The 57,461-nt window shown below is 68.9% G+C and carries 48 protein-coding genes (1 of these 48 running past the window's edge); 20 read left to right on the top strand and 28 right to left on the bottom strand.

Annotated elements, in window-relative coordinates; translation table 11 throughout:
- The 3 genes in view from AC1C2U_RS11145 to AC1C2U_RS11135 are tightly spaced (each overlapping or abutting the next) and all read left to right on the top strand, a layout consistent with a single transcriptional unit that may run on beyond the window.
- Nucleotides 1-776: the 3' portion of an FGGY family carbohydrate kinase gene (locus tag AC1C2U_RS11145; protein ID WP_495361800.1), read on the top strand. 736 nt of this gene lie to the left of the window's left edge; only the last 776 of its 1,512 coding nucleotides appear in the window; its start codon lies off the left edge, out of view; the stop codon is at nt 774-776.
- Nucleotides 773-2,377 carry an FGGY-family carbohydrate kinase gene (locus AC1C2U_RS11140; RefSeq protein ID WP_495361799.1) on the top strand — a complete coding sequence of 535 codons (1,605 nt, stop codon included), beginning with the start codon at nt 773-775 and terminating at the stop codon, nt 2,375-2,377. The genes AC1C2U_RS11145 and AC1C2U_RS11140 overlap by 4 nt, the downstream gene beginning before the upstream one ends.
- A complete protein-coding gene (locus AC1C2U_RS11135; protein ID WP_495361798.1) occupies nt 2,374-3,009 on the top strand; it encodes a histidine phosphatase family protein in 636 nt (211 codons plus the stop codon). The genes AC1C2U_RS11140 and AC1C2U_RS11135 overlap by 4 nt, the downstream gene beginning before the upstream one ends.
- Before the next feature lie 84 nt (nt 3,010-3,093).
- Here AC1C2U_RS11135 and AC1C2U_RS11130 read toward each other — a convergent pair whose 3' ends face one another.
- The gene (locus AC1C2U_RS11130; protein WP_495361797.1) at nt 3,094-4,431 is read right to left on the bottom strand and encodes an MFS transporter; all 1,338 of its coding nucleotides are present in this window, start codon (nt 4,429-4,431) and stop codon (nt 3,094-3,096) included.
- Nucleotides 4,432-4,535: 104 nt separating this feature from the next.
- Between AC1C2U_RS11130 and AC1C2U_RS11125 the strand changes: the two genes are divergently transcribed.
- Complete coding sequence (locus AC1C2U_RS11125; RefSeq protein ID WP_495361796.1) at nt 4,536-4,922, top strand: phage holin family protein; 387 nt, start codon at nt 4,536-4,538, stop codon at nt 4,920-4,922.
- A gap of 51 nt (nt 4,923-4,973) precedes the next feature.
- On the opposite strand, the gene AC1C2U_RS11120 is transcribed toward AC1C2U_RS11125, so the two are convergent.
- Genes AC1C2U_RS11120 through AC1C2U_RS11110 form a run of 3 tightly spaced genes read right to left on the bottom strand, consistent with a single transcriptional unit; the run spans nt 4,974 to nt 7,002 of the window.
- The gene (locus tag AC1C2U_RS11120; RefSeq protein ID WP_495361795.1) at nt 4,974-5,840 is read right to left on the bottom strand and encodes a hypothetical protein; all 867 of its coding nucleotides are present in this window, start codon (nt 5,838-5,840) and stop codon (nt 4,974-4,976) included.
- The gene (locus tag AC1C2U_RS11115) at nt 5,837-6,652 is read right to left on the bottom strand and encodes a hypothetical protein (RefSeq protein WP_495361794.1); all 816 of its coding nucleotides are present in this window, start codon (nt 6,650-6,652) and stop codon (nt 5,837-5,839) included. Before AC1C2U_RS11115 ends, AC1C2U_RS11120 begins: the two co-directional genes overlap by 4 nt.
- A complete protein-coding gene (locus tag AC1C2U_RS11110) occupies nt 6,649-7,002 on the bottom strand; it encodes a PadR family transcriptional regulator (RefSeq protein WP_495361793.1) in 354 nt (117 codons plus the stop codon). Before AC1C2U_RS11110 ends, AC1C2U_RS11115 begins: the two co-directional genes overlap by 4 nt.
- Before the next feature lie 142 nt (nt 7,003-7,144).
- Between AC1C2U_RS11110 and AC1C2U_RS11105 the strand changes: the two genes are divergently transcribed.
- Nucleotides 7,145-7,987 (top strand): PIG-L deacetylase family protein, encoded by an 843-nt coding sequence (locus tag AC1C2U_RS11105; RefSeq protein ID WP_495361792.1) that lies wholly within the window; start codon nt 7,145-7,147, stop codon nt 7,985-7,987.
- Between the two features lie 213 nt (nt 7,988-8,200).
- Here AC1C2U_RS11105 and AC1C2U_RS11100 read toward each other — a convergent pair whose 3' ends face one another.
- Nucleotides 8,201-8,422, bottom strand: coding sequence for a hypothetical protein (locus AC1C2U_RS11100; protein WP_495361791.1), 222 nt, complete (start codon nt 8,420-8,422; stop codon nt 8,201-8,203).
- Between the two features lie 201 nt (nt 8,423-8,623).
- Between AC1C2U_RS11100 and AC1C2U_RS11095 the strand changes: the two genes are divergently transcribed.
- Nucleotides 8,624-10,039, top strand: coding sequence for an HNH endonuclease signature motif containing protein (locus tag AC1C2U_RS11095; RefSeq protein ID WP_495361790.1), 1,416 nt, complete (start codon nt 8,624-8,626; stop codon nt 10,037-10,039).
- 289 nt (nt 10,040-10,328) lie between these two features.
- Here AC1C2U_RS11095 and AC1C2U_RS11090 read toward each other — a convergent pair whose 3' ends face one another.
- The 3 genes from AC1C2U_RS11090 to AC1C2U_RS11080 form a co-directional block, all read right to left on the bottom strand.
- The gene (locus tag AC1C2U_RS11090; protein WP_495361789.1) at nt 10,329-10,859 is read right to left on the bottom strand and encodes an EXPERA domain-containing protein; all 531 of its coding nucleotides are present in this window, start codon (nt 10,857-10,859) and stop codon (nt 10,329-10,331) included.
- 119 nt (nt 10,860-10,978) lie between these two features.
- Nucleotides 10,979-11,656, bottom strand: coding sequence for an ABC transporter permease (locus AC1C2U_RS11085; protein ID WP_495361788.1), 678 nt, complete (start codon nt 11,654-11,656; stop codon nt 10,979-10,981).
- 142 nt (nt 11,657-11,798) lie between these two features.
- The gene (locus tag AC1C2U_RS11080) at nt 11,799-12,788 is read right to left on the bottom strand and encodes an ABC transporter ATP-binding protein (RefSeq protein ID WP_495361787.1); all 990 of its coding nucleotides are present in this window, start codon (nt 12,786-12,788) and stop codon (nt 11,799-11,801) included.
- A 92-nt stretch (nt 12,789-12,880) separates the two neighbouring features.
- Between AC1C2U_RS11080 and AC1C2U_RS11075 the strand changes: the two genes are divergently transcribed.
- From AC1C2U_RS11075 to AC1C2U_RS11065, 3 genes are all read left to right on the top strand, one after another.
- On the top strand, nt 12,881-13,600 hold the full coding sequence (locus AC1C2U_RS11075; protein ID WP_495361786.1) for a TetR/AcrR family transcriptional regulator: 720 nt from the start codon (nt 12,881-12,883) through the stop codon (nt 13,598-13,600).
- 73 nt (nt 13,601-13,673) lie between these two features.
- Nucleotides 13,674-15,044: a sensor histidine kinase gene (locus AC1C2U_RS11070; RefSeq protein ID WP_495361785.1), complete on the top strand. Its 1,371-nt coding sequence runs from the start codon at nt 13,674-13,676 to the stop codon at nt 15,042-15,044.
- Nucleotides 15,041-15,775 carry a response regulator gene (locus AC1C2U_RS11065; RefSeq protein WP_495361784.1) on the top strand — a complete coding sequence of 245 codons (735 nt, stop codon included), beginning with the start codon at nt 15,041-15,043 and terminating at the stop codon, nt 15,773-15,775. The genes AC1C2U_RS11070 and AC1C2U_RS11065 overlap by 4 nt, the downstream gene beginning before the upstream one ends.
- A gap of 63 nt (nt 15,776-15,838) precedes the next feature.
- Here AC1C2U_RS11065 and panD read toward each other — a convergent pair whose 3' ends face one another.
- Complete coding sequence (panD, locus tag AC1C2U_RS11060) at nt 15,839-16,252, bottom strand: aspartate 1-decarboxylase (RefSeq protein WP_495361783.1); 414 nt, start codon at nt 16,250-16,252, stop codon at nt 15,839-15,841.
- 51 nt (nt 16,253-16,303) lie between these two features.
- Nucleotides 16,304-16,669, bottom strand: a complete 366-nt coding sequence (locus AC1C2U_RS11055; protein ID WP_495361782.1) for a cupin domain-containing protein — start codon at nt 16,667-16,669, stop codon at nt 16,304-16,306.
- 81 nt (nt 16,670-16,750) lie between these two features.
- Between AC1C2U_RS11055 and AC1C2U_RS11050 the strand changes: the two genes are divergently transcribed.
- From AC1C2U_RS11050 to AC1C2U_RS11040, 3 genes are read left to right on the top strand one after another with little or no spacing between them, the layout of a single operon-like run.
- Nucleotides 16,751-17,092 (top strand): ArsR/SmtB family transcription factor, encoded by a 342-nt coding sequence (locus AC1C2U_RS11050; RefSeq protein ID WP_495361781.1) that lies wholly within the window; start codon nt 16,751-16,753, stop codon nt 17,090-17,092.
- A complete protein-coding gene (locus AC1C2U_RS11045; RefSeq protein WP_495361780.1) occupies nt 17,085-17,561 on the top strand; it encodes an SRPBCC family protein in 477 nt (158 codons plus the stop codon). Before AC1C2U_RS11050 ends, AC1C2U_RS11045 begins: the two co-directional genes overlap by 8 nt.
- A complete protein-coding gene (locus AC1C2U_RS11040; RefSeq protein ID WP_495361779.1) occupies nt 17,561-18,133 on the top strand; it encodes a dihydrofolate reductase family protein in 573 nt (190 codons plus the stop codon). The genes AC1C2U_RS11045 and AC1C2U_RS11040 overlap by 1 nt, the downstream gene beginning before the upstream one ends.
- Before the next feature lie 75 nt (nt 18,134-18,208).
- On the opposite strand, the gene AC1C2U_RS11035 is transcribed toward AC1C2U_RS11040, so the two are convergent.
- From AC1C2U_RS11035 to AC1C2U_RS11010, 6 genes are all read right to left on the bottom strand, one after another.
- Nucleotides 18,209-19,531: an MFS transporter gene (locus tag AC1C2U_RS11035; protein WP_495361983.1), complete on the bottom strand. Its 1,323-nt coding sequence runs from the start codon at nt 19,529-19,531 to the stop codon at nt 18,209-18,211.
- A gap of 159 nt (nt 19,532-19,690) precedes the next feature.
- Complete coding sequence (locus AC1C2U_RS11030; RefSeq protein WP_495361778.1) at nt 19,691-20,425, bottom strand: type 1 glutamine amidotransferase; 735 nt, start codon at nt 20,423-20,425, stop codon at nt 19,691-19,693.
- 20 nt (nt 20,426-20,445) lie between these two features.
- Entirely contained in the window at nt 20,446-21,549 is a 1,104-nt protein-coding gene (locus tag AC1C2U_RS11025) for a dipeptidase (protein ID WP_495361777.1), read from the bottom strand.
- Nucleotides 21,550-21,562: 13 nt separating this feature from the next.
- Complete coding sequence (gene menC / locus AC1C2U_RS11020) at nt 21,563-23,659, bottom strand: o-succinylbenzoate synthase (protein ID WP_495361776.1); 2,097 nt, start codon at nt 23,657-23,659, stop codon at nt 21,563-21,565.
- Nucleotides 23,656-24,375: a MurR/RpiR family transcriptional regulator gene (locus AC1C2U_RS11015; RefSeq protein ID WP_495361775.1), complete on the bottom strand. Its 720-nt coding sequence runs from the start codon at nt 24,373-24,375 to the stop codon at nt 23,656-23,658. Before AC1C2U_RS11015 ends, menC begins: the two co-directional genes overlap by 4 nt.
- Nucleotides 24,372-25,163 carry a hypothetical protein gene (locus AC1C2U_RS11010; RefSeq protein WP_495361774.1) on the bottom strand — a complete coding sequence of 264 codons (792 nt, stop codon included), beginning with the start codon at nt 25,161-25,163 and terminating at the stop codon, nt 24,372-24,374. Before AC1C2U_RS11010 ends, AC1C2U_RS11015 begins: the two co-directional genes overlap by 4 nt.
- 127 nt (nt 25,164-25,290) lie before the next feature.
- Between AC1C2U_RS11010 and AC1C2U_RS11005 the strand changes: the two genes are divergently transcribed.
- The gene (locus tag AC1C2U_RS11005; RefSeq protein ID WP_495361773.1) at nt 25,291-26,427 is read left to right on the top strand and encodes a M20/M25/M40 family metallo-hydrolase; all 1,137 of its coding nucleotides are present in this window, start codon (nt 25,291-25,293) and stop codon (nt 26,425-26,427) included.
- 7 nt (nt 26,428-26,434) lie between these two features.
- On the opposite strand, the gene AC1C2U_RS11000 is transcribed toward AC1C2U_RS11005, so the two are convergent.
- From AC1C2U_RS11000 to AC1C2U_RS10970, 7 genes are all read right to left on the bottom strand, one after another.
- A complete protein-coding gene (locus tag AC1C2U_RS11000) occupies nt 26,435-27,721 on the bottom strand; it encodes a C39 family peptidase (protein WP_495361772.1) in 1,287 nt (428 codons plus the stop codon).
- A 12-nt stretch (nt 27,722-27,733) separates the two neighbouring features.
- Entirely contained in the window at nt 27,734-28,609 is an 876-nt protein-coding gene (locus tag AC1C2U_RS10995) for a serine hydrolase (RefSeq protein ID WP_495361771.1), read from the bottom strand.
- A gap of 38 nt (nt 28,610-28,647) precedes the next feature.
- On the bottom strand, nt 28,648-29,847 hold the full coding sequence (locus AC1C2U_RS10990) for a C45 family autoproteolytic acyltransferase/hydrolase (RefSeq protein WP_495361770.1): 1,200 nt from the start codon (nt 29,845-29,847) through the stop codon (nt 28,648-28,650).
- 7 nt (nt 29,848-29,854) lie between these two features.
- On the bottom strand, nt 29,855-31,600 hold the full coding sequence (locus AC1C2U_RS10985) for an ATP-binding cassette domain-containing protein (RefSeq protein WP_495361769.1): 1,746 nt from the start codon (nt 31,598-31,600) through the stop codon (nt 29,855-29,857).
- 2 nt (nt 31,601-31,602) lie between these two features.
- Entirely contained in the window at nt 31,603-32,529 is a 927-nt protein-coding gene (locus AC1C2U_RS10980) for an ABC transporter permease (RefSeq protein WP_495361768.1), read from the bottom strand.
- On the bottom strand, nt 32,526-33,569 hold the full coding sequence (locus tag AC1C2U_RS10975; RefSeq protein WP_495361767.1) for an ABC transporter permease: 1,044 nt from the start codon (nt 33,567-33,569) through the stop codon (nt 32,526-32,528). Before AC1C2U_RS10975 ends, AC1C2U_RS10980 begins: the two co-directional genes overlap by 4 nt.
- A 107-nt stretch (nt 33,570-33,676) precedes the next feature.
- Nucleotides 33,677-35,374 carry an ABC transporter substrate-binding protein gene (locus tag AC1C2U_RS10970; RefSeq protein ID WP_495361766.1) on the bottom strand — a complete coding sequence of 566 codons (1,698 nt, stop codon included), beginning with the start codon at nt 35,372-35,374 and terminating at the stop codon, nt 33,677-33,679.
- A gap of 544 nt (nt 35,375-35,918) precedes the next feature.
- Here AC1C2U_RS10970 and AC1C2U_RS10965 point away from each other — a divergent pair.
- The 4 genes from AC1C2U_RS10965 to AC1C2U_RS10950 all read left to right on the top strand — a co-directional run bounded on the left by AC1C2U_RS10965 (nt 35,919) and on the right by AC1C2U_RS10950 (nt 39,803).
- The gene (locus AC1C2U_RS10965) at nt 35,919-36,437 is read left to right on the top strand and encodes an Lrp/AsnC family transcriptional regulator (protein WP_495361765.1); all 519 of its coding nucleotides are present in this window, start codon (nt 35,919-35,921) and stop codon (nt 36,435-36,437) included.
- Between the two features lie 81 nt (nt 36,438-36,518).
- Nucleotides 36,519-37,403 (top strand): ABC transporter ATP-binding protein, encoded by an 885-nt coding sequence (locus tag AC1C2U_RS10960; protein WP_495361764.1) that lies wholly within the window; start codon nt 36,519-36,521, stop codon nt 37,401-37,403.
- A 134-nt stretch (nt 37,404-37,537) separates the two neighbouring features.
- On the top strand, nt 37,538-38,602 hold the full coding sequence (locus tag AC1C2U_RS10955; protein WP_495361982.1) for an ABC transporter permease: 1,065 nt from the start codon (nt 37,538-37,540) through the stop codon (nt 38,600-38,602).
- Between the two features lie 127 nt (nt 38,603-38,729).
- Nucleotides 38,730-39,803: a threonine aldolase family protein gene (locus tag AC1C2U_RS10950; RefSeq protein WP_495361763.1), complete on the top strand. Its 1,074-nt coding sequence runs from the start codon at nt 38,730-38,732 to the stop codon at nt 39,801-39,803.
- A gap of 62 nt (nt 39,804-39,865) precedes the next feature.
- On the opposite strand, the gene AC1C2U_RS10945 is transcribed toward AC1C2U_RS10950, so the two are convergent.
- The 3 genes from AC1C2U_RS10945 to AC1C2U_RS10935 all read right to left on the bottom strand — a co-directional run bounded on the left by AC1C2U_RS10945 (nt 39,866) and on the right by AC1C2U_RS10935 (nt 44,621).
- The gene (locus AC1C2U_RS10945; protein WP_495361762.1) at nt 39,866-41,644 is read right to left on the bottom strand and encodes a S8 family serine peptidase; all 1,779 of its coding nucleotides are present in this window, start codon (nt 41,642-41,644) and stop codon (nt 39,866-39,868) included.
- A 188-nt stretch (nt 41,645-41,832) separates the two neighbouring features.
- Nucleotides 41,833-42,882, bottom strand: coding sequence for a zinc-dependent alcohol dehydrogenase family protein (locus AC1C2U_RS10940; RefSeq protein ID WP_495361761.1), 1,050 nt, complete (start codon nt 42,880-42,882; stop codon nt 41,833-41,835).
- Between the two features lie 140 nt (nt 42,883-43,022).
- Complete coding sequence (locus tag AC1C2U_RS10935; protein WP_495361760.1) at nt 43,023-44,621, bottom strand: carboxylesterase/lipase family protein; 1,599 nt, start codon at nt 44,619-44,621, stop codon at nt 43,023-43,025.
- A gap of 69 nt (nt 44,622-44,690) precedes the next feature.
- On the opposite strand from AC1C2U_RS10935, the gene AC1C2U_RS10930 reads away from it, so the two are divergent.
- Nucleotides 44,691-45,983, top strand: coding sequence for an MFS transporter (locus AC1C2U_RS10930; protein ID WP_495361759.1), 1,293 nt, complete (start codon nt 44,691-44,693; stop codon nt 45,981-45,983).
- Between the two features lie 63 nt (nt 45,984-46,046).
- Here AC1C2U_RS10930 and AC1C2U_RS10925 read toward each other — a convergent pair whose 3' ends face one another.
- Nucleotides 46,047-48,227 (bottom strand): ATP-dependent Clp protease ATP-binding subunit, encoded by a 2,181-nt coding sequence (locus AC1C2U_RS10925; RefSeq protein ID WP_495361758.1) that lies wholly within the window; start codon nt 48,225-48,227, stop codon nt 46,047-46,049.
- A 239-nt stretch (nt 48,228-48,466) separates the two neighbouring features.
- Here AC1C2U_RS10925 and AC1C2U_RS10920 point away from each other — a divergent pair, with 239 nt between their 5' ends.
- Complete coding sequence (locus AC1C2U_RS10920) at nt 48,467-49,168, top strand: YceI family protein (protein WP_495361757.1); 702 nt, start codon at nt 48,467-48,469, stop codon at nt 49,166-49,168.
- A gap of 105 nt (nt 49,169-49,273) precedes the next feature.
- Here the strand turns inward: AC1C2U_RS10920 and AC1C2U_RS10915 are convergent, their stop codons facing one another.
- The gene (locus AC1C2U_RS10915; RefSeq protein WP_495361756.1) at nt 49,274-56,047 is read right to left on the bottom strand and encodes a DUF7927 domain-containing protein; all 6,774 of its coding nucleotides are present in this window, start codon (nt 56,045-56,047) and stop codon (nt 49,274-49,276) included.
- Nucleotides 56,048-56,404: 357 nt separating this feature from the next.
- Between AC1C2U_RS10915 and AC1C2U_RS10910 the strand changes: the two genes are divergently transcribed.
- Entirely contained in the window at nt 56,405-57,319 is a 915-nt protein-coding gene (locus AC1C2U_RS10910) for an alpha/beta fold hydrolase (RefSeq protein ID WP_495361755.1), read from the top strand.
- Nucleotides 57,320-57,461 lie beyond the last annotated feature (142 nt).

The raw sequence follows: 57,461 nt of genomic DNA, 5'->3' as shown, positions 1-57,461 counted from the left end.
TCGTCACCACGGCCTTCGGTGGAGGCTCAGTGTCGCCGGGCTCGGCCTTCTGCATCCTCGGCACGACGCTGTGCACCGGCATCCTCGTGGACGCGCCCGACACCACGGGAGAGCCGTCGGGGCTCACGCTCCGCAGCGGCCCCCGCTTCCCCGTCGTTCGCGCGTTCCCGACGCTCGCCGGCACCGGTGTCGTCGAGTGGATGCGGAAACTCCTCGGTCTCGCGGATGCCGCGGAACTCATGGCTCTCGCGGGCGAGGCGGCGCCCGGGGCATCCGGCGTTCGCGTGTGGCCGTATCTCTCGCCCGCGGGCGAGCGCGCACCGTTCCTCGACCCCACCGCGCGCGGCACGATCGCGGGCCTCTCGTTCGCGCACACCCGCGCCGACCTGGCACGCGCCACGGTGGAGGGTCTCGGTCATGTCATCCGCGACTGCCTCACCGTCTCCGGGGCGGCGCCGTCGGAACTCGTGCTCTCGGGCGGCGGCTCTGCGAGCGCACTCTGGTGCCAGAGCATCGCCGACATCACGGGCGTGACGACCATTCGCGTCAACGGAACCCAGGTGGGCGCGAAGGGTGCGCTGCTGACCGCGCTCGTCGCTTCGGGTCGCTACGCCTCGCTCAGCGAGGCGGCGACTGCGCTCGTCGCACCGAGCGGGGTCTTCGAACCGGATGCCTCCCGCCGGGCGCTCTTCGACGAGCGGCACGCCGACTTCCTGGCCACGCGCGACGCGCTCGCTGAACGGTGGCCGGTGTGGGCCGCGGAGCCGCGCGAGTGAGCGAACCGGTCTGGCTGGGCATCGATCTCGGCACGCAGAGCGTGCGCGCGATCGCACTCGACGACGAGGGCCGCCGTCTCGCCGCGGCATCGTCGCCGTTGCAGAGTCTCCGTCAGGGCGACCGGCACGGCGACGGGCACGGCGACGGGCACGGCGACCGGCACGAACAGGACCCCGAAGCCTGGTGGTCGGCCGTCGTGGCAGTGCTCGGCGACGTGACCTCACAGCTGCCCGGCGGCACCGAGGTGCGGGCGCTCGCAGTGTCGGGCACTTCGGGAACCGTGGTTCCCGTCGACCCGGTCTCGGGTCGAGCGACCGGCCGCGCCGTCATGTACGACGACCGTCGAGGGGCGGCGCACCTCGACCGGGTGGCGTCGACGGGGGCCGAGGTCTGGGCGCGGCTCGGTTATCGCATGCAAGGGTCTTGGGCGCTGCCGAAGCTGCTGGCGATGCTCGACGAGGGTTCGTTGGGGCCGGCGAGCGCCGTCGCCCATCAGCCCGACGTGATCACGAGCCGCCTCGCCGGGCGCCGGCTGCCGAGCGAGCTGAGTTCGGCCCTGAAGTCGGGCGCCGACCTCGACGCCGTGGAGTGGCCGGGCGCCGTCTTCGACGAGCTCGGCCTCGCGGTCGAGCGAATGCCGCGGCTCGTGCCCTCCGGCACGAGGATCGGCGAGGTGAGCGCCGCAGCTGCGACGGAGACCGGGCTGCCGGCCGGATGCATCATCGTTGCCGGCATGACCGACGGCTGCGCAGCCCAGATCGGGGCCGGCGCGCTGGAACCCGGCGCCTGGAACTCGGTGCTCGGCACAACTCTCGTGCTGAAGGGCGTCTCGCGCGAGCGGCGGGTCGACCCGAGCGGCGCCGTCTACTCGCACCGCGCCCCGTTCGGCGGCGGCTGGTATCCCGGCGGCGCGTCGAGCACGGGTGCCGGCGCGATCACCGCACTGCTGCCCGGCCGCGACCTCGACGAACTCACGCGCGACTTCGATGCGGCGGCGCCACCCCCGGTCGCCTACCCGCTCGTCGGGCGTGGCGAGCGGTTCCCGTTCGTCTCCGCCGAAGCGACGGCGTTCCCGACCGGCGCGAGGGACGACACCTCGACGTTCGCCGCGATCCTGCACGGGGTCGCCTACGTCGAACGCCTCGCGTTCGACCTCCTCTCAGCGGGCGGCTTCGATGTGAGCGGCCCGCTGCTCGTCACCGGCGGCGGTGCGCGCAACCCCGTGTGGACCCGGCTTCGTGCCGACCTGCTCGGCCGGCCGGTGCACTTGCCCGAGCACGGCGAGGGTGCGGCCGGGATGGCCGTGCTGGCTGCGGCGGGAGCGGATGCAGATGTGGGTGCGCATGTGGATGCGGATGTGGGTGCCGGTTCGGCTACGGGCTCGGATGCGGGCGCGCAGCCGACCCCGGGCGCGCAGGCGCCCGACCCGCTTACGGCAACGGCCGCACGGATGCTCCGGCCGGCGCGGATCGTGCCGCCCGATGCCGAGCGACACGATCGACTGCTGCCCGCGTACGCTCGCTTCGTCGACGAGCTCGACGCGCGTGGATGGATCGACGACAGGCTCGCGGCATCCGCTCGTGAAGGGATCACCCGATGACGACCGTGCACCTCGTGCGCCACGGCGAGACCACGTGGCATGCCGAGAACCGCTACGCCGGGGCGACCGACGTGCCGCTCACCGCCCGGGGCCGTGAGCAGAGTGCTGCGCTCGCGCGGTGGGCGGCGGCAGCCGGCGTGGACCTGGTCGCGACCTCCGACCTCTCGCGAGCGGTCGAGACCGGTGAGGCGGCCGCCACCGCGGTCGGAGTCGAGCCGATCATCGATGCACGCCTCCGCGAGGTCGCCTTCGGCGCAGGTGAGGGCCGCACGCGAGCCGAGATGGCCGAGCTCTTCCCCGAGCAGTTGGCGAGCTTCATCGCCGCGCCGGCCTCGTCGCCGCTGCCGGGCGGAGAGCCCGGAGTGGCGGCGGCAGCACGCGGTCTCGCCGCGCTCGCCGAGCTGACCCGGGTCGCCGGCGCAGAGGGCACGGTGCTCGTGGTGGCCCACACGACACTCATCCGGCTCGTGCTGTGCCGAGTGCTCGGGCTACCGCTCGACGAATACCGTCGACGTTTCCCGGCGCTCGCGAACACCGCCGTGACGACGATCGAGGTACCGCCGGCCGCCGACGCCGAGGCGTTCGTCGAGCGCGCTGCGCTCCTGCGTTTCAACGCGCCGCTGGCGGGGTAGATCGAGCCCCCAGGTCGCTCAGAGGTAGCTCAGAGATAGCTCCGCGGGAGCTCGGAGGTAGCTCACCGAGCGCTCAGCGAGCGCTCAACCGCCAGCGCTCGTCGGCCCGGCGGCATCCGACGGGTTCTCGGGCGCGCTGATCTCCTCGCCCGTCGCGACATCCGCCGGCGACCCCTGCCTGCGGCTCAGCCACATGAACGGCACTGCGAGCACCTGGATGCCGCCGCTGACGAGCAGCGATCCCGGGTAGCCCCAGAGGTCGGCGGAGCGGCCGAGCACCGGCTGGATGACAGCGCCGCCCGTGCTGCCGAGCAGCGAGTCGAACGAGAGCACGGTCGCTCGCTGCTGCGACGGGATCATGTCGTTCAAGTACGCCTGCTGCACTGGGCCGGCCGCCGCGTCGACGAGTCCCCACAGCGTGAGCAGCACGAGCGCGATCCAGAAGTTCTGGTTCACGCCGAGGGCGAGCAGCACGAGGGTCGAGACGATGAGGCTCGCGATGATGGTCGTCGTGCGCTTGCGGAACCGACGTCGCACCCACGGCGCGGCCAGCCCGCCGAGCACCTGCGCCCCGGAGAGGATCGCCGCCGCGAGCCCGGCGATCGAGTAGGCCCCCGTGTCACCCCAGAGTTCGACCAGATAGGGCTGCAGCGCGTAGAAGACGTAGAAGCCGACGCCCGTCGTGAAGAACGACGCGAACATGACGTAGCGCACCGGGCGTCGCCCGAGTCCGTACTTCACCGAGGCGCTGAACACCTCTTTCGTCGCCTGGATCGGGTGCGCACGGCCGGCGGGCGTGAAACCGAGATCTCGCATCACGAGCGCCGCGACGACGAACATCACGACGAGGATGCCCGCGCGGATCAGGAACGGCACGCCGAGATTCGTCGCCTGGGCGACGACGCCGCCCAGGATCGAGCCGACGAACATCGCCGCGCCCGAGAGGGCGAGGCCGCGCCCGAAGACCCGCTCGAGACCACCGGTGTAGCCGGTCGCGGCGAGCGCATCCACGAGCCAGGCCTCGACGGCGCCCGAGAAGAACGTGAAGCCGAGCCCGAGCAGCACCGAGACGATCGCCCACATCCAGAACGGCGAGTGGCCGACCCACAGCAGGTAGTACAACACGGTCGTCACCGCGAGGGTGACGGTGCCGAGCAGGTACGAGACCCTTCGCCCGAGGGTGTCGGCGACGACGCCCGTCGGCACCTCGAAGATCACCATGCCCACCGAGAAGAACGCGTTCGCGGCGAACGCCTCGAAGTTCGTCAGCCCCGCGTCGAGCAGGAAGAGCGTGTTGACACCCCAGATGAACGACGCTGCGAGCGTGTTGCCGATGAGCAGGGTGAAGTACGCCGCCTGCACCCGTCGTGCCGCGGGGTTCGGTTCCATGCCCGTCTCACCGCGCTCCGCGCGTTCGGCCATGCAACACATCTTGCTCGCTTCGCGCCCGAGCCGCCACGGTACGAGCGGATGCCGCTGCCGCGCGCTGCTCGACACGGCATCCGTCGCCCCGCTACGCTCGCGGCATGGTGCGCTTCCTCATTCGTGCGGCGATCTACCTCGTGACCGCCGCCCTCGGCCTTCTCGTTGCCTCGTGGGTCCTCCCCGACTTCCACCTCGAGTGGGGCGGATTCCTCATCGCGATCATCGTCTTCGCGATCGCGCAGAGTGTGCTCAGCCCGTTCATCTTCAACCTGGCCCGGAAGTACGCGTCCGCGGTGCTCGGCGGCATCGGCCTGGTCTCGACGTTCGTCGCGCTGCTCATCGCGTCGCTCTTCCCGGGTGGCATCACGATCGACGGCTGGGTCACCTGGATCCTCGCGACACTCATCGTCTGGATCATCACGGCGCTCGGCGGCTGGCTCCTGCCGCTCATCTTCCTCAAGAAGAAGGCCGAGGGCGCGAGGGCCTGACTCGCGCCCCTCGCCCCTCGCCCCGCGCCGGGGTCAGTGCTTGTCGTCAGGTCAGTGCAGGTTGTCGTTGCCGGCCTCGTGCACGGCGGCGCCCCAACAGCCGGCGTCCTCCCAGCGGTAGGCCGCGCCGAGTCCGGCGTCACCGTCGAGCGCGAGCGACCATGCCGCCTTCTCGGCTTCACTCAGTCCAGCCGGTTGCGCGGCCGATGTCACGACGCCCGAGGCGTCGGCCGAGGACTGGTACGCCGGGTTCCACCACTCCCAGTAGAGGTACTCCTGGCCGGCTTCGATCATGCAGGCGCGCACGAGATCCTGGAATTCGAGCCAGACCTGACGCTCGGTGTCGAGCGCGGGGTCGTCGTCGGGCACCGGCGCGCTGAGCGGATGCCCCGCAGCGCGCGCCTCGGCCTCGGCCTTGTTGCCCACGTCGGCGCAACCGCCGCCGGGTCTGGAGGTGTCGGGACCGTACAGCGCCTGGGTCCAGAGGATCGAGGTCTCGTAGTCGAGGCCCTTCGGCTGCGGACTGCCGCCGAGCCACCACTGCCACTCGAGGAACTCGAAGCCCGCGGCATCCATGCACTTCCGGATGACCACTTGCTTGCCGAGCCACTCCGACCGATCTTCGGGGGTCACGTACTCGGGGTCGGCGGGGTCGAGGTACGGGTTGTGGTCGGCGGACATCGCTCCCGTTCCGGGGGTCGGCGGACCCACGGGCGTCACGTTGTCTGCCACCCCGGCGGGCGCCGCCACTGGGGCGGGCTCGGGCTGCGGCTCGAGATCGTGGCCGCCGATCGCCTCGTCGCTCACCGGCGCCGGCTGGTTGGCCGTATAGGCAGCGGCGCCGAGGGCGACGACGGAGGCCCCGCCGAGCGTTGCGCCCGTGATCGCGACGATCGCGGCGATGCGTTGCAGGTTCATGCGGCGGTTCCCTCCGAGCTGGGGATGGGTGAGGCATCCGCTCGTCGACGCTTCGACTCCCAGCGCCCCATGGCGGATGGGAGCCACCACGCTGCCATCGCGACGAAGAACAGCACACCGGCTGCGGCGAGCACGCGGTTGACGAGGATGGCCAGGCTGAGCGACGAGGAGTAGAACTCATTGAGGGTGATGCTCGACGCGATGAGTGCGTACATGCCGAAACGGATGAGCACGTATGCCGCGGCGGCGAGCCAGAGCGCGCCGAGCCAGCGCAGGCGCGGCATCACGGTGAGCACCGCGCCGACGAGCGCGATGGCGAGGCCGCAGAACCCGGCTGCCACGAGGTCCCACGCGCCGTTCCATGAGCCGGCGAGTACTCCCGCGCCGACGCGCACGACGATCAGCACGCCCCATGCGAGCAGCAGCGCGGTCGCGACATGCGCGAGCGCCGGCATCGCGAGCGGGAACGTGCCGCGCGGTGCGTCGAGCGCGGCGCCCCGCAGGCGGCTGAATCGCCAGCTGAGGTCGGCGGGGATGCCGCGAATCGCACGTCCGAGGATCGAGCGCCCAGACCCTGGCGCACCGTCGGCGGCCTCTCGCTCTTCGTAGATGTCGGATTCGAGCTCGGCGAGGCGGTCGGCCGCGACCGCCTCGGGCAGGTCGCTGGTGTACCAGCGCCCCCAGGCGAGTACGGCACGGTCGACGCGGGGCGCGGATGCCGCGACGTCGCGCACCTCGAGCGCGTCGCGCACCTCGCGCATCTCGCGCACCTCGAACACATCGTCGCGCTCGTCGATGCCGCCGGCGCTCATGCGAATGCTGCCTTGCCCTGGACGACGGCGACCCGTCGCGCGTCGAGTTCGGTGCGATAGGCGAGCTCGCCGGCACCGGTGACCCGATAGAGGCGACGCCTGGGGCGCCCCTCGGCCTCACCCAAGGCCACGTCCTCCCAGGTGGACTCGAGGAGGCCACGCTCGGTCAGCCGCGCGAGCGCCTTGTAGAGCGTGCCGTGCGCGGTGAGCCCCGCGACATCCGACCGCTCGGCGATGCGCTTCGCGAGCGCGAAGCCGTAGAAGTCGCCCTCGTCGCCCTGCAGTTCCATGCCGGCGGAGAGGATGTCGACCTCGAGGTCGAAGAGCCGTCCTTCGCGTCTGCGTGCCATGGGAGAAAGAATAGGAAGATATCTTCCCGTTGGCAAGAGCAGTCGCGGAACCCGAGCGGAATTCTGTTTCCGCAGTGCGCCGGGTTAGCATCTCCTCGCCCATCCGCGCACCCCGACGCGGATCCGTATCGAGAGTCCCACCATGCGCAAGCGCACCGTCGCGCTCATCATCGTCGTCGCCGTCATCCTCGCCCTGATCGGCGGGGCCTACTGGGCGGGTCGCCATCTCTTCTACGAACCCACCGCGAAGGGCGTCGATTCGGTCATCGCCGAACTCGACGGCACTCGCGTGCTCGGCGTCTTCGCGCACCCCGACGACGAGCAGACCGTCAACGGCCTGTTCTTCCGCGCACATCAGGGCGGCACGTACACCGCGATGATCACCGCGACGCAGGGCGAGGCCGGCCACCAGACGCCGGTCGTCGCGCGCGATGAGGACCTCGGCGAGATCCGCAAGGCCGAGGCGCTGAAGAACAGCTTCAACCTCGGCGTCGACCGGCACGTCGTGTGGGACTACCCCGACGGCGGCGTGCCCGAGGCCGACGAAGACGAGCTCGTCGCGCGCGTGGTCGCCGAGATGAAGCGCGTGCGCCCCGACGTCGTCGTGGGGTTCTGGCCCGAGAGCGGTGCGACCGGCCACAAGGACCACATGCAGATGGGCCGCGTCACCGAACTCGCGATCGCCGAGCTCGAGGCCTCGGGCGGTTCCTACACGGGGCCGAAGCACCTCGTCTACACGATCAGCCCGTCGGGCGCGCTCTCGGTGTTCGGCGGTGAGGCGGGCGCATTCGTCGTCGCGAACCAGCCGAAGCCCGAATACGCGATGGGCGCCGAGGTCGCGAAGAAGCACGAGGGATGGACGATCCACGCTTCACAGGCGAACTACATGCAGGAGTCGTACATCCTGCCGACGTGGCTCATCTACGCGCTCTGGGACCAGGAGTTCTACCACGTGCGCGACCTCGAGGCTGAGCCGCTCGACTGAGGGAATCGGCATGTATGGTCCCACCGGATCCGAGTGGCTCCGGTGGGACCCGAACCGGGCGGAGCCACTGAGTGAGCCTTCCCGCTCGGTGCGCGCCGCCCTTCGCCGCGTGACGAGACCGCCTGACGAGACCGCCTGACGAGACCGCCTGAGCGACGGAACACGTCGGACGGATACGCCCACCGGGCAGAGGAACACCGGAGGAAGAGACCGTCAACTCACAAGCTGTGCGAAAAGGATGACCGCGCCGACAACGATCGGAATCAGCGCGAGGAGAACGATGGCCCGACTGATGCGACGCCGACTCACCGTGCCCCTGTCGAACGAAGATCGAGACATGTGGTCGAGGTTGGGAAAGAGGGCCTGGTAGGGCGGCTCCTTCTCGGGCGCGGCAGCCTGTTCCTGCTCGGGTCGAGCATCATCGATGTTCCCCATGGCCCCACCATACGCTGCGGTCTGCGACGCCCGGCGGCCGAGAAGGGGATCACAACGTCGACGAGCTTGCAGACCGAATCCGACGGTTGTGGAGAACTTCCGTCGGGTGGTTCCTGTGGAGGAGGAGTCGGTCGAAAATGGCGGTTGATCTCGCGTTTTGGTGTGGTATGAATGTCGGTGGGTGGTGGCAGTGTTGCGGGTATGACAGGCATCCCCGACACGCTCGAGCAGATCCGCTCGACCCTCGACGGGGCGCTCGATGCCGAAACGTCGCGTGGTCTGGGTGACGACGAACTGCTGTTGACGATGGGGGCGCTCGAAAGGGTCGGGCGGCTGCTCGACGCGCACCGGGCGCTGTTCGCCGGTGAGGTCGCCGAACGCTCCCGGTCCGAGCTCGGCGTCGGCCGGATGTCGGCACGCAAGGGGTGCCGTACGGCCGCTGAACTGATCGAACGCGTCACACAAGTCTCGGGCGCCGAGGCACGCCGGCGGGTCGCGATCGGGGCGGCGACCCGGGTGGGCACCGGCCTGACTGGGCAGGCTACGCCGGCGCAGCATCCGCATGTCGCGGCGGCGCTCACGGCGGGTGAGGTCGGCGTCGATGCCGCGGGCACGATCATCCGGGAGCTCGGCCGCACTCGAACCGTCGCCGACCCGGTCCGACTCGACACGGCCGAACGCGAGCTCGTCGCCCAAGCCACCGGTACCGGCGATGGTGCACCGGTGCGGTGCACGGCCGATGAACTGACCGTGCAAGCACGTGCGTGGGCGGCGTTCCTCGACCAAGACGGCCCCGAACCCGACGACGAACGGGCGATGCGCCGCCGCGGGTTGCGCATCGGGCGTGCCCGCGATGGCCTTATCGCCATCGCGGGTGAACTGCTGCCCGAAGTCGCCGCGAAACTCACCCGCCTCCTCGACGCACACCTGGCACCCCGCAGCGGCGGCGGATTCCTCACCGAAGAAGAACGCGCCGACATCGCCGTGCAAGCCGAGACCCGCACAACCGAACAGCAACGGCACGACGTCCTCGCCGCGATCATCGACACCGCCGCCCGCTCCGGGCAGCACCCGAGCATCGGCGGCGCCGCACCCACCGTCCTCGTCAGCGTCCGAGCGGCGGATCTCGAAGCATCCCGGGGCGCAGCGCATGCCGACGGCATCGACCAGCCCATCTCACTCCGCGCGGCACGACACATGATCTGCACCGGCGGCATCCAGATCGTCGTCCTCGACGACACCGGCCGCATCGAGCAGCTCGGCTCCCCGCAACGCTGCTTCACACCCCACCAACGCCGCGCGATCACCCTCCGCGATGGCGGCTGCATCATCCCCGGCTGCACCGTGCCTGCCGCATGGTCCGAGATCCACCACGTCATCCCCGACATCGACGGCGGCCCCACCCACCCCGACAACGGCGTCCTCCTCTGCTGGCATCACCACCGCACGATCGACACCTCAGGCTGGGCAATCCGCATGCGCCGCGGTGTGCCCCAGATCCGCCCACCCGCCTGGCTCGACCCAGGCGGCACCTGGCGCACCGCAACAACCTCACCCACCCGACTCGCCGACCGACACGACCAACGCCACGACCCACCCGACCGCGCAACAGCCTGAACGCACGGCACGCACTCGATGGCAGGCCAGCGACGCCCGACGCGCGCTCGTCGGAGGCGACGCGCGTGCCGGAGGGGGGACTCGCGCCCACCGGAGGAGGGACTCGCGCCCACCGGAGGACGGACTCGCGCGCGCCGGAGGACGGACTCGCGCGCGCCGGAGGACGGACTCGCGCCCGCCGGAGGAGGGACTCGCGCGCGCCGGAGGAGGGACTCGCGCGACGCTCGCCTCCGCAGATGCGGCACCTCACCCGTCCCGCCGATCGCGCGACCCCGCGGCATCCGCTCGCTCAGAACCGCCGGGTGAACGGCAGCGGCTTGCGCATGCGCACGAGCAGCACGATCGGAATCAGCACATACGGCAGATTGAACGCGAGGAACTTCACCGGATTCGTCGTCTGCCACTCGGGCTCGCCGAAGAACTCGACACCGAACACGATGATGCCCGTAATGGTCGAGATCATCGTCGCGTAGATCACGCTGGGCAGCTGGATCCAGTTCCAGCCGCGGATGAGCGAGATGACGAGCACGATGTAGAACGGCATATAGACGAACGCAGAGAGCCCGGTGACGATGCGCATCCAGAACGGCGGCTCCATGAAGAGCGGGTCGGTGTCGCTCGCGTACCAGTAGTTCGAGTTCACGAGGAAGTTCGACGAGGGCGCCGAGATGTCGACGCCGAGCGTCGGCATCATGTCACTGATCAGGCTCGTGATCGTGAACAGCGAGAAGATCACGATGAAGAACCAGTCGAACGGCCGCTCGCGCAAGCTGAGGTTCGGAACGGTCGCGGGCTCCGCGGTCATGGGCTCAGCGGTCATGAGTCGAGAGCGTATCGGCCGGATGCCGCGGCCACCAGTACCTCGCCGGGCGCCTTCTGTGCGTGCACGTGCACGTGCATGTGCACGTGCATGTGCATGCGCATGTGCGTGTGCCATCGTCAGGCTCGGCGGACCACTGCCCGGATACTGATTGCGAGTCCGAGAGCGCACCAGGCCAGGAGCACGAAGAAGTCACGCCAGCTCGCGGTGTAGGTGTCTGCCAGCAGTCCGGCGCGGATCAGGTCCGCGGCCGGTCTGAACGGGAGCACGTCGTGGACAGTCTGGAACCAGGCGGGGAGTTGGCTTGCCGGAAAGGTGACCGGCGAGAAGAGCATCACGAAGAACACCAGCACCTGGGTGACGAGCTGGGTGAGCAACGGTGACAGGGTCACTGCGATCGCGTAGCCGATTGCGGCGGCGGTTACCGCGGTCAAGACGGATGCGGTCACGAGAAGGGGCCAGTCGAAGGAGTAGCTGAATCCGTAGCGAAGTTGTGCCACGATCACCGCAACGGCGACGCTGGGCAGTGCGACACCGAGCCACACCGTCAGGTCGGCCAGCAGGAACAGTGGCCGTGGCACTGGCAGCGCTCGCAGGTAGGTGAATGTGCCGCTCGTGCGTGCCTGAGCGACGCCTTGGGAAACCATGACGAGCCCGATGATCATCAGGAGCACTGTGGGTGCACCGGTGGAGAGGAACTGGGCGGACGAGGTGTCGATGTCGGGGATGAGCAATCCGAAACCGACGATGATCCCGGCGGCGAGCACAGCCTGGACGACGATGACGAACGGGAGCATGGGACCGGTCTGAGCCATCGTCCAGCGCAACAAGGTCCCGTAGCTCACCCAAAGCCCGGCGCGCGACGGTACCCCTGCAGGCGCAGGCGCAGGCGCTGGCGCTGGCGCTGGCGCTGGCGCTGGCGGCGAGAAGGTCATCTGTTCAGACATCACCGGCATCCTCCGTGCTGTTCGTCGTATGTGCGTCGGCGGTCGCCGTGGCGGCGAGGTAGGCGTCTTCGAGGGTGGCTGGAGCCAGCGCATAACCCTCGATGTCTTCGGACGATCGGAGGGCCGTGGCCCACGCGACGGCTGCCGCGGCATCGACAGCAGAGAGCGTCATCAGCACCCGGCGTCCGGCACGGACCCGACGGATGATCGGGATCGGCACCTCGGAAAGGGATTCGGATGGGTCGGTTCCATCCGGATGCAGCGAGAGCTCGAGTTGGAGATCATGGTCGCTTGAACCTCGGAGGCGGCTTGGTGAACCCGCCGCGACGACCTTGCCGCGATCGAGCACGACGAGCGCGTCCACCACCCGCTCTGCCTCCACGACGTTGTGAGTGACAAGCAGTACACCTGCACCCTGATCGCCGAGGCGTCGTACCGTCTTCCACAGTCGTCGACGTCGTGCCGCGTCGACGTCGTTGGTCGGCTCATCGAGAACGATCAGTGGCACCGGAGCGACGGCCGCCATGGCGAAGGCTGTGAGTCGGCGCACTCCACCTGACAGGCCGCCGCCGTCGGGCGTCGCCCGGCGGTTGAACCACTCGCCGATATCGAGTTCGTCAGCCAGCGCTCGTGCGGCTCCCCGTGCGTCGGCGCGGGACATGCCCCTGAGCCGACCGGCGATCTCGATCGCTGTCTTCGGAGTGAGGCCGTCGAGCGGCGCCTGTGCCTGGGGCTGGAGCGCCACGCATCGGCGCGCCGTCGCCGGATCGGCGATCGCGTCGACGCCCGCCACCCGGATCGACCCACCGTCCGGCCGCAGCAGTCCGACGACCTGCGAGACCAGGGTCGTCTTGCCCGCACCGTTGTGGCCGAGCAGCCCGACCACCTCTCCGGCCCGCACCTGCAATCCGATCCCGTCATTGGCGACGACCGATCCGAACCGTCGGGTGAGGTCGTTCACCTCCAGCACTGCAGCACTCATGTTCACTGGCCTTTCAGCGTTCGGATACCGATGGTATGTGGATACCAACAGTATCTAGATACGCGCGGTAGGTCAACCAGTAGAATGGCGACATGGTCGGTAGCCGCTCAGCGCCCCGCACGCCGCGGACCCGCGTCGAACGGCAGCGAGAGACCCGCGAGGCGCTAGTACTCGCAGCGCTCGGCGCGTTCGCCCGCGACGGCTATCACGCGGCAAGCCTGGACGGCATCGCAAGCGACGCGGGATTCTCCAAGGGTGCGGTCTACTCGAACTTCGACGGCAAGTCGGACTTGTTCCTCGCGGTGATGGACTTCAACTTGGAGCTGCTGCGCGGTGAGGGGTGGGACCCGTTCTCGACGGCCGAGACGACTGCCGATACGGCTCCCGCAGACACCGCAGAACTGGAAGCCGCAACCGGCGTGGACATCGCGGAGATGGTGCGAGGGTTCGGGCTCGCGACGCTGGAGTTCATCGCGACCGCCGCCAGAGACGACAAGCTCGTCCTTGCGCTCCGCGCACGGGTGCAGGTGATGGTCGACGCTTTCGAGCGCGTCGCAACCGAAGCGCGACCGACCGATGAGAACCTTCCGGTCGACGACGTTGCACTGCTCATGGCCGCGCTCGATCAGGGAGTGTCCGTACTCGCACTGAGCGGCATCACGTCCATGGACGGAGCCTTGATGCGCACCGGCCTGCACCGGCTCCTCGACCCGGCCAATGCTGCAGGCGAGCCGGCGCCGGAACGAGACGCCCGCCCCGCCCCGCTACCTGGTGTCGACCAGGTACGACGGCTGATCCGAGAGATGCCCTGAGCAGAATCGTCGCCCACCGCATCTCCGTCGCCCGATGGATTCCCGACAGGCGCTCACTGAGTAGCGTTGTGGCATGACCGCCACCACGCCTCCTCCCGTCGTCGACGGCGTCGAGTGGGTGCGCCCGCGGCCCGGGCGCCTCGGTTTCCGCAACGATGTGATCCTCGCCCTCGTGCTCGCCGTCGGTACCGGCGCGAGCGTCGTGCTGTATCGCGCGACCGGATGGGGCGAAGACGCCCCATGGTGGGGCAGCGTGATCTGGGTCGCCGCGATGACCCTCCCGCTCGCGGCACGGCGGCGATGGCCCGAGCTCGTCGCGCTCGTGGCATCCGTCGCCTTCCTCATCGGTGCCCTCGCAGAGGTCGGCGAGGCGCTCTTCAGCAACATCTGCCTATTCGTCGCCATCTACACGGTGGGCGCTTGGGGGCGCAGCCGTCGCTGGGCGACCCTCGCGCGAGGCGTCATCGTCGTCGGCATGTTCGCGTGGCTGTTCTGGAACCTCATCGTCCTCTCGGGGGTCGACGACTACCTTCCCGACTTCTCCCGCGAGGGGCTGCTCTCGCCATACCTCGCCTTCGGGCTCATCAACGTGCTCACGAACCTGCTCTACTTCGGCGGCGCCTGGTACTTCGGCGATGCCGCCTACCGTTCGGCGCGAGCACGCGCCGAGCTCGAGCAGCGCACCATCGAACTCGCGGCCGAGCGCGAGCGCAGCCGGGCCCACGCCGTCGCCATCGAGCGACTGCGCATCGCACGGGAGCTGCACGACGTCGTCGCCCACCACGTCTCGGTCATCGGCGTGCAGGCCGGCGCCGCGCGGCGAGTGCTCGCGAAGGATCCGGATGCCGCCTCGGCCGCGCTCTCCTCGATCGAGGAGAGCGCCCGCGACGCCGTCGACGAGTTGCACGGGCTGCTCGGCACGCTGCGCGGCGACGCCGAGACCGGGGCATCCGCAGTGCTCGACGACGCCCTCGCCCTGAAGTTCGGCGGTGTCGCGGAGGCCGCGACGAAGAGCACGTCGACCCGCGGCATCGAACGCATCGACGAGCTCGTGGCCGAGTGCGCGGCGAACGGCCTGCCGACGACGCTCGCGATCGTGGGCGAGCCGGTACCGGTGTCCGCCGTCGTCGACCTCGGCGCGTACCGCATCGCCCAAGAGTCGCTCACGAACGTGCGAAAGCACGCGGGCGCCGCGGCGACCGCCGAGGTGCGGGTGCGCTGGACGGAGCAGTCGGTCGAGATCGAGGTGACGAACACGGGCGCAGTGCGGCGATCCACCTCCGATTCGGCGACGGATGCCTCGAGCCGCGGCCTCGGCCAATTGGGCATGCAGGAGCGGGTCGCCGCGGCCGGCGGACACCTCGAACTCGGACCCCGCGCGCGCGGCGGTTACCTCGTGCGTGCACAGTTCCCGTTGCGGCGCACACAGGGGGTGCGCGCGTGAGCATCCGCGTGCTCGTCGTCGACGATCAGAGTCTCGTGCGAGGTGGGTTCCGCACGATCCTCGACTCCGAAGACGGCATCGAGGTCGTGGGTGAGGCCGCGAACGGCGAGGAGGCGATCGCTGCCGTCGCCGCACTGCATCCCGACGTCGTCTGCATGGACGTGCAGATGCCCGGCATGGACGGACTCGAGGCCACTCGGCGTATCACGGCCGACGCGGCATCCGAGGCAGCCGTGCTCGTGCTGACGACCTTCAACCGCGAGGACTACCTGTTCGCCGCGCTCGATGCGGGTGCGAGTGGGTTTCTGCTGAAGAACTCGAGCCCCGAGCAGCTCATCGAGGCGGTACAGGTGGTCGCGCGGGGCGACGCGCTGTTGTCGCCCGATGTCACGCGGCGCGTGATCGAAGCCGTCTCGGGGGGCAGATCGCGGATTGAGGAGGCGCGCCTGCGCCGTCTCGATACCCACCCGCCCGAGCAACCCGGTTTCGAGACGGTCGCAGAGCGACCTCCTCAACCCACTGCCCTCGACTCCCTCACCGACCGCGAGCGCGAGGTGCTCGAGCACCTCGCCGAGGGCATCTCCAACGCCGCGATCGCCGAGCGACTCTGGGTCGGTGAGGCGACTGTGAAGACGCATGTCTCGAAAGTACTCATGAAGCTCGGTCTGCGAGACCGCGTGCACGCCGTGGTCTACGCGTACGAGCACGGCGTCGTGCGGCCCCGCGGCTGAAGCCCGGCCCCGCGGCTGAAGCCCGGCCCCGCAGCTGAAGCGCGGCCCACCCCGACCTCGTCGTCAGGCCGCTGCGTGTGGCGGCCGCAGCAGGCCGTTCGCGCCGGGCTCGGCCGCATCGTGGCCGAGCGAGACGACGTCGTTGGCAGCGTCGACGTGCACGATGTGCGGCCGGAACGTGCGAGCGGCTGCATCGTCGAACTGCGCATACGAGATGACGATGACGAGATCTCCCTCGTGCACGAGATGCGCCGCGGCGCCGTTGATGCCGAGCACACCCGAGCCACGCTCACCCTCGATGACGTAGGTCTCGAGTCGGGCGCCGTTCGTCACGTCGACGATCGAGACCTGCTCGCCGGGCAGCAGGTCGGCGGCATCCATGAGATCCCGGTCGATCGTCACGGAACCGACGTAATGGAGGTCTGCGTGCGTGACGGTGGCACGGTGGATTTTCGACTTCAGCATGGTGCGCAACACGCGTTCCAGCCTACGGCGGGCAGCTGAGTCGAAGTCCCGAGGAGACGATCCTCAGTCGAGTTCGCGCAGCTGCGTCGTGCGTTCGCTGGGGGTATCACCGGTATTCGTCGTGCCACGGGGTTCGATGAGCATCGCGGAGACCTCGCCGTCGGCGCGGGGGCAGTGCTCGACGCCACGGGGCACGACGTAGACGTCGCCGGCTCCGAGCTCGACGTCGCCGTCTCGCAACTGGATCGTGAGCCGCCCGGCGATCACCATGAAGAACTCGTCGGTGTCGGGATGCGAGTGCCAGGTGAACTCACCCTGCGCCTTGAAGACCTTCACCTCGTAGTCGTTCACGCTTGCGAGGCGGTGGGGCTGCCAGTGCTCTGCGAAGGAGTCGAGGGCGGTCTGGAGGTTGCGCACGTTGTCGGCCATTCCGTCATTCTCCTCTTGACGCTTGACGTCAGGCGAACCTCGTCCTAATGTAAGCAGATCATTAATTAAGGAGTCGCTTACATGCCGAACGGGCCCGACGAGCTCAGCCTCGTGTTCCAGGCGCTCGCCGATCCGACGCGACGCGCGATCCTCTCGCGCCTCCGCGACGGCCCGACGACCGTCGGCGAACTGGCCGAGCCCTTCGCGATGAGCCGCCCCGCGATCTCGCAGCACCTCAAGGTGCTCGAACGCGCCGGGCTCATCGAGCGCACGGCCACGGCCCAGTGGCGCACCTGCACCCTCCGCACCGAGCCGCTCGACGAGGCATCCGCCTGGGTCGAACGCCACCGCGGCGAGTGGAACGAGCGCTTCGACCTCCTCGACGCGCGACTCCGCGAGCTGAAAGGACAGACGGATGCCTGAGCAGACCGCCTCCGCAACGAAGCAATTCACGATCACACGAGTGTTCGATGCACCCCGGCGACAAATCTGGCGCGCGTGGACCGACCCCGACGAGGCCTCCGCCTGGTGGCACCCGGCCGGTGTCGTCACGCCGCGCGAGACCGTCGAACTCGACGTGCGCCCCGGCGGGCGCTACCGCTACACGATGATCGCCCCCGACGGATCGGAGTACCCGACGGCCGGCGTCTACCGCGAAGTCATCGAGCCCGAGCGGCTCGTGTTCACGTGGGCGTCGCCGGGCGACCCAGACGAGTCAGCGCCGGTCATCACGGTGACGCTCGCCGAGCACGGCGCCTCCGGCGAGCAGACGCACATGACGTTCCACCTCACCGGCTGGGCCGGTCACCCCGGCGACGGGAACTTCTACGACGGATGGGCGAGCGCCTTCGACGTGCTCGCCGGCCGCCTCGCGAGCGACGGAGTCAGCTGATGGGCCGCCTCACCGTCGAGCAGATCGTCACCGCCGACGGGTATGCGGCCGACGAGTCCGGCGGACTCGACTTCTTCCTGGCCGACGGCTCCGTCGACCCGGCCGACCACGACCAGCTCGCGTTCCTCGAGAACATCGACTCGATCCTGCTGGGCGCGAACACCTACCGGATGTTCGCGGACCACTGGCCGGCGGCCGACCCGGCCGTCGAACCCGTCACTGAGCCGATCAATCGGCTGCCGAAGTTCGTCGTCTCGAACTCACTGCAGCAAGCGCCGTGGGGCACCGGCGAGATCGAGATTCTCAGCGGCGACGCCGCCGACTCGGTCGCGGCGCTGAAGGGACGCACGAGTTCGATCATCGTCTGGGGAAGCCTCACGCTCACCGACGCCCTCTTCCGCGCCGGCCTCGTCGACGTGCTGCGCCTGCGCACCGTGCCGGTGCTCATCGGTGCGGGCCGGCCGTTCACCCCGGCCGACCTCGGGCAGCGTCGGCTGACCCTCGATCACAGCGTCGTCCACCCGAGCGGGCACATCGACACCACGTACCTCGTGGGCGATACCGCGGGTTGAGGAGGCCCGCCAGAGCCGTCTCGAAACCCCAAGCCTCGGGCGTGCAGGTTTCGAGACGCTCGCTCCGCTCGCTCCTCAACTCACAGGATCGGGCGAGGAAACAGGCTGCTCACCCTGGTACACCGCCGACAGCAGCCGATAGGAACGGGTGCGGAAAGCGACGAGCGCGAGCACCACCATCACGAGCCCGCTGAACAGGAATACGAGCGCGATGCCCCTGGCGTCACCGTCACCGAGCAGCCAGCCCCAAGTCGCCTGCCCGCCGTCTGACTCCATATAGGGGATGATCCAGAACTCCGCGATCGGGGCGATGAGGAACGCGGTGATCGGCGCCGCCGCCGCTTCGAACGCTTGCGCGAACCCGAACACGCGGCCCTGTCGGCGGAACGGCACGACCTTCTGGATGACCGTCTGTTCGGCCGCCTCCACCGCGGGGATGAGGGTCATGTAGGCCAGGATGCCGATTCCGTACAACAGCCACCACTCGCGGATCGTGAACAGCGCCCCGAGCACCCCCATGCCGACCACGACGAGCAGCATCGTGCGGATGGGGTTACGACCGAGGCCCCACTTCGCGATCACGATGCCGCCGATGATGAACCCGGAGGAGGAGACGCCGAGCACGATACCCCACACCTCGACCGGGAAGAGCGTCAGTCCGTACGGGTCCATCAGCGCCATGTAGACGCCCCCGATGAGGTTGTTGAACGTGGAGAACAGGATGAGGGCGAAGAGCCCTGGTGCGCCCCGGATCGCGGAGATGCTGCCGCGCAGGTCGATCGCGGGCGAGCGATCCCGGTCGACGACCGGACGTGCTTCTGGAATGCGCACGAAGAGCAGGTGCACGAGCGCGACCATGGTCGCGGCGATGGCGATCGCAAGCGTCCATCCCATGCCGGCCATGCCGATCGCAAGCCCGCTGAACACGCTCGTGACGAGGAACGCCAGCCCCTGCACGGTGCCCACCATGCCGTTGGCGTTCGCGTGCCGCTCTTCGGGCACGAGCAGGGTCACCGTCGTCGAGAGCGCGATGTTGCGCATGTTCTCGATGACCGACCCGAAGAGGATGATGCCCGAGAACAGCCAGAACCACGGACCGCCGAGGTCGAGGAGCGCCGACTCGGGCAGCGCCAGGTAGAGCAGGCCAGCGGCGACGAATGAGATCAGGGTGACCACGCTCGAGAGCACCATGACGAGGTGCTTGCGATACCGGTCGACGATGGTTCCGAAGAGGATCGAGAAGAGGGCGATGAGCAGCATGTACGCGCCGCCGATGATGCCCGTCGCCAGCACGGAGTGCGTCTCGAGATACACCCAGAACGTGAGCGCGAACCAGAGGAAGCTCGTCGTGACGTTCGCGACCATCGTGTTCGCGAGCACCTGCACGAAGGTGCGCATGCCGCCCGGCGGCGGCGCCACGGGGGCGGAACCAGGCGGGGTACTCGGCGCAGGAGGTACCGCAGGCGACACCGCCGCCGGCGCTTCGCCCACCTCGGATCCGTCGATCCCGTCGGTCACCCTGCGAGCGTAACCAGCACCCGCGACATCCGAAACCCCTCAGCCGACGCGGGCGACTCGGCTGCCGACGACCTCCGCGGCGAACGCCGTCGCCATGCGCTCGCACCGCGCAGCCGATTCGGCCTCGTGCACGAGCGCATCGTCGACGAGTTTCTGCTTGTCGACGCCCACCGCGGCAAGAGCCGCGTCATCCCAGTTCCTGAGGTTCTGCGCACCCGACTCGGGATGGAACTGCACCCCGCGCACATGGCGCCCCAGTCGGAACGCCTGGTTGACGCAGGCGGTGCTCGAGGCGAGCAGCACCGCGCCGGGCGGCAGCCGGGTGATCACGTCCTGGTGGTTCTCGATGACGTAGGTGGCCGGGCTGAGCGCCGAGATCACGGGGTCGTCGGCCCCGTCGTCCGTCACGAACACCTCGGTCGCGCCGCGCTCGGGAGTGCCGTACTCCGCACGCACCTCGCCGCCCGCGACGTCGGCGAGGATCTGCCCGCCGAGGCAGATGCCGAGCGTCGGGATGTCGCCCGCGATCGCTTCAGCCGCCAGCTCGCGTTCTCGGCGCAGCCATGGTGCGCGCGAGTACTCGTCGGGCATCAACCCGCCGCCGAGCATGATCAGCCCGTCGAACGGTTCCAGTTCGTCGGGCAGCGCGTCGTCGCCATAGGCGACCACGAGATCGAGCCCCGCCGACTCGAGCCACGGCTGCATGCGTCGCAGCTGGCTCGCCCGGGAGTTCACGACCACGAGCACCCTCGGCGCCCCGTTCGATGTCGGCATCTGCACGCTCTCGCTCTCTCTCACGCTTCGCCCGCTCGGTCTGCGCCGGCGCCCATGAAGTCCAGGTAGTCGTCATCGGATGCCGCGACCACGCGCAACACGTTCTCGGTTCCGAGCTTGCGCAGCTCGGGCTCCGTCCAGCCGCGATGGGCGAGTTCAGCGAAGAGCCGCGGATAGCCCGCGACATCCTCGAGCCCCTCGGGCATGTCATCGGTGCCGTCGAAGTCGCCACCGAGGCCGACACCGTCGATGCCCGCGACGTTTCGCACGTGCTCGACGTGGTCGGCGGCATCCGCGACGGTCACCCTCGGCTTCGGTCCGGTCTCGCCGCCGTTGACCCAGGCACGCCGTTCCGCGGTGAGGAAGGACGGCACGAAGGTGACCATGTAGACGCCGCCGCCATCGGCGACACGACGGATGACGCGGTCGGGAAGGTTTCGCGGGTGCGGGTTCAGTGCCCATGCGCTCGAGTGGCTGACGATCGTGGGCCGGATCGCGGTCTCGAGCGCAGCGTCGGCGGTCGCCACCGACACGTGCGCGAGGTCCACGAGCATGCCGATGCGGTTCATCTCGGCGACGACTTCGCGGCCGAATTCGGTGAGCCCGCCGTGTCTCGCCTCGTCGGTCGCCGAGTCGGCCCAGTCGCTCGTCGACGTCCAGGTCAGCGTCAGGTAGCGCGCTCCGAGCCGGGCGTACCCGCGCAGCACCGCGAGCGAGTTGTCGATCTGACCGCCGCCCTCGACTCCGATCATCGAGGCGATCCGCCCTGCGGCCATCGCGCGCCGTGCCGCGTCGGCAGTCGTCGCGAGCTGGAACGTCTCGGGGTACCGAGCCGCCATGCGGTGCACGAAGTCGATCTGCTCGAGCGTGGCCTTCACGGCATCGGCGCCCTCGATCTCCGAGTGCACCCACGCCGACCAGAACTGCCCGGCGACCCCGCCCTCGCGCAACTTGGGGATGTCGGTGTGATGGGTCAGCGCGGTCGCGTCGATGCCTTCGACCGAGTACCCGCGGTGCTTGCGCGCCGTCCACGGCAGGTCGTTGTGACCGTCGAAGATCGGAATCTCGAGCCGCTCGGCAGTGGCCGCGTTCGTCGGCGTGGTCGCCGCTGTGGTCGTCGTCATCGTCGTGTCCGTCCTAGCGTTCGCGGGTCGTCAGGTGGGCTTGGAGCCGGGCGGTCAGGGCCCGGTCGAAGGTGCGCGGTTCGCCGTCGAGGAGCGCGACGGGCACCGCCGACCGGGTGCTCGAGAGCAGCCAGATGTCGTCGGCCTGCGCGAGACGGTCGGCGGGCACGGGCTCGCGGTGGGTCTCGTGGCCGAGGGCGGCGAGGCACTCGATCGCGCTCGCGAGGGTCGTTCCCGCGAGGATGCCCTGATCGCTCGGCGGCGAGACGAACCGATCGCCGAACCGCAGGAGCACCGTCGACGACGGCCCTTCGAGCACGAACCCGTCGGAGCTCGTGAAGATGACGTCGTCGGCACCGCGGCGTGCCGCCTCCCTCAGCACCGACTTGTTGACCGCGTACGAGAGCGACTTGGCACCCTGCAGGAGCCACGGCGAAGTGTGCGCGACGTCGTGCCGGTAGCCGCGATCGAGCGTGACGACCGCGACGCCCTGCTCGCGGACGACGGTGAAGTCTGCGGCATCGGCGACGTAGACCCACCCGACGGGCACGCCGGTGCCCTCGACGCCGCGCGTCATCACGAACTTGGCGAATCCGTCTCTCACCCCGCCGTGCGCCGCGATCGCCGCTTCGATGCACGCGGCCCAGACGTCGAGCTTCGGGGCGGGCAGGTCGAGCAGCGCCGCCGAGTGGGCGAACCGCCGCAAGTGGGCCTCGAGCGCTTGCGGTCGGCCGTGGTGCACGCCGAGCGCCTCGAACACGCCGTCGCCTCGCGTCGCACTGAGGTCGCGCACGTTCAGTTGCGGCGCATCCGGGTCTTCGACGTGGAACGGCGTCTCTGGTTCGTCGATGCCCTCGGCGAGGTCGTCGACGAAGAAGAGCACGGCAGCGGATGCCCCGGCTGCCGCCGCGGACGATGACGGGTGCCGGGCGGCAGGCGGGCGCGGCGCGGCATCCGATTCGATCGATTCGGGCGCATCAGCCGCTGCCGCCACCACCACCCGCGAGTCGAAGCGCCGCAGCGTGTTCTGCTCGATCCAGTCGAGGTCGACGTCGAACCCGATGCCGGGCCCGGTCGGCACGCTCACGATGCCGTCGCGCGCGATCACCGGCGGCGTGATCACGTCGCGCACGTAGTACTTGTCGGACCCCGAGACATCCGATGGGTAGCTGAAGTGCTCGAGCGAGGAGATCGCGAGGTTCGCGGCGCGACCGATGCCGAACTCGTGCATGCCACCGCACCACACGGGGATGCCCTCGGCACCGGCCAGGTCATGGGCCGCCTTCGCGACGGTGAGCCCGCCCATGCGGGAGACCTTGATGTTCAGCACCCGCCCGGCGCCGAGCGCGATCATGGTGTGCAGGTCGTCGAGCCGCACGATGGACTCGTCGAGGCAGACCGGCGTCTCGATGCGCTGTTGCAGTCGCGCATGGCCCACGAAATCGCCGGGCGCGAAGGGCTGTTCGATCATGCTGAGGCCCGCGCCGTCGAACTCCGCAAGGCGGGCGAGCGTCTCATCGTCGCTGCGGTAGGCGCCGTTCGCATCGACATGCAGCTCGAGGTCGGGGAACGCGCGGCGCACCTCGCGCACCGGTTCGAGGTCCCAACCGGGAGCGATCTTCAGCTTCACCCGGCCGTAGCCGGCCTCGAGCTGCGACCCGACCTGCGCCAGCAACTCGTCGATGGTGGGCTCGATGCCGAGCGAGACGCCGGCCGCCACCTCGGTGCGGGTGCCGCCGAGCGCCGCCGCGAGCGGGATGCCACGCGAGGTGGACCAGAGGTCCCACGCGGCGCCGGCGAATCCGGCCTTCGTGAACTCGTGCCCACGGATCTTCGCCCAGAATTCGTCGACCTCCGCCGGGTGCGACCACTCGGCGTCGAGCACCCGCGGCACGAGATAGCTCGTCGCGATCGACCAGGCCGTGTCGGTGTTCTCCGAGGTGAAGAACGGATCGCTCGGCGAGGCGATCTCACCCCAGCCCGTGTTGCCCAGCTCGTCGTCGAAGCGCACGAGGATGTGGTCGAGGCCGGTCTTGCGATGCGAGCTCGTCTGGAAGCCGTGCACGAGGGGCAGGCTCACCTCGAAGAGCTCGATGCGTGTGACTCTCATGGTGATTCCCCGTCGTTCGCATGGTCGTAGTACAGGTCCATCTCCCGGTTGAGTTCGTCACGGGTCGACAACCGGCGCCGAGCACCCTTCGCGCTCGCGGTCGTGAGCGTGCTCAGCAGATGGCAGACGGCCGCGACCGAGGTCGGCGAGTCGGCGTAGGAGGCCGATCCGGTCTGCAGCACGATCAGCGACGTCGCGTGGGCGGCGAGCGGTGCATCCTCGGAATCGGTGAAGACGACCAGCTGCCCGCCGGCCTCGCTGAAGAGGCGGCCGAGCGTGACTGTCTCACGTCGGTAGCGCCGCAGCGAGAAGAGGATGAGCACGTCGGTCGAGCGAACGTCGCTGAGTACGTCGAGCGGGTTCAGTGCATGACCGTCGATCAGGTAGACGTTCGGCACGGTGGCGGCGAGGTCGGCGTTGAGGAGCGCCGCATAGGCCGCCGACTTGCCCGCTCCCGCGATGAACTTGCGACGAGCCCCCAGAATGATGGCGGCGGCTTGCGGCACGGCGGCGCTGGCCCGGAGGTGGGCGAAGGTGTTGGCGAGCGATGCCGCCTCGGTCTCCATCACCCGGTCTTGCAGGCCCTCCGCGGAGAGGTTCTTGCGCATCCGGACCCCGAACCGGGCCTCGGGCGAACGAAGGGTGCGGTTGAGTTCGCGTTCGAATTCGTCGTCACGGGGTTCCGATTGCTCGTCGCGGCGTTCCAGCATCGTCATCGGGCGCCTCCACCGGCCGCCGGCGCGGCGAAGTAGGCCGAGGTGCGGGCGTCGACCCGCCGGCAGCTCACCAGCACGAAGCCCTCCTCGTGCAGTTCGTGCAGGGTGGTGTGCAGGCGCGACTCGCCACCGCCATCGCCGGCCGCGTCGGCACCGGCCTGCGCCGGGATCGGCACCCAGTGCCCGCCGGAATGGGCGACCGCCACACCCGTCTCGGCTTCTGCGAGCGCGTCGGGCGGCAGGAGGGCCCGCGCCGATGCGTACGGGTCGTCACCGTCGAGGAGCGGCCAGTCCACGAGCACTCGATCGGTGCCCGAGCGCCCGTAGAACTCGCGCACGAATGCTGCACTGTGCGCACCGAGGGAGTTGAAGTTGAAGTGCGCGTTTCGAGCGAGACCCGGGTCGAACGCCCACCGCATCGTCGTGACGCCCGATGCGAGCGCGACCTCGCGCTGTCGCACCTTGAGCATGCGACCGACACCGCGACTCTGGTACCCCGCCTCGACGACCGCGGCCTGCGAGTAGTGGAAGAAGCCGGTGTCGTCGGATCCGAGGAATCCGTAGGCGAAACCGATGAGCTCACCGGCGCCGCCCCGCACCCCGACGGCTGACCCGCCGCTCCGCACGAGCGCGCTCAGCAGGTTGCTGTTCAGTGCGAACTCGTCGGAACCGTAGCCGAACACGCGTCGATAGAGTGCGCTCGCCTGCTGGAAGTCCTCGAACCTCGACAACTCATCGGAGGTGAGGTGCTCGTGTTCGCTCCGGTCTCGAGCCTGTGCATCGGTCACGACTCCCATTATATGAATCATATGATTGCCGATGGCAACCACGATCGGCCTTTCCTTGACAGTTTCTACTCGATGTCTCTGCGATGCTGCAGCTAGAATATGCAGCGTATCTTTACCGAGGGGAATCATGACACCAGCAGAGGTCAGGGCGGCGGTGGATGCTGCGTGGGGTGCGGTGCCCGATCGGCTGCTGCAGCTCGTCGAGATCGAGACTCCGTCGATGGACGCGGCGGCGAGCGAGCAGATCACACGGCTGCTCGGTGAATGGTTCGCACCGCTCGCAAGCGAGATCCGCCGCGCCGTCACCGACGCCGGAACGCATCTCGTGATCGAGGTTCCGGGCACGAGCGACGAGGCGCCACTCCTGCTGCTCGGCCACTCCGACACCGTGTGGGACCACGGAACCCTGACGGGCGAGGTGCCGTGGTCGGTCGACGGCGACATCGTGCGAGGCCCGGGGGTGTTCGACATGAAGAGCGGGCTCGTGATGATGCTCACCGCCCTTGAGATCCTGCACGATCGCCCGAGGCGTCCGGTGCGCATCCTCATCAACTGCGACGAGGAGGTCGGCTCCCCCACCTCGCAAGAGCTCGTTCGGAGCGCGCTCGACGGCGTCGCCGGCGTCATCGGCTTCGAATCGCCCCACCCCGACGGCGCGTTCAAGGTCGGCCGTGCCGGCAGCACTCGGGTTCGGCTCGACATCGAAGGCCGGGCGGCCCACGCGGCGCTCGATCCGGAGAGCGGTGTGTCGGCCATCGACGAACTCGTCGACCAGTTGCTCGTCGTGCGCGAGGTCGTCGCCGAGGCTTCGGCGATCTCGCCGGTGCTCTGCAACGTCGGCACCGTGAGTGGCGGCGCGAGGGCGAACGTCGTGCCCGACGCCGCCTCCGCCGAGATCGGGCTGCGCTTCGTCGACGGTGAGTCGGAGCAGCACGTGCTCGGCGCACTCGCCCGGCTCGCGCCGATCCGCGCGGGCGCCTCCGTACGTGCGACCATCCTGACGAGTCGTCCGGCGTGGCTGGCCGGCGCGGGCGATCGGACACTCCTCGACGAGGTCGGGCGCGCGGCATCCGCACTCGGCCGATCTGCGACCGGTCGCCCCGCTGCCGGCGCCGGCGACACGAACCTCGTCGGCTCCCTCGGCATCCCGACGATCGACGGCTTCGGCCCACGCGGCGGCGGCGCCCACGCCGTGAGCGAGCACCTCCTGCTCTCCTCATTGCGGGATCGCATCGAACTGCTCACCGCCGTGCTCGCGCGGTGATCCCGGCTCACCAATTGCGTTCCTCGCCGACCGCGGCGGGCAGCGGCACGTCGACGGGGTGCATGACGTAGACCACGCCGCCGCTGCCGCCGGCACTGCGAAGCCACGCGCGCTCGAACGGCGCGCGCGGATAGCGCCGACGCACGGCCGCGTTGCCGGGCGCCGCCGGATCGTTGACGACGACGTCGCCGTTCGCCTCGAACCCCGCGATCACCAGCAGGTGCCCCTCGGTGACGTACCCCGCCTCGGGCAGCTCATCGCGAGTGAACGACACCGAGGCGATGAGGGGGATGCCGGCCGCGATGAACCTCTCGGCCTCGTCGAGCGAACGCAGCCTCGTGACGAACGCCTCGAGCCCCTGGCGGGCGGCGAACGCGGCGTTGAACGACCAGTTGCCCGTGCCGCCGTAGTCGTGGTCGTAGCAGCCCGCGGCCACCCACACGACCTGCGGGTCGCCATTCGGCGCGACCACCGAGGCCAGGGTCTGCGGCACCGGGAGCCGCCCCCAGAAGCCGAGCACCATCGCCGTCGAGGTCGGCGAGCACCAGGCCTCACCGCCGCCGCCGAGCTCGACATGCGTACCGCGATGCAGCAGCTGCGAGAATCGCGGCACCTCGAGCGCGATGCCGCGAGCGCCTCCCTCGCCGACGCCGTCGTGCTCGGAGCGAGCCGCATCGTCGAGCGGAGTCGCATCGTCGTTCGGAGTCGCGTCGTCGAGCGGAGTCGCGTCGTCGAGCGCCGAGACCATCGCTCCGACCATGGCGAGCGATGCGTCGACGTCGACGCCCGCATTGCGAGCGAGGGTCACGCGGATCCGGTACGCCTCGAACGGACGGCCGGCAGCGGCGACGAAGGTATCGGCGTGCACGGACGCATCTGCGTCGCTCTGACCCGACACGGTGGTGCGCGGCACGGCGTCTGGGCAGGCGCCTTCGGCGACGTCGCCCTCCGCCCATCGAGCCATCACGTACCAGCCGGTCCACGAGCCGTCGACGTGCCTGGCGGCGAACTCCAGCTCGATCCATGTGCCGGGCGGGGTGACCGCATTCCACGAGAGGATAGCCTCGGTCGCAAGGAACGGGACCTCGACTGGCTCGGAGGCCCACCGCCCGGGCGCAGCCTCGCCGGCTTCTCCGGCCTCCCGGACTTCCTCGGCCTCCCCCACCTCTTCGGCCGTCCCGACCGAGCCGGCCCGCCGCAGCCACCCGGCGTCGTCGACGACGGTGCCGGCGTGCGCGCCGCGAGCGAATCCCGTTGCGGTGCGCACCGCGCTGTACTGCACGTGCCGTGGCATCCGAATCCCCGTTCAGCCGTGCAGGAGGTACTCGCGGATCGCGGCCCCCGCGTCGCGCATCGTCGCGAGGGCCTCGTCGCGATGATCGGTGCCGCGCTTCCAGTTCGCGAGCACCGAGTACGCCACTCGTCGATTCGGCGACATCGCGACGCCGATGTCGCCGCGAACGCGACTCGTCGTGCCGGTCTTGTTCCACATCCAGATGTCGCGGTCGTAGAAGTAGTGGGCGAGCGGGTCGAGGCCCCACGCCGAGGCCACCATCGAGCAGTCCATGCCGGCGCCGAGCCACCGTCGCAGCGTGTCGCAGCCCGCCTCGGTGAGCAGCTCGCTCTTCGCGACGCGCGCGACGAAGTCGGTGAGCTCCCGGGCGTTGCCCGTCGAGAGGTTCGGCGGGAAACCAGGAGGAATCGGCCAGCGCACGATGTCGTCGAGCGAGGACTCGGTGTACCCGAGTGCCGCCGTCGAACGGTGCACGGTGTCGAGGCCGACACGACGGCACATCGTGTTGGTCGCCGCGTTGTCGCTCACCGCGCCGATGAGGGCGCAGAGGTCGTAGACACTCAGCGTGTCGGCCTGCAGCAGGTACCAGAGGCCGGAGTTGTCCATCGCCTCGTTCGGCCGCCTCGTCACCGGCTCGTCGAGGCTCAGCTCACCGCGCTCTTCGAGTTCGAGCACCGAGTGCAGCAGGAACACCTTGCCGATGCTCGCCGTGTCGAGCGCGCGCTGCGCGTCGTGCTCGAAGAGCACCGCGCCGGTATCGATGTCGATCGCCTTCGCCGACCAGGTGATACCCGATGCCGTTCCGAACTCCATGTTCGCCACCCCGATACCGCCTGCCTTCATGTCGCCCGCCTTCATGCCGCCCGCCCTCATGTCGCCCGCCTCCATACCGGCGCCTTCATACCGGCGCCTTCATACCGGCGCCCTCATACCGGCGCTTGGATCTCGAGCGCTCGCCCGCGTGCGAACGCGGCGAGGCCACCGGTCCACGGTGTGCTGCTCAATGACTCAGTTGTTGATGCGTCTCGCGCATCAGTAGTGGAGTCGCCGGCGTTCTCACGGCTCGGTCGACTCAGTCGGCCCGGCACTGCGCCACGGCCCTGCACGATGATGCGGTCGTTCGCGAGATCGGCGACCGTCGTCGTGAACGTGACGAGTTCGGCGGATCGGTTCAGAACGCCTTCGGAACGCAGGGCTGCGAACACCGATTTCGCGTCGAGGGCGGCGCCGTGCCGCTCGTCGAGTCGCGCCCCGAGGTGCGCGCGCAACCGCTCGCCGCGCGTGCGGCTCTCGATGAGCGACTCGTCGCCCGGCTGCATGCCCGGCGCCGGATGTTCGATGAATCGCAAGTGATTCGTGTGCCAGAGGCACGACGAGGTCTCCGAGGCCGAGCGCGATTCCACGACTCCTGCGGCGTTCTCGATCATGACGGCTCGGCCGGTCTCCCGGTCGCCGATGTTGAACGAGAACCCGCCGGCGCATGGCACCGACGACGCCCTTTCGATCGCCTCGGCACCCGAGTGGCTCCGCTGCGCGTGGCGCGCGACGAAGTGCCGCCCCGCACCGTTCGGGTCGGGTTCGACGACCGGCACGTGATCGAGGCCCCACACGGTGCCCGCCTCGCTGACGACGAAGGAGTTCGACGGCAGGAAACCCGGGTACCAGACGACCGTGACGGTCGGGTCGCCCTCGATCGCGAGCGTGACGAGGCAGACGTCGTCGGTCGAGGCGGCGTGGCCGTCTTCGTTGTGACCCACGACGAGTGCAGCGGATGTCGCGAACGACACGTCGCTGCATCCGGTGCCGTCTCGCCCGACGTCGCCGCGCAGGTTGTACACCCACAGGTCGAATGCGGGCAGCCCAGCACCCTCGGCGAGCAGGTCGAGTTCGTGCGACTCGACCGGGCAGAGTCGGCGAGTCGACGCCTCGATGCGCTGCATCCGCTCACCCACGGCCTCGCGCTCGACGCGAGTCATGAGCTTCGACCATTGCGCGTCGGACCGCGCCCGGATATCGCGGATGCGATCGGCGAAATGCGCGCCGAGCTCGCGGAACACCGTGTCGCGATCGCCGGCGACGACGACCCAGGGCAGGCCGGAGACCGGAGCATTCTCGTGGAGGGTCATTCGCGAGTCACGAAGCCGTCGCGAGCACGCCGTCACGCCCGACGATCTTCGGGGCCGCGGCGAGCAGCTTCTTCGTGTACTCGTGCTGCGGGTCGAGCAGCACCGATTCGGTCGTGCCACGCTCCACGATCTCCCCGTGGTACATCACGGCGACCGTGTCGGCGATGTTCCAGGCGAGACCGAGGTCGTGAGTGATGACGAGAGCGGAGAGGCCGAGCTCGTCGCGCAGCCGGAGCATGAGCGCGAGGATCTCGCCTCGCGCCGAGGCATCCAGCGATGCGACCGGTTCGTCGGCGATGAGCATCTGCGGATTCATCGCGAGCGCCCCGGCGATCACGACGCGCTGACGCTGCCCGCCCGACAGCTCGTGCGGAATCGCCTCGAAGAAGTGCTCCGCCGGCATCAGCTCGGCGTTCTCGAGGCTCGCGGCGACCTGATCGCGCTCGTCGCCCGGATAGTGCTGAATGCGAAGCCCCTCTGCCACGGCTTCGTACACGCTGAGCTTCGGGTTCAGCGCCGCCGACGGGTCCTGCAGGATGAGCTGCACCTGCCGACGGAACTCGCGCAGGCGCTTCGTCGAACGGCCGAGCGGCGAACCACGGAAGAGCACCTGGCCTCCCCGGTCGGGCGACTCGAGTCCGAGCAGGGTTCGTGCGAGCGTCGTCTTTCCCGAACCGGACTGGCCGACGAGTGCGACGATCTCGCCGCGACGACAGGCGAGGTCGACTCCGCGCACCGCCTGCACGGTCTTGCCGCGCGAGCGGAAGGTGACGCTGAGGTTGCGGGCTTCGAGCAGGACCTCCTTCTCTGCCACGTCTTCGGCCGCGGGATCGCCCGCCCCCTCCACGGCATCCGCTGCACTGATCGCGCGCGCGACCGCGGCGGCGACCGGCGCCGAGATCGCGCCCGTCGTCGTCTCGCCGCGGCGGGTGACGGGCTTCAACCGCGACGCGGGGTCCCCGATGGTCGGGAAGGCATCGGCGAGTTGTTTCGTGTACGCCTCCTGCGGATCGGTGCAGATCTGCTGCGACTCCCCGACCTCGACGAGCACGCCGTCGCGCATGACGGCGATGCGTTCGCACGCGGTGGCGAGCACCGAGAGATCGTGGCTGATCATGAGGAGCGAGATGCCCCGCCGGGTCACGAGGTCTTTCACGACCTCGAGGATCTGCCCCTGCACGATGACGTCGAGCGCCGTCGTCGGCTCGTCGGCGATGATGATGTCGGGCTCGCACGCGAGCGCCATCGCGATCATGACGCGCTGCTTCTGCCCGCCCGAGAGCTCGTGCGGATACGAGGCCGCCTTCGCGAGCGGCAGGTCGACCTGGCCCAGCAACTCGGCCAGGCGGGCCTTTCGCGCCTCTGGGCTGCGCCACGCGTCTTTCACGTGCAGCTCGAGAGCCTCGATGATCTGCTGGCCGACGGTTCGCACGGGATTCAGCGAGTGCATCGCCCCCTGGAAGACGATCGCGACCTCCGACCAGCGCAACGCCCGCAACTGGCCGAAGCTCAGATCGGAGACGCTCTGATCGCCGACGCGCACCTGCCCGTCGATCACCGCGTTGTCGGGCAGCAGCCGCAGCACGCTCATCGCGAGCGTCGACTTGCCGGAACCCGATTCGCCGGCGATGCCGAGGGTGCCGCCCGCGGGCAGCGAGAGGCTCACGTTGCGCACGGCGGCGATGTCGCCGCGACCCCGCGACGCGACGGTGCGATAGGTGATCGAGACGTCGTCGAAAACGAGATCGGGCATGATCAACGGCTCCTGAGGGTCGGGTTCACGATGGATTCGAACGCACGCCCGACGAGGGTGAACGCCAGAACCACGAGCACGATCGCGAGACCCGGGATGACGACGTACCACCAGTAGCCGCTCGTCGCGGCCGAGACGTCCATCGAGTCCTTCAGAATGGTGCCCCACGATTGCTGGGTCGGGTCGCCGAGGCCGAGGAAGGCGAGCGTCGACTCGGCGATGATCGCCGAACCGACCGTGAGGGTCGTGTTGGCGAGCACGAGCGGCAGCACCGCCGGGAAGAGGTGCTTGCCGATGATGTGCCAGTGCCCCGCGCCGAGCACTTGGGAGCGCTCGACGTATGGGCGGGCCTCGACGGCGAGGGTCTGGGCTCTCACGAGGCGGGCGGTACTCGCCCACGAGGTCACGCCGATGGCGATCACGATCGTGAGCACCCCGCGGCTGAGCACCGACGACAGCACGATTGCGAGCACGAGCGAGGGCAGTACGAGGAAGAAGTCGACGAAGCGCATGATGATGCCGCCGGTGACGCCGGTGAAGTGGCCGGCGGCCATGCCCACGAGGGTGCCGATGACCATCGACATCGCCGTCGCGGCGACGCCGACGAGCAGCGAGGTGCGCGCACCCCAGATCATGCGGACCCACAGCTCGCGACCCTGATGGTCAGTGCCCATCGGATGCTCCCACGATGGCGGGGCGAACCTCGGCTGGTCGGTGAGCTGCGTGACGTCGAGCAGCGAGCGGTCGGCGATGACCGGGGCCAGGATCGCGAGAAGGATGACGACGCCGAGGAAGATGAGCCCCGACATGCCCGATGCGCTCGCGCGGAACTCGCGCCAGAGCTTCGCCGCCGAGGCACGACGCCGGCGACCGGCCACCTGCCGGGTCGTGAGCTGGGCGGCCGGCCGCGCCTGTTCGGTGGTGCTCATGCGCGCCTCACTCTCGGGTCGAGCTGCCGATAGATGAGGTCGGCGATGAGATTCATGACGATGATGATGGTCGAGAAGACCACGAAGGTTCCCTGCAGCAGGGGCATGTCGGGGCCGCTGATGGCCTCGTAGGTGAGCTTGCCGAGCCCGGGCCAGGAGAACACCGTCTCGACGGTGACGGCTCCGGCGATGAGCCCGCCGATGTGCATGAAGACGAGGGTCACCGTGGGCAGCAGCGCGTTCGGCACGGCGTGCCGACGACGCACGAGGTCGTCGCGCAGCCCCTTCGCGCGCGCCGTCGTCAGGTAGTCGGAGGACTTCTCCTCGAGCAGCGATGCTCGCATGACCATGAGGTACTGCGCGAAGACCACCGCGACCATCGTGACCACTGGAAGCACCATGTGCCGGGCGACGTCGATGACGTAGGCGAAAGAGCCCGGCTCGAGGCCCGGGGCGGACATACCACCCGTCGGGAACCACCGGAGCGTGCCACCGAAGACCATGAGCAGGATCAGCGCGAGCCAGAACGTGGGCACCGACCACAGGGTGAGTGAGGTGCCGGTGGCGACCTTGTCGAAGAGCGAGCCGTTGCGCCATGCCGCACGCTGGCCGAGCCACAGCCCCAGAGTGATTGCGATGACCGCGGCGGTGCCGGTCAGCAGCAGGGTCGGACCGATGTACTGCCCGATGAGCTCGCTCACCGAGGTGCGGTACACGTAGCTCTGACCGAGGTTGCCGGTGACGATGTTGACGAGGTAGTCGATGAACTGCTGGGTGACGGGCTTGTCGAGGCCGTACTGGCGCCGGAGCTCGGCGATCTGTTCGGGACTCATCGGGCGTTCCTGCGCGATGCGTCGCACCGGGTCGCCCGGCAGCACCCGGAAGGCGAAGAAGCCGAGCAGCACGACCATGACGAGGCTGATGAGCGCCCCGCCCAGCTTGGAGCCGAGGTAGCTCAGAAACGACGAGCGTGCCGGCGCTTCCTCTGCGAGCTTCTCGTCGTGCACCGCCGCGTTCACGGGGGTGATCGTGTCTGTCATTGCGCTCCGTCCTCCTTCACTTGCGCCCGATTTCTCTTGGCGCCCGACATCGGTCGCCCGGCCGGATGCCGCCACTGGCGACATCCGACCGGGTTTGCGTTGTCCGACTACTCGCGATCGCCCGCGGTCTTACGACGTCGCACGATCACGATCGCGACGACACCGGCAGCCACGACGAGCACGCCGAGGCCGATCCAGAGACCGATCGCCGGGCCGGAGTCGCCTGTCGACGAAGAGGCCTCATCGGAGACCGGCTCGACCGTGAGGTAGCCCCAGTACCCGGCCTGGTTCGCGATGATGCCGTTCTCCTTGGGCTGTGTCGTGTAGCCCGTGAAGCGGTCGGAGCGGTAGGCCTCGAGCGCCTGGCCATACCAGAGGGTGATCTGCGCGACATCCTCGTAGTGCATGCGCAGCATGTCGTGCACCAATTCGGCGCGCTTGCCCTCGTCGAGCTCCGAGTGCTGTTCGGCATAGAGGGCATCGAACTCGGGGTTGCAGTAGCCGTCTTGACTCGTCGCGCCGTTGCCCTCGGCGTCGGGTCGCGATGCGCACAGGTTGAGGCCGAGCTGGTAATCGGGATCGGGGTTCACGCTCCAACCCGAGAAGTACAGGTCGTAGTCGCTGACGGAGGTGCGATCGGAGATGGTGTCGGTGTCGGTCGTCTCGAGCTTCAGCTCGACGCCGATGTCGGCCATCCAGGGCACGAGGTACTCGGCGGTCGACATCTCGACGATGTCTTCCGCGTCGGCGAGCAGTCGGATCGAGAGGCGGTTGCCGTCCTTCTCACGGATGCCGTCGGCACCGGCGACCCAGCCCGCACCCTCGAGCTTGGCGATCGCCGCGTCGGGGTCGAACGAGACGATCGCCTCGTCGTCGTCGGGCAGGTGCCACTTCTCGAACGCGCTCGGGATGAAGCTCGTCGCGGGAGCGCCGTAGCCGCCGAGCACGTTCTTCAGCAGCGACTCCATGTCGATGCCGAGACGGAGCGCCTCGCGCACCGCGAGCTCCTTGAGCGCGGGGCTGCCGGTGCCGTAGGCGACGCCCTCGGGCGTCTCGGCTCCGGCGTTCACGCTGATCGACGTGAAACGACGACCGGTGCCCGCCTGGGTCGTGACGCCCTCTTCGCCCTCGAGTGCGCTCATCTGGGTGTCGGTGAGCCCCGTGACGAGGTCGACCTCGCCAGCGCGCAGCGCCTGGATCTGGGCGTCGGAGTTGGTGTAGTAGACGTACTGGATGCCGTCGATCTTGGGGGCGCCGCGCCAGAAGTTCGGGTTCGCCTTCAGGGTGATCGACTGGTTCGCCGAGTAGCTCTCGAGCGTGTACGGGCCGGAGCCGACGACATCGGCGTCGTTCTCGAAGGTCGTGGGGTCGTCGACCTCGGCCCAGATGTGCTCGGGCAGCACGGGGATCTCGGAGCCGGGATTCGGCGCCTGAGGTGTCTTCAGGTTGATGACGACGGTGAGGTCGTCGGGTGCTTCGACGCTCTCGAAGTTCGACACGAGGTTGCCGTTGGCGGTGCCCAGCATCGGGTCGTTCATCATCGACTCGTAGGTGTACTTCACGTCGGCGGAGGTGATCGGCTCGTCGTCGGACCACTTCATGCCCTCATGCAGGGTGAAGGTCCAGGTCATGCCGTCAGGACTGGCCTCCCACTCTTCAGCGAGGCCCTCGGTGGGCGAGCCGTCTTCGGCATCGTTCTGCACGAGGCTCTCGTAGACGTAGCGGATGACGTTCGTCGGTGTCAGGTAGATCGAGATGAACGGGTTGAACGTGTCGACGAAGCCGGCCGTCGCGATGCGAAGCATCTTCGCATCGGCGCTCGACGAGGCCGACGGCGTCGCGTCGCTTGCGAGCGGAGTGGCGAACGCGGTCGCCGCGGGCCCGATCGCAAGACAGGCCGCGAGAGAGACGGCCGCAACGACGGGGAACCCACGCCGCGACCTTCCATTCCTGGGGGTTGGGGTAGCACGCATACGTTTCATATTCCTTCGCTGCTGGAGTCGGACATGTGGTGCGGAACTCGAATCTCTAGCAAGAGAACATGATGGGGCGATGAATAGTCAACTACCAAGATGCGATTCGTATCAGAATTTACCGATCGGCAACAATCCGGCTGTCCAGTGAACAGGCTGATGAAATTCCGAGAACTTATGATTCTCATCGGAAATCTGCCGAAGGAAGGCAACACAATCGGCCTGGAGCAGAAACTGCCGTTTTCGGCGGAGGGAGTCGCCCGCACTTCGGGTGGGTCGAGCCGGGCTCCGTTGCTCCAGGCTGAACATCTGAACCCTATCTCATGGATCGCCGGATCTGAACGCGGTGCATGAACCGGACACTATGGTGGAACGAATGGGCGAGCCGAACGCGACAGCACAACTCGACAACGACATCGACCTGCGCATCGTCGCAGCACTCGCGGCCGACGGTCAGGCGACGCTCACGACCCTCTCGACGCTCACGGGCCTGTCGACCTCGGCCGTGCAGTCGCGCGTGCAGCGGCTCGAGCAGCGGGGGGTCATCAGCGGCTACCGCGCCGTCATCGACCCGCAGGCCGTCGGCGTGCCCCTCACCGCATTCCTCGAGATCACGCTCACCGGACCGGCGCCCGACGGTGATCTCGGCGAGCTTCTCGTCGGGCACCCCGAGATCGAATCCTGCTACGCGACCTCGGGCGACGCGAGTCATCTCGCCATCGCCAGGCTCGGCACAGCGGCCGAACTCGATGAGCTGCTCGTGCGCATCCGCTCCACCCACCCCGTGCGGGTGAGCACGACGGTCGCACTGCGCACGATCTTCGAGGGGCGCCCGCTCTCGACCCTCGCACGCACACATCCGGCGCGCCCGACCGCGACCGTCTCCCCCTCGTGACGGAGCCGCCGGCATGGGGGCGCGGGCAAGACCCGTCACGCGACGGATGCCCCGGCCACGCGGCATCCGTAGCGTGAAGCCATGCTCGAACTCAACGACGTGACCAAACGCTACGGCGAGCGCCTCGCCCTCGACCACGTGAGCTTCACCGTCGGAGACGGCCGCCTCACCGGCTTCGTCGGCGGCAACGGCGCAGGCAAGACGACGACGATGCGCATCATCCTCGGCGTGCTCTCCTCCGACGAAGGCACCGTCACCCTCGGCGGCGACGCCGTCACAGAGGTCGACCGGCGCCGCTTCGGCTACATGCCCGAAGAGCGCGGGCTGTACCCCAAGATGCGCCTGCTCGAGCAGACGGTCTACCTCGCCCGCCTGCACGGCTGGACCGCCGCCGCCGCGCACCGCAACGCCATCGAACTGCTCGAGCGTCTCGGCCTCGGCGAGCGCACGGACGACACCATCGAGTCGCTCTCGCTCGGCAACCAGCAGCGGGCGCAGATCGCGGCTGCCCTCGTGCACCAGCCCGAGGTGCTCATCCTCGACGAGCCGTTCTCGGGCCTCGACCCGATGGCCGTCGAGACGGTGCAGGGCGTGCTGGCCGATGCTGCGGCATCCGGTGCCCCCGTGCTGTTCTCCTCGCACCAGCTCGACATCGTCGAGCGGCTCTGCGACGACCTCGTCATCATCTCCGGCGGCCGCATCGCCGCCGCCGGCACCGGCGACGCCCTGCGCGCCGAGCACAGCTCGGAGCGGTGGGAGCTGCTCACCTCGGGCGATGTCGGCTGGCTGCGTGAGCAGCCCGGCATCCGGGTCGCCGAGTTCGACGGTGGCTGGGCCGTCTTCGAAGCCGAGACGGATGCCGCTCGGCAGGCCGCACTCACCGAAGCCGTCTCCCGCGGCGAAGTCGTGAGCTTCACCCGCGAGCACACCACGCTCGCCCAGATCTTCAAGGAGGTCGTGCTGTGAGCACCGGACCGGACAACACCGCTGGTCGAGTAGCGAGCGAAGCGAGCGTATCGAGACCCGGCACCAGGTCTCGATACGGCGCCGGCGCGCCTACTCGACCAACGGGGGGCGACGAACGCCGCACCCCGAGCTTCATCGACAGCGTCAACCTCGTCGCGGGGCGGGAGGTCACGATGCGCCTGCGTAGCAAGGCATTCCTCATCTCCACGGGCATACTCATGCTCGGCGTGCTCGCCTCGGTCGTGCTCGGCAGCATCTTCGGCGGGCAGTCGGAGTCGCCGAGGGTCGCCGTGATCGCGGGAGCGACCGACGTCGTCGCGGGCAACGAGTCGCTCGAGGCGGTGCCGGCGGCCGATCAGAATGCGGCGGAGCAGATGCTGCGCGACGGCGACGTCGAGGCGATCGTCGCACCCGCGGCATCCGAACCGCTCGGCGTCGTCGTGATCGGCCTCGACTCGGCGCCGAACTCGGTCCTCTCGGCGCTCTCGGTGAATCCGACGGTCGAACTGCTCGACCCACCGGCGGTCGATCCCGGCCTCGCCTACCTCGTCGCGTTCGGGTTCGGCATCGTGTTCTTCATGTCGGCGATCACGTTCGGTTCGACGATCGCGCAATCGGTCGTCGAGGAGAAGCAGACCCGCGTCGTCGAGATCCTGCTCTCCGCCGTGTCGGCGCGCGCGCTGCTCACGGGCAAGGTGATCGGCAACAGCGTGCTCGCGTTCTCGCAGATCCTCGCGATCGCGGTGCTCGCGATCCTCGGGCTGATGCTCAGCGGCCAGCAGGTGCTGCTCGGCGTGCTCGGGGCATCCGTCATCTGGTTCGTGGTGTTCTTCGCGATCGGATTCGTGATGCTCGCCGCGCTCTTCGCCGCGAGCGCCGCCCTGGTGTCGCGCGCCGAAGACATCGGCTCGGTCACGACGCCGGTGACGATGCTCGTGATGATCCCCTACTTCCTCGTGATCTTCTTCAACGACAACCCGGTCGTGCTCACGATCATGAGCTACGTGCCGTTCTCGGCGCCCGTCGGGATGCCGATGCGGATCTTCCTCGGACAGGCCGAGTGGTGGGAGCCGATCGTCTCGCTCGTGCTGCTCGTCGCGACCACGGCGCTCGCGGTCGTGATCGGCGAGCGCATCTACCGCAGCTCGCTGCTGAAGACGGGTGCGCGCGTGCCGTTCGCCGAGGCGCTGCGCGGCTGAGCCCGCTCCCCTCGCGCACACCGGGCCTTCCGCGGTCGTCGAGAGTGCAGTTGATGCCGGATTCCCTTGCGAATAGCGACATCAACTGCACTCTCGGCGCAGGTGAGAGGGGTGAGAGGATGGTTCGGTGACTGAACAGCTCCACGACACCTCCCTCCGCGGCTTCGCCTCCGACAACTACTCGGGCGTGCACCCCGCGGTGCTCGCGGCCATCGCCGCCGCCAACGACGGCCACCAGGTCGCCTACGGCGAAGACGTCTACACCGAGCGCCTGCAGCAGGTGTTCGCGCGGCACTTCGGCGAGGGCATCGAGGCGTTCCCCGTCTTCAATGGCACCGGCGCGAACGTCACAGGCTTGCAGTCGATGCTCCCCCGCTGGGGTGCCGTGATCTCGGCAAGTACCGCGCACATCAACTCCGACGAGGGCGGTGCGCCTGAGCGCGTGGGCGGCATCAAGCTGCTCACCGTGTCCGCGCCAGACGGCAAGCTCACCCCCGAGCTCATCGACCGCGAGGCGTGGGGTTGGGGCGACGAGCACCGCGCGCAGCCGCTCGTCGTCTCGATCACGCAGACCACCGAGCTCGGCACGGCGTACACGGCCGACGAGGTGCGCATGATCGCCGACCACGCGCACGAGCGCGGCATGAAGCTGCACATGGACGGCGCACGCCTCTCGAACGCGGCCGCCACCCTCGGCCTTCCGCTCCGAGCGTTCACGCGCGACGCCGGGGTCGACGTGCTGAGCTTCGGCGGTACCAAGAACGGTGCGCTCGGCGCCGAGGCCATCGTGGTGCTGAACACCGAGGCATCCGAGGGCCTGAAGTACCTGCGCAAGCTCAACATGCAGCTCGCGTCGAAGATGCGTTTCGTCTCGGCGCAGCTCATCGCGTTGCTCGAGGGCGACCTCTGGCTCGAGAACGCGAGCCACTCCAACGCGATGGCCCGCCGCCTCCGCGACGCGCTCGACGCCGGCGTCGCCGCGGGCGAGCTGCCGGGACTCGGCTTCACGCAGCACACCCAGTCGAACGGCGTCTTCGCGACGTTGCCCGCGGGCGTCGCCGACCGGCTCCGCGAGCGGTTCCGCTTCTACGATTGGGATGCCGCGCGCGGCGAGGTGCGCTGGATGTGCGGCTTCGACACTAGCGAGGCAGACATCGACGCGTTCGTCGCGGGCATCCGCGAGGAGCTCACCCGCCCCTGACGGGAGCACACGAAGGGCGGATGCCGCGTCGCCGCGACATCCGCCCCGTTCAGTTCAACCGCTCAGCGACCAGTGCGACCGCGATCGCGGCCGATGGCCGCGATCGCGTTCACGATGCCCTTACCGTAGAACCCGTTCGGCGAACCGCCGCCCTCGCAGGTGTGCGTCGCCGTGAGGGTGGCGCCCGCCGGCGTGTGCCGCGTGTAGGTGAACTCCGCGGGCACCGGGCAGGCAGTGTCGACCGCGCTCTGCGCGAGCCTCCATTCGACGACCGCCGGTGCGAGCCACTTGCCGTGGAGCCCCTTGCGGAGGTCGGGCAGGCCGTACTTGCTGACGATCAGCGCTGCGACACCCGCTGCGTGCGGCGATGCCATCGACGTGCCCTGCAAGTACTGGTAGTACGCGCACGTCGCGCCGCTCCTATCGCAACTCTTCACGACGTAGTCGACGGTCGGCTCGCCGTTCTCGTCGATCTCGCCGTTCGCCTCGGCCAGCGACTTCGGGTACGCGGCGAGCGCGCCCTTCGTGACGTCGCGCGTGTTGTCGGCCGTGTCGTACACGTCTCCGCCCGGCGCGGCCACGTCGATGTAGCCGTTGCCGTAGTCGGAGTAGTACGCCTTGCGCTCGGAGATGCCGGTGCTCGACACCGAGACCACGCCATCGCCCTCTGACGGCATCGAGGTGCACGTCGCCGGGTCGAGCAGGTCGCGGGTGTACGCGACCTCTCCCGGCACATCGGCGAAGTCGGGGCTCGACGCGTCGCTCATCGCCTTCGTGTAGTCGGTCGCCCCGTTGCCTGCCGCGGAGACGAGCGTCACGCCCTTGGCGCGTGCGTAGTCGAGGGCACGCTGCATGGCCGTGATCACGGTCTGCTGCTCCTGCTGGTCTTCGGGCGAGTCGGCCGGGTGGCTCGTGCAGTTGAACAGCCACGGGTCGACGTAGTAGCTCATGTTGATCACGTCGATGCCGTTCTTGCCGGCATAGGTGAGCGCGTCGACGGATGACTGCAGGAAGAAGTACCCCGAGTCCTGACCGGCGCGCAGGTTCACGAGCGTCACGTTCGGTGCGACACCCGCGATGCCGACGCCGTTGATCGGCGAGCCGATCGTGGAGGCGACGTGCGTACCGTGCCCGTTCTCGTCGACATCGGCCGGGTCTTCACACGACTGGTCGGCTTCGTCTTCACACGGGCCGTCGACCTCGACGCCGTTCGCGTCGAACGGCACGTCGACCGTGAAGTTGCGGCTGAGCTTCGCGTTGAAGTTCGGTGCGATGTCGGGGTGCGATCCGTCGACGCCGGTGTCGAGGATGCCGACGAGCACCTTCTTCGATCCCTTCTCCCACTTGTAGGAGCCGTCCATCGTCGCGCCGATCTGCTGCATGTCCCACTGCAGGTCGGCGAGCGGTTCTCCTGGCCGCCCGGTGCCGTGCCGGTCAGCGGCGTGCGCCGACGGCGCGGCGGCTTCGGTGCGCCCTTCGGTTTCGACGGCATCGGCCTTGCGCGATTTCGTATCGGAGGCGTGCCCGTCGGACACGCCGGCGATGACGCGATTCTTCGCGGTGCCCTCGATGACCCCCTGCTCGGCGGCTGCTTCGGCGAAGCCGGCCTCGCTGGTGACGACGGTTGCGACGCCGACGTCGGTGTTCTCACCGACGATGGTGCCGCCCGCTGCTTCAACTGCGACTCGTGCCTGCTCGCTCGAGGTTCCCTCGGCGAAGAGCACGACGAACTCCTGTTCGCTCGTCGCCTCCGATGTGGCTGCCCCTGCCGGCGCGGCCGCAAGTGCAGTGACGGCGAGTGCGAGTACGGCGCCCGCTGCGATCGATCTGATCCGTGGCATGAATACCCTCCTTCTGTGGCGGATTTGTCCGCCATGCTGGCACACGGAGGGCGCACCCCGGAAGAGGGTCGTGCGGAATCGCAGATGCTGCGGCATCGGCTGCGGCAGGCGCTGTGAGGCGAGCCTGTGGCAGGCGCTGGGGCAGGCGCTGTGGGCTGAGCCTGCGGGCATCCGCTCGCCGGTTCAGCTCACGGGCGCAGCATCACCTTGATCGCGCGCCGTTCGTCCATCGCGGCATACGCTTCGGCGACTTCGGCGAGCGGCAGCTCGAGGTCGAAGACCCGGCCGGGTTCGATCGCGCCCGAGCGCACGTCGGGCAGCAGTTCCTCGATGTAGCCGCGCACGGGCGCGACGCCGCCGTTCACGCCGACGTTGCGGTCGAAGAGCGGTCGTACCGGCAGCTCAGGGCCGCCGTTCGGCACCCCGACGTAGCCGACCATGCCGCCGGGTCGGCTCGAGCGGATGGCTTGGTCCATCGACTCCTTGGTGCCGACGCACTCGAGCACACGATCGGCGCCGATGCCCCCCGTAAGCTCCTTCACCCGTGCGACGCCCTCGACGCCGCGCTCGGCGACCACGTGCGTCGCACCGAATTCACGGGCGAGCTCCTGGCGGTCGGGATGCCGCGACATCGCGATGATCGTCGTGGCGCCGAGCCGCTTCGCGGCGATGATCGCGCAGAGCCCGACAGCTCCGTCGCCGACGACGGCGACCGAGTCGCCGGGAGCGACCCCGGCCGACACCGCCGCGTGATGCCCCGTGCCCATGACGTCGGAGAGCGCGAGCAGGCCGGGCACCTCGGATTCGGCGACCGGCCCAGGCACGACGACGAGCGTGCCGTCGGCGAGCGGCACCCGCACCCGCTCGCCCTGCCCGCCGTCGGCGAACGCGCCATGACGGTCGTCGCCGCCCCACCATCCGCCGTTCAGGCATGAGGTCGAGACGCCGTTGCGGCAGTTGACGCACGTGTTGTCGCACACGTAGAAGGGGGCGATCACGAAGTCGCCGACGGCGACCACCGCGACATCCGGCCCCACTGCTTCGACCACGCCGATGAACTCGTGGCCGATGCGATGCGGCTCGCGCGTGGGCGTGATGCCGCGGTACGGCCAGAGGTCCGAACCGCACACGCACGCAGCAACGACCTTGACGATCGCGTCGCCGCCCGTGGAGAGCACGGGGTCGGGCACGGTTTCCACACGGATGTCGCGGGCGGCGTGGATGACGGTGGCGAGCATGGTTCGAGCCTACGCTCAGGCGCCGGCGCACGGCTCGGTAGGACAGTGAGCACTTGGGAGGACGCCGACGCCCCTCTGTGTCCTACAGAGGTGCGGACATCCTACATTGCCTGGATGTCACACGTGCGTTGCCTCGGCGCTCACACGTGCGGCACGAACTCCTGCCATGCGAGTCGCTTCTCGCGCCGCGGATCGAGCTCGACGCGATCCTCTCGGTCGAAGATGAGGGTGCGACGGTCGAGCTCGTCGTAGCCGGGCCACGAGGGGCCGGGGGCGCCGGATGCCGCGAAGTCGACCCACTCCGCCTGCATCCGTCGCCCGACGGCCCGGAACATCCGGCGCCCGCCGAGCAGTGTGAGGCCGACGCCGACCGGGGTGTCGAACTTCTCGAACAGGGCGAAGAGTTCGAGACCGTGCGTCGCGTCGAGACCGAGCAGCCGGGGCATCCGTGGCGCCGCATCGAAGCGGTAGGCGAACACCGGGGCGTACCGGGAGTGGCGTTCGGCGACCTTCACGCTCGGGAACCAGAAGGTGAAGTCGCCGGCGAAGTCGGCCGCGGGGCGACGCTCGGGCAGGCCGGGGTACTGGCGCTTGATCGCCTTGCGCGCCTTCTTCTTCGTGTTCGCGAAGATCGCGCGGATGCGCGGCTTCGTCGTCGGCAGGATGTCGATGCGGCCCTCGAACAGCGAACCTTCGCGGTCGTTCGTGCCGATGATGAGGGGTACCCGGTGGGCGAGCCCGTCGCGGAACGCATCGAGCGGACGATGCGGGAGGAACTCGCCGTCGATGACCGGGGCGAGGCTGATCGTGCCCGGGTTCTCGTCTGGGGTGCGGATCGTGAGCGCCGTCGTCGCCTCGGCGAGCAGCATGGGATCCGCGGCGACGAGCATCGCCGCGGCATCCTCGACCGACTCGCTCTCGAGGTCGTCATCGTCGACCAGCCGGCTGAGCAACTGCACGTACTCACCGGCCCAGCGCTGGGCGACCTCGGGCAGGTACACGGCGGCCGCTGGCGAGCTCTGCGCGATCGCCCGCTGGAAGAGGCCCTCGGCGGCCGGCACGGTGAGCAGCGTCGTCACGGAATTGGCGCCGGCGGACTCGCCGAAGAGGGTCACGCGGTCGGGGTCGCCGCCGAAGGCACGGATGTTCCGGCGCACCCAGTCGAGAGCGGCGACCTGGTCTCGAAGCCCGAGGTTCGCCTCGATCGGGCGCTCGGGGCGCGAGTAGGCGCGGAAGTCGAGCCAGCCGAGCGCACCGAGACGGTAGTTGAGGCTCACGTAGACGACGCCGTGCCGCCGCACGAGGCGCTCGCCCTGCGGCGGGTACTCCCCCGACGAACCCACGCTGTACGCGCCGCCATGGATGAAGACCATGACCGGGCGACCGGCGTCGCCCGACGAACCCGGCCGGCCCGATCGCGCCGACCGGACCGCCGGCTCGGCCTCGCCGGGCGCGATCACGTTGAGGCTCAGGCAGTCCTCGCTGCGCTGCAGGCGCGACGCAGCACCGATGAACTGTCCCTTGCGCTTCTGCGGGGCGACCGGTCCGTAGTGTGTCGCGTCGCGCACACCCTCCCACCCCGCGGCCGGTCGCGGCGCCCGGAACCGGTGCTCGCCCGCTGTCGAGGCCGCATACGGGATGCCTCGCCAGACGCGGGTTCCGTGACGGCGCACGCCGGAGACCGCACCGCGGTCGGTCTCGACCACGAGTTCACGTGACGTCCTCTCGCGCAACAGCATGGCCGAAGCGTAGAGCCGCAAGGTGAACCCCGGGTGTGCGATGTCGGCGGAGTCCGCCAAGATATTCAGGTGATCGGCATCAAGAGCTTCTGGAACGCCCTCCCCACCGAAGGGCGATGGCTGCTCTCGACGGTCGCGATCCAGACGCTCGGCCGCGGGCTGACGCTGCCGTTCACGATCATCTACCTGCACGAGGTGCGTGGCTTCGACCTCGGGCTCTCCGGCGGGCTGATGAGCCTGATCGCGATCGTCGGGCTGATCGTGACGGGCCCCGGCGGCACCCTCATCGACCGGTTCGGCGCCCGCAAGGTGCTGCTCGTCGGGCTGGCGGCGATGATCGCCGGCTGCACCCTGCTCGCGTACGCGACCCACCCGGCGGTCGCCGCCGTCGCCCTCGTGCTGATCGGCGTCAACTTCGGCATTTCGTGGCCCGGCTTCAACGCCCTGATCGCCGCGGTGGTCGACGGCGAGCTGCGCCAGCAGTACTTCGGCGTCAACTTCGCCCTCGTCAACCTCGGCATCGGCGTCGGCGGCGTGATCGGCGGCTTCTTCATCGACGTCGACACCCCCGAGACGTTCACCGTGATCTTCCTCGTCAACGCGATCAGCTGCCTCGTGCCGGCGGCCCTGTTGCTCGGGCCGCTCCGGCATGTGCGTACCCACGCCGAGCCCAGCGAAGACGCCGCGGCGGTCGGTGGGTATCGCGAAATCCTCAAGCAGCCTGCGGTGCTGTGGTTGACGCTGCTCACCTTCATCGCCATGTTCATCGGCTACGGCCAGCTGGAGGCCGGGTTCCCCGCGTACGCGCGTCAGGTGGCAGAGGTCTCGACGCGCATGGTCGGCTTCGCCTTCGCGGTCAACACGGTCGTCATCGTGCTCCTGCAGTTCACCGTGCTCAGGTACATCACCGGCAAGCGGCGCACCCGGGTCATGTGGGTGATGGCGGCGGTGTGGGCGTTCTCGTGGCTGATCCTCGGCGCCGCGGGGCTGCTGCCCGACTCGCTCGCGGCAGCGATCGGCGTCTTGGCCTTCATGGGCGTGTTCGCGTTCGGCGAGACGCTGCTGCAACCGACTGTGCCCGCCATCTACAACGACCTCGCCTCAGACCACAATCGCGGCCGCTACAACGCGATCAACTCGGCGGCGTTCCAGGGCGGCGCGATCGCCGGGCCGATCGCAGCTGGGCTGCTGCTCGGCCAGGGGCTCGACGCGGTGTACATCGCCGTCATGGTCGTCAGCTGCATCGGCATCGGGGTGGTCGCCATTGCGCTCGAACGACGCATCCCGGCGAACGCGAACGGCGTGCGCGAGCCCGAGCCCGAGCCCGCATCCGAGCCCGCATCCGAGCCCGGCGGCGACTAACGGCCACGCAGCCGCCACGCGGCATCCGCTCAGTGAAGCGAACGGATGCCGCGGAGTGACGGCCTATTCGACGGGCGGGTCGGCCCGCCCGACCGTGAGCGAGTCGCCGTCGTCGGCGAGCGCGACCACGACGGCGTCGCCGTCACGAACCTCGCCGGCGAGCAGGGCTCGAGCGAGCTGGTCGTCGATCTCGTGCTGCATCAGCCTGCGCAGCGGGCGGGCACCGTACAGCGGATCGTAGCCACGCTCCGCGAGCCAGGCGCGAGCGTCGGGAGTGACTCTGAGCTCGAGCCGACGTTCGTTCAGCCGAGCCGAAAGCCGGTCGACGTAGAGGTTCACGATCTCGGCGAGCTCGTGCTCGCTGAGGGCCGAGAACACGACGATGTCGTCGAGCCGGTTCACGAACTCGGGCTTGAACGCCTGCCGCACGGTCTGCAGTACGGCCTGCTCCTTCTCGTCCCAACTGAGACCCGGGTCGATCAGGTATTGCGAGCCGAGGTTCGACGTGAGGATCAGGATGGTGTTCCTGAAGTCGACCGTGCGACCTTGACCGTCGGTGAGTCGTCCGTCGTCGAGCACCTGCAGCAGCACGTCGAAGATCTCGGGGTGCGCCTTCTCGACCTCGTCGAAGAGGATCACCGAGTAGGGCCGACGGCGTACTGCCTCGGTGAGCTGGCCGCCCTGGTCGTAGCCGACGTAGCCCGGAGGGGCGCCGACGAGCCGGGAGACCGAGAACTTCTCGCCGTACTCCGACATGTCGATGCGCACCATGGCGTGCTCGTCGTCGAAGAGGAAGTCGGCGAGCGACTTCGCGAGCTCGGTCTTGCCGACGCCGGTCGGGCCGAGGAAGAGGAACGAGCCCGTCGGCCGGTTGGGGTCGCTGATGCCGGCGCGCGAACGGCGCACCGAGTCGGCGACCGCCGCGACCGCGCGCTTCTGGCCGATGAGGCGTTTGCCGAGCTCCTGCTCGAGGTGCAGCAACTTCTCGGTCTCGCCCTGCAGCAGACGGCCGACGGGGATGCCGGTCCACGCCGCGATGACCTGCGCGATGTCTTCTTCCGTGACCTGCTCGTTGACCATCCGTGGTTCACCGGTTGCTGAGCCGGTCGAAGCATCGACCAGTTCCGCCTCAGCGAGATCGCGTTGCAGCTGGGCGATCGTCTCGTACTCGAGCTTGGAGGCCTTCGCGTAATCGGCCTCGCGCATGGCGCGATCGCGCTGCGTGACCGCGTCGTCGAGTTGCTTCTTCAGATCGCCGACGCGATTCAGCGACATCCGTTCGCGTGCCCAGCGTGCTTCGAGGCCGGCAAGCTCGCGCTCCTGTTCGACGAGCGTCTCGCGGAGTTTCGCGAGCCGCTCCTTCGAGGCATCGTCCTTCTCCTTCTTCAGCGCGAGCTCTTCGAGCCTCAAGCGGTCGACCTGGCGCTTCAGCTGGTCGATCTCGACGGGGCTCGAGTCGATCTCCATCTTGAGGCGGGACATGGCCTCGTCGACGAGGTCGATCGCCTTGTCGGGCAGCTGCCGGGCAGAGATGTAGCGGTTCGACAAGGATGCCGCGGCGACGAGTGCTGCGTCGGAGATCGTGACCCCGTGGTGCGCCTCGTAACGCCCCTTGAGGCCGCGGAGGATCGCGACGGTGTCTTCCACCGTCGGTTCGCCGACGTACACCTGCTGGAAGCGGCGTTCGAGCGCGGCATCCTTCTCGATGTATTCGCGGTACTCGTCGAGGGTGGTCGCGCCGATGAGGCGCAGCTCGCCGCGCGCGAGCATGGGCTTCAGCATGTTCGAGGCCGCGACGGATCCCTCACCGCCGCCCGCGCCCATGAGCAGGTGCAGTTCGTCGACGAAGGTGATGATCTCGCCTTCGGCGTCGTTGACCTCCTTGAGCACGGACTTCAGCCGTTCCTCGAACTGGCCTCGGTACATCGCTCCTGCGACGAGCGCCGAGATGTCGAGCGAGATGAGCTGCTTGCCCTTCAGCGACTCGGCGACGTCGCCCGCGACGATGCGCTGGGCGAGTCCTTCGACGACGGCGGTCTTGCCGACGCCCGGTTCACCGATGAGCACGGGGTTGTTCTTCGTGCGCCGGGTGAGCACCTGGCTGACGCGGCGGATCTCGGCGTCACGGCCGATGACCGGGTCGAGCTTGCCCGCCTCCGCGATCTCGGTGAGATTGACACCGTACTGTTCGAGCGCCGACTTCTGCTCTTCTTCCGTGCTCGGCGCGCCTTGCATGTTGGCCACAGGAACTCCCTTCTTCAAAGTTGAGCCAAGCAGACTCAACTTTGGTGAGAGGGTTGGTATTCCGGCATCCGCGCCGAATCTCCCCCGCCTTCAAGGTAGACGGATGCCGCGTGGCGCGCCAGAGCGGGAGGTGGACGCCATTCTGCGTCATCCGCCGTCATCTCGAAACGATCGCAGCGGATTCAATGCTTTCTCATACGTTCATCGGCAAAGCTCGAAGTCCGACCCTGGGGAGCAGCATGCAGAAGCGCACGAAGATCATCACCATCTCCATCGTCGCCGGAGCACTCGTGCTCGGCGCCACCGCCGCCATCGCCGGCCCGATCGTGTACCGCGACGTCATCGTCGGCGCGGCCGAGACGGCGCCCTCGGTGACGGCAGCCCCGACGGCGACGGCCGAGGCGGGTGCCGAGGCATCCGATCTCACCGGCGACTGGGCCGTGACCGACGGCTCGTTCGCCGGCTACCGACTCGACGAGGTGCTGAACGGCACGGATGTCACGGTCACCGGGCGCACCTCCGACGTGTCGGGCAGCTTCGCGGTCGACGGATTGAGCCTCACCGCCGCGTCGCTCGAGGTGGATGTCGCGTCGATCGCGACCGACTCGGGCAATCGTGACGAGTACTTCCGTTCGAATGCCCTGCGCGTCGACGAGTTCCCGACAGCGACCTTCGTGCTCACGGAACCGATCACGGTCGACACGGCACCGACCGTCGGCGAAGCGCAGACCGTGCAGGCGACGGGCGACCTCATGCTCGCCGGCGTGACCCGCAGCGTCACCGTCGACCTCGATGCCGTCTTGAACGGAACCGACGGCCAGGTTGCAGGCAGCATCCCGATCACCTTCGCGGACTTCGGCGTCGAAGCGCCCAACCTCGGCTTCGTCTCCGTCGAGCCCGACGGGTTCGTGGAGTTCTCGCTGGTGCTCGCCCGGGGCTGAGCGGGTTCAGCGAACTGGCGTCGCTGCCGGGCGTCACCGCACGACATCGGCCGGCACAGCTCATGACGCTCGGCAGGCACCGCTTCCAGAGAGGCCTCGGAGGAACTAGGCGGAGGGTCGGCGGCGGCGGCGCGCCATCAGCACCAGCGCGCCGGCCACGAGCAATCCGAGGCCGGCGAAGACGCCGGAGATCGGCAGCACCGCACCGGTGAACGCCAGCCCCGGCGGAACCGGGGTGACGGGCGTGAGCGGCGTGACCGGGGTGTCGGTGCTGCACGCGTCGGCGCAACCGCCGCCGGGCGCGGTGGGAACCACCGCATTCTCGAGCCGGCCATCACCGGTAACCGGGTCATTCACCGTCACCGAGTAGGTCACCGTGGCGGTCTCCCCGAGGCCGAGGGGGGCCGACCAGGCGAGCACTCCATCGACGACGGTCGAACCGCTCGAGGCGTCCCCGTTGTACACGGCGTCATCGAGCACCTCGACCAGGTCATCGCGGAACGATGCCGGGTCGGTGTCGCTGTACGCGATCGTCCCGGTGTTGGTCACGGTGATCGTGTACGTCACCACCCCGCCGGGCTTCACGGCCTCGACGCCGGCCACCTTCGCGACCGTGTACGACGCGACCTGGGTCTCGGTCACGCACGTGGCATCCGGTGCGCAGCCACCGCCGGGCGCAGTCGGCATCACCGCGTTGCGGAGCACATGATCGCCGGTGCTCGGCGCGTCGACCGTGACCGAATAGGTGACGGTCGCCGACGCTCCGACAGGAAGTGCACCCGACCACGACAGGGTGTTCCCGTCGACGGTCGCCCCGCCCGAGGCATCACCGTTGTAGGCCGCGTCGTCGAGCACCTCGGTGAGGTCGTCGGTGAACGACGCCGGGGCATCCGTCGTGTAGTCGACACCGCCGACGTTCGTGGCGGTCACGGTGTAGGTGACCGAGTCGCCGGCAGCGATCTCGCTCGTCGACGCCGCCTTCGCGACTGTGAAGGCCGCCGCCGGCACGACCGTGACGCAGGCAGGATCGGTTGATCCGGCTTCGCAGTTGCCGCCGGCCGCGGGCGGAGTGGCCACGGCGTTCACGAGCCGGCCATCACCGGTCGCCGGGTCGTTGACGGTCACGGAGTACGAGATCGTGACGCTCGCGCCGGGCGCGATCGCACCGGCCCACGACAGCACGGGATCCATGTACGACACCATGCCGCCTGCGTTCGAGGCCGCATCGCTGTTGTAGCCCGCGTCACCGAGCACGTCGCCGAGATCGTCGGTGAACGATGCGGGATCGGCGTCGGTGAACGGCACCTGCCCGGTGTTCGTCAAGGTGATCGCGTACGGGATCGTCGTCCCCGGGATCACGTCGACGGCCGTGGTCGACTTCACGACGTGCAGCGAGCGCACGAGCGTCTCGGCGGCGCACGCGCCGTCGGGGTCGCAGCCACCGCCGGGCGCGGTCGGCACCACCGTGTTCGTCAGGCGCCCGTCGCCGACCGCGGGCTCCCGCACGGTCACGGAATAGGTGATCGTGACGGTCTCGTCCACGGCGAGCGGGCCCGTCCAGCTCAATGCGGTGCCCACGACGGATGCCCCGGCGCTCGCGTCGCCGTTGTACACGGCGTCGTCCAGCACTGCCGCCAGGTCGTCGCTGAACGCGGCGACACCGTCGGTCGTGTAGGCGACGTCGCCGGTGTTCGTCACCGTGACGGTGTACGTCACGACATCGCCCGGCAGTACCTCGGCCTCGGAAGCGACCTTCGCGACGGTGAAGGACTGCACGGGCGTCTCCGTCTCGCACGAGCCCGTGCAGTCGCCGCCGGGGCCCGTCGGTGTCACGGTGTTGCGCAGTGAGCCGGTGCCTTCGCCAGCGGGGAGCACCGTCACCGAGTACGTGATGATCACGGTCTCGTCGACGGCGAGTGCACCCGACCAGCTGAGCGTGGAACCCGTGACCGCTGCCCCGCTCGATGCGTCGCCGTTGTAGGTGGCACCGGCGAGCACCTCGCTCAGGTCGTCGGCGAGGCTCGCCGGAGCATCCGCCGTGTACGGCACCGCCCCGGTGTTCACGAGCGTGACCGTGTACGTGACGACGTCACCCGGGCGGGCGAGCTCGGTCGAGGCGGCCTTCGCCACCGTGTACGAGCCGACCGGCGTCTCGGTCGTGCACGTGCCTTCGCAGCTCCCTCCGGGGCCTTCCGGCACGACTGAGTTCGTCAGCGTGCCGTCACCGGTCGCCGCGTCGTTCACGGTCACCGAGTAGGTCACGGTGATCGTCTGCGCGATCGGGAGGGCACCCGACCAGGTCAGGGTCTCCCCGTCGACCTCGGCACCGTTCGTCGCGTCGTCGTTGTACGTCGCGTCGTCGAGCACTGCCGCCAGGTCGTCGACGAAGGCCGCTGCATCCGCCGTCGTGTACGGCACCTGTCCGGTGTTCACCACCGTGACCGTGTAGGTGATCGTGTCGCCGGGCGCTGCGCGCGTTGCCGACGCCGCCTTCGTCACGGTGTACGACCCGACCGCAGTCGTCGTCGTGCACTCCGCGTCAGGGTCGCAGCCCCCGCCGGGGCCGGTCGGCACGACGGCATTCGTCAGCACCTGATCGCCCGCGATCGGCTCGTCGATCGCGACCGAGTAGGTGATCTCGACCGATTCCCCAGCAGGCAGTGCGCCGGTCCACGTCAGAGTCGACCCCGAAACAACCGCACCGTTCGTGGCATCGTCGTTGTACGTCGCGTCGTCGAGCACCGCGCTCAGGTCGTCCGAGAACGCTGCGGGCTCGGCATCCGTGTAGTCGGCCGTGCCGGTGTTGGTGACCGTCACGGTGTAGGTGACGGTGTCGCCCGGGAGCGCTTCGGCCGCGGACGAGGACTTCGCGACCGTGTACGACGTCGTCGGGGTCGTGGTCGCGCATGAATCGGCGCACACGCCGCCCGGTGTCGTCGCAACCATGGTGTTCTCGAGGTCGCCGTCCCCGGTGATCGGGTCGTCCACCGTCACCGAGTAGGTGATGATGATCGTCTCGTCGATCGCGAGCGAGCCGGCCCAGCTCAGCGTGTCGCCGGCGACGGTGGCGCCCGCGGTCGCGTCGCCGTTGTAGGCCGCGTCGTCGAGTACGCCCGACAGGTCGTCGGAGACGCTCGCCGGCCGGTCGGTGCTGAAGGCGATGAGACCGGTGTTGACGACGGTCAGCGTGTAGGTGACGACACCGCCGGGTGCGACAGCGGCCGGCGCAGCCGACTTGGTCACCGAGTAGGCGCCCAGTGCGGTCTCCGTCTCGCACGCACCGGCCGGGTCGCAGCCTCCGCCTGGTGCGGTGGGACGCACGTCGTTGCGCATCAGCAGATCACCGGTGCGCGGCTCGTTCACCGTGAACGAGTACGCCACGTTCACGGTCTCGCCCACGGCGAGCGGCCCCGACCAGGTCAGCGTGTCACCCGAGATCAAGCCACCCGCTGAGACGTCGCCGTTGTAGGTGGCGTCGTCGAGCACCTGGTCGAGGGAGTCGGCGAACGATGCCGGCTCGACCGCGGAGTAGGCGACGTCGCCGGTGTTGGTCACGGCGACCGTGTAGGTGACAACGTCACCGGGCAGCGCCGAGGCCGCCGAGGCGGTCTTCGCGACCGAGAAGGATGCCGCGGGCAGTACGACCGAACACGAGGGATCCGTCGAACCAGCCTCGCAGTTGGAGCCCTGACCCGGCGGGGTGGCTACCGTGTTCAGCATCCGCTGGTCGCCCGTGTCGGGGTCGTTCAGAGTCACCGTGTACGTGATCGTCGCGGTCTGGCCGATGTCGAGCGGGCCGCTCCATGACAGCTCAGGGGCGTCGTAGGCGATCGTGCCGAGATCGGCGGCCGCATCGGCGTTGTAGCTCGCGTCGTCGATGACCTCACTGAGATCGTCGGTGAACGACGCCGGCTCCCCGGCAGTGAACGGCACCTGGCCGGAGTTGGTCACCGTGATCGTGTAGGTGACCGTCTCGCCCGGTACAACGTCGTTCGTGGGCGTCGACTTGTGCACCGAGAGCGCGCGGATCGGGGTGACCGTCTCGCACTCGCCCGGCGCGCAGCTGCCGCCGGATCCAGGCGTCACGACATTGGCCAGCTTGTGGTCGCCGTCGCCGGTGGCATCGATCGTGACCGAGTAGGTGATGGTCACCGTCTCGCCGACCGCGAGCGGGCCCGACCAGCTCAGGGTGCTACCCGTGACCGTGGCGCCCTCGCTGGCGTCGCCGTTGTAGATGGCGTCGTCGAGCACGCCCGACAGTTCGTCGGTGATCGCCGCGGGGGCGGCTCCCGTGTAGGCGACGTCGCCGATGTTCTCCACCGTCACGGTGTAGGTGACCGTGTCGCCGGGCAGCGCCTCGGTCGCCGAGGCCGCCTTGGCGAGCTGGAATGCCTGCACGAGGGTCTCGGTCTCGCAGCCGCCGATGCAATGACCACTCGGTCCGGTCGGCGTGACCGTGTTCGCGAGGGTACCGTCACCGGTTCCCGCGGCACCGACGGTGACCGAGTAGGCCACCGTCACCGACGCGCCGATCGCGAGCGGCCCCGACCACGTGAGAGTGTCACCGGTCACGGCGCCACCGGCGCTCACGTCGCCGTTGTACGTCGCGTCGTCGAGCACATCCGCGAGATCGTCGGTGAAGGTCGCCGGGTCCGCGTCGGTGTAATCGACCTGGCCGACGTTCGTCACCGTCACCGCGTACGTGACCGTGTCGCCAGGGTGCGCGACCGCGATCGAAGCGACCTTCGTCACGGTGTACGAGGCGAGCGGCAACCGCACGTCCGCGCACTCGACGCCGTCGGGCGCCACCTCGTCGGGCGACAGGCACGCCATGTTGTACAGCGCATGGTCACCGCTGCCCGTGTTCGTGACCGTGACCGTGTAGCTGATCTCCACCGACTCGCCCGGAGCGAGCGGGCCCATCCACCAGAGAGACGGCTCGGTGTAGAACACGGTGCCGGTGGGGGCGTTGGCATCGTCGTTGTAGCTCGCGTCGTCGAGTACTCCGGCGAGGTTATCTGACATCGACGCCTGGGCGGCGATGTCGGCGGTGTAGTCGACCTGACTGGTGTTGGTCACGGTGACCGTGTACGTGATCACGTCCCCGGCCGCGGGCGGTTCTGTCTGGTCCGAGGTCTTCGCGATCGAGAGCGAAGGGCGGTCGAACTGCGACTGCGCGCACGGTTCTCCCGTCACCGGGTCGGTTCCGGCCGCGGTCGGCGGGCTGCAGGCCGGCGGCTCCGGGTTCCCCGGATCGCCGGGCACCCAAGCCACATTCCGCACCAGGCGGTCGCCGTCCCCGGTCAGCGTCACCGTGTACGTGAGTTCGACCGTCTGGCCGGCGGGAAGCGCACCCGACCACGACAGCAACGGGTCGGCGAAGGAGACGGTGCCCGGCTGCGTCGCGACCGCGTCGTCGTTGTAGTCAGCATCGTCGAGCACACCGGCCAGATCGTCGAAGACATGGGCCGGGTCGGCTTCGGTGAATGCCCCGGCTCCGACGTTCGTCGCCGTGACCGTGTAGGTCACGGTGGCGCCGGCACGGCTGTCCTGCGTTCCGGTGGTCTCCTTCGTCACTTCGAGCAGGCGTGCGCAGCTCTCGGCGCTGTCCTCGTTGTCCGCCGCGCCCGGGTCGAACTCGTTGCCGAGCACCGAGGCGGTGTTCGTGAAGCAGCCGCGCTCCGCAGCATCCGTCGTACCGGTGATCGTGACCTGCGCCGAAGCGCCGGCCGCCAGACGCGCCCCGGAACACGTGACGTCGTTGCCGTTCACGGCGCAGCTCGCCCCCGAGGTGGAGATGCCGGTCAGTTCAGCGGGCACCTCATCGGTGATGACCCATCCGCTCGACTCACCCGGGCCGTTGTTCGTGATCGTGATCGTGTAGCTCACGGGTTCGCCCGGTGTGAAGGTCGCCGGGGCGTCTTTCACCAGCGCGAGATCGACCGGGTCGCCCGGAATGGCGGTGCCGTCGTTGCCGTTCGACGGCGGCCCCGGAACACTCGAGACGATCTCGAAGACGGGTGTCGCCGAGGCGGCGTTCGTGATCCGAAGCTGCAGGATGGTGCCCGACGCGTTGTGCGAGAAGGCGAGGTTGCCGTTTCCGAACTTCCACGCCGCACCCCAGGATCCGCTCGGAATTCCCGGCAACGCGTTAGCGAAGCTCGTCACCACGCCGTTGGCGGGGTTGATGCGCAGCAATGCTCGATCCTGAGAGTCGATTGCCCAGAAGAAGCCGTCGTGAAACTCCATGTCAGCGAATTGATCTCTGCTCTGGATCGTCACCTGACGCACGATGACGCCGGTCTGGGCGTTCACGGCTGAGAGCGGCGCGTTCGCAGCGGTGCCGACCGTGCTGTAGAACAGCCCGTCATCCGAGTTGAACGCCCCGACATACTGCACGGTGGGCAGCAGGCTCGAGCCGACCCGCGTGATCACGCCGGCCTCACCGATGCGAATGAACGCACGCACGGGGATCGTACCGATGGCCTGAACGGCGACGCCGTTGATGTACCCGGTTGCGGGATTGAATCCGATCGCGTTGTACAGGCCGGCCGACATCTGCCCCTCGGGGGTGAACGTGTACTCGCCGGCACCCGAGGTCTCGGAACGGAACAGTCGCGTGTTGTCGCCCGCGGTGGGGCTCTGCGCGACGAACGCCGTCGGACGCGAGGAGTTGAATGCGTCCCCGGCTGCGGCCATGGCCGCAGTCGGGCTTGCGAGCGCCGGAACTGCGACGGCGAACAACGAGAACACCGCGATCGCGGCCAGACGCGAGCGCCAGCGGAGCCCGCCGCGTGGCTCGACAGTCGTCGCAATGCTCGACCCGAGCGTCAGCCCGGGTCGTTTCGACGATGAACTCTTCGAATGCAACCACTGCATGGCGTCGTCCTTCCCCCGGTGAAACTCCCTGCCAGGATCAGCAGGGCCCGGGAGGGACGCGCCACAACGGAGTTGCGGCTCCCCCGCGACATCCACCCGAGCTTGAATGGTTCCATAAGCGAGATCGGAAACGACGCCGCGAGCGCCGGAACCACCCGGTATTTCACCCGGCGTCACCCAAAGGTCTCGCGCGCGTTGGCTCGCACCGTTGGGTCATCCGTTGTGCGTCTCAGTGTTTCATCGCACCCACGGTGGGACGACGCGAATCTGAGCGTGAGACAGGTACCCGAGGGTACGTTGAGGCGAGGTACATTCCGCCTGCGGCACACAGTTTCATCGAGCAGTACGCTCGACCGCATGAGTTCCTCGAGGGATGCTGCGACCGAAAGAGACACGAGCAGGTGGCAGGGGCATCCTCAGGGGAGTCCCGGCTGGGCCCAGACGAGAGACGGCAGACACCTCTTCCTCCAGGTCGTCGATGGCCCCGGACCGACCGTCGTCTTCGAGGCCGGCATCGCTTCGACTCGTTCGATCTGGGGAATGGTTCAGCCGACCATCGGAGGCGTGGCGCGGTCGGTCGTCTACGACCGCGCCGGACTGGGCCTGAGCCCGCAGGCCGCAGGATCGCGCCGGCTTCCCGCGCTCGCGGATGACCTCAACGACCTGCTCGATCACCTGGAGGGTGAACGCGAGGGGGATGCAGGCTTCGTGCTCGTCGGGCACAGCTGGGGCGGCCCGATCGTGCGCCGTGCCGCATCCGCTCGACCCGAGCGGATCCGCGCTCTCGTACTGGTCGATCCGGCAGATGAGGACTGCGAGCTCTACTACTCGCCGGCCACCGAACGAGCCACTCGGATTCAGAACTCCCTGTTTCCCGGGCTCGCCCGCATCGGTCTCCTGAGATGGGTGTACGGGCTGACGGCCGGCTCCCTTCCGCCGCAGATCCGGGCGGATGTGCGGCAGGAGATGTACACGTCGGGGGCGGTCGCAACCCAGATCGCGGAATCGACATCGATGTCGGATGATCTCCGCGAACTGCAGTCGGCGTCCATCGACCTTCCGGCTATACCGCTGACCATCGTCTCGGGAGGGAAGAGTGCCGGTGTCGGAGCGGAAGGGCGTCGCCAGCTCATCGCCGCGCATCGTGCGCGAGCGGAACGCGCCGAACATGGTCGGCACGTGATCGCCGAGCGTTCCGGCCACGTTGTCATGCTCAGCGAGCCCGAGATCGTTGTTGCAGAGATCCAACGGGTGCTGCACTCGTCATCGTGATGATCGGATCGGATCGCACAACGCCGTAGCCGAACAACCGGACAGCCGACCGCCGAACCGCGGTGTCCGGGGTCAGATTGCCCATCGGGTGCTGCAGGCTACTCTGTGGTACGGTGTAGCGGTACTCGGTGGCACCGAGTAC

This window comes from Agromyces sp. Y575 (genome assembly GCF_059445445.1).
Note: the sequence above shows the minus strand (reverse complement) of the source record. Positions and strands in the feature narration are given on the sequence as shown.

Coding starts and splice junctions, on each gene's coding strand:
- AC1C2U_RS11135 (WP_495361798.1), top strand. CDS start 2,374: ATGACGACCGTGCACCTCGTGCGCCACGGCGAGACCACGTGGCATGCC.
- AC1C2U_RS11130 (WP_495361797.1), bottom strand. CDS start 4,431: ATGGCCGAACGCGCGGAGCGCGGTGAGACGGGCATGGAACCGAACCCC.
- AC1C2U_RS11125 (WP_495361796.1), top strand. CDS start 4,536: ATGGTGCGCTTCCTCATTCGTGCGGCGATCTACCTCGTGACCGCCGCC.
- AC1C2U_RS11120 (WP_495361795.1), bottom strand. CDS start 5,840: ATGAACCTGCAACGCATCGCCGCGATCGTCGCGATCACGGGCGCAACG.
- AC1C2U_RS11115 (WP_495361794.1), bottom strand. CDS start 6,652: ATGAGCGCCGGCGGCATCGACGAGCGCGACGATGTGTTCGAGGTGCGC.
- AC1C2U_RS11110 (WP_495361793.1), bottom strand. CDS start 7,002: ATGGCACGCAGACGCGAAGGACGGCTCTTCGACCTCGAGGTCGACATC.
- AC1C2U_RS11105 (WP_495361792.1), top strand. CDS start 7,145: ATGCGCAAGCGCACCGTCGCGCTCATCATCGTCGTCGCCGTCATCCTC.
- AC1C2U_RS11100 (WP_495361791.1), bottom strand. CDS start 8,422: ATGGGGAACATCGATGATGCTCGACCCGAGCAGGAACAGGCTGCCGCG.
- AC1C2U_RS11095 (WP_495361790.1), top strand. CDS start 8,624: ATGACAGGCATCCCCGACACGCTCGAGCAGATCCGCTCGACCCTCGAC.
- AC1C2U_RS11090 (WP_495361789.1), bottom strand. CDS start 10,859: ATGACCGCTGAGCCCATGACCGCGGAGCCCGCGACCGTTCCGAACCTC.
- AC1C2U_RS11085 (WP_495361788.1), bottom strand. CDS start 11,656: ATGCTCCCGTTCGTCATCGTCGTCCAGGCTGTGCTCGCCGCCGGGATC.
- AC1C2U_RS11080 (WP_495361787.1), bottom strand. CDS start 12,788: ATGAGTGCTGCAGTGCTGGAGGTGAACGACCTCACCCGACGGTTCGGA.
- AC1C2U_RS11075 (WP_495361786.1), top strand. CDS start 12,881: ATGGTCGGTAGCCGCTCAGCGCCCCGCACGCCGCGGACCCGCGTCGAA.
- AC1C2U_RS11070 (WP_495361785.1), top strand. CDS start 13,674: ATGACCGCCACCACGCCTCCTCCCGTCGTCGACGGCGTCGAGTGGGTG.
- AC1C2U_RS11055 (WP_495361782.1), bottom strand. CDS start 16,669: ATGGCCGACAACGTGCGCAACCTCCAGACCGCCCTCGACTCCTTCGCA.
- AC1C2U_RS11050 (WP_495361781.1), top strand. CDS start 16,751: ATGCCGAACGGGCCCGACGAGCTCAGCCTCGTGTTCCAGGCGCTCGCC.
- AC1C2U_RS11045 (WP_495361780.1), top strand. CDS start 17,085: ATGCCTGAGCAGACCGCCTCCGCAACGAAGCAATTCACGATCACACGA.
- AC1C2U_RS11040 (WP_495361779.1), top strand. CDS start 17,561: ATGGGCCGCCTCACCGTCGAGCAGATCGTCACCGCCGACGGGTATGCG.
- AC1C2U_RS11035 (WP_495361983.1), bottom strand. CDS start 19,531: ATGCGCACCTTCGTGCAGGTGCTCGCGAACACGATGGTCGCGAACGTC.
- AC1C2U_RS11030 (WP_495361778.1), bottom strand. CDS start 20,425: ATGCCGACATCGAACGGGGCGCCGAGGGTGCTCGTGGTCGTGAACTCC.
- AC1C2U_RS11025 (WP_495361777.1), bottom strand. CDS start 21,549: ATGACGACGACCACAGCGGCGACCACGCCGACGAACGCGGCCACTGCC.
- menC (WP_495361776.1), bottom strand. CDS start 23,659: ATGAGAGTCACACGCATCGAGCTCTTCGAGGTGAGCCTGCCCCTCGTG.
- AC1C2U_RS11015 (WP_495361775.1), bottom strand. CDS start 24,375: ATGACGATGCTGGAACGCCGCGACGAGCAATCGGAACCCCGTGACGAC.
- AC1C2U_RS11005 (WP_495361773.1), top strand. CDS start 25,291: ATGACACCAGCAGAGGTCAGGGCGGCGGTGGATGCTGCGTGGGGTGCG.
- AC1C2U_RS11000 (WP_495361772.1), bottom strand. CDS start 27,721: ATGCCACGGCACGTGCAGTACAGCGCGGTGCGCACCGCAACGGGATTC.
- AC1C2U_RS10995 (WP_495361771.1), bottom strand. CDS start 28,609: ATGGAGGCGGGCGACATGAGGGCGGGCGGCATGAAGGCGGGCGACATG.
- AC1C2U_RS10990 (WP_495361770.1), bottom strand. CDS start 29,847: ATGACCCTCCACGAGAATGCTCCGGTCTCCGGCCTGCCCTGGGTCGTC.
- AC1C2U_RS10985 (WP_495361769.1), bottom strand. CDS start 31,600: ATGCCCGATCTCGTTTTCGACGACGTCTCGATCACCTATCGCACCGTC.
- AC1C2U_RS10980 (WP_495361768.1), bottom strand. CDS start 32,529: ATGAGCACCACCGAACAGGCGCGGCCGGCCGCCCAGCTCACGACCCGG.
- AC1C2U_RS10975 (WP_495361767.1), bottom strand. CDS start 33,569: ATGACAGACACGATCACCCCCGTGAACGCGGCGGTGCACGACGAGAAG.
- AC1C2U_RS10970 (WP_495361766.1), bottom strand. CDS start 35,374: ATGCTTCGCATCGCGACGGCCGGCTTCGTCGACACGTTCAACCCGTTC.
- AC1C2U_RS10965 (WP_495361765.1), top strand. CDS start 35,919: ATGGGCGAGCCGAACGCGACAGCACAACTCGACAACGACATCGACCTG.
- AC1C2U_RS10960 (WP_495361764.1), top strand. CDS start 36,519: ATGCTCGAACTCAACGACGTGACCAAACGCTACGGCGAGCGCCTCGCC.
- AC1C2U_RS10945 (WP_495361762.1), bottom strand. CDS start 41,644: ATGCCACGGATCAGATCGATCGCAGCGGGCGCCGTACTCGCACTCGCC.
- AC1C2U_RS10940 (WP_495361761.1), bottom strand. CDS start 42,882: ATGCTCGCCACCGTCATCCACGCCGCCCGCGACATCCGTGTGGAAACC.
- AC1C2U_RS10935 (WP_495361760.1), bottom strand. CDS start 44,621: ATGCTGTTGCGCGAGAGGACGTCACGTGAACTCGTGGTCGAGACCGAC.
- AC1C2U_RS10920 (WP_495361757.1), top strand. CDS start 48,467: ATGCAGAAGCGCACGAAGATCATCACCATCTCCATCGTCGCCGGAGCA.
- AC1C2U_RS10915 (WP_495361756.1), bottom strand. CDS start 56,047: ATGCAGTGGTTGCATTCGAAGAGTTCATCGTCGAAACGACCCGGGCTG.
- AC1C2U_RS10910 (WP_495361755.1), top strand. CDS start 56,405: ATGAGTTCCTCGAGGGATGCTGCGACCGAAAGAGACACGAGCAGGTGG.